The sequence below is a fragment of the Vibrio sp. YT-17 genome (assembly GCF_033337375.1).
GTDB lineage: Bacteria > Pseudomonadota > Gammaproteobacteria > Enterobacterales > Vibrionaceae > Vibrio > Vibrio alginolyticus.
Genome location: NZ_JAWOQP010000022.1, coordinates 1 through 56,951, shown reverse-complemented (window position 1 = coordinate 56,951; position 56,951 = coordinate 1). Strand labels below are relative to the sequence as shown.

General features: G+C 46.7%; 60 protein-coding genes (1 of these 60 running past the window's edge). 37 read left to right on the top strand and 23 right to left on the bottom strand.

The window, feature by feature from the left end:
* Positions 1-894, bottom strand: partial view of a chromosomal replication initiator protein DnaA gene (gene dnaA, locus R7F67_RS19025; RefSeq protein WP_005378835.1) — the 5' portion only. Its footprint begins 513 nt before the window's first position; the window shows 894 of its 1,407 coding nt (coding positions 1-894); its start codon is at positions 892-894; its stop codon lies beyond the left edge, outside the window.
* Between the two features lie 412 nt (positions 895-1,306).
* On the opposite strand from dnaA, the gene R7F67_RS19020 reads away from it, so the two are divergent.
* The 23 genes from R7F67_RS19020 to glmU all read left to right on the top strand — a co-directional run bounded on the left by R7F67_RS19020 (position 1,307) and on the right by glmU (position 21,556).
* Positions 1,307-2,053 carry an amino acid ABC transporter substrate-binding protein gene (locus R7F67_RS19020; RefSeq protein ID WP_005378831.1) on the top strand — a complete coding sequence of 249 codons (747 nt, stop codon included), beginning with the start codon at positions 1,307-1,309 and terminating at the stop codon, positions 2,051-2,053.
* 114 nt (positions 2,054-2,167) lie between these two features.
* A complete protein-coding gene (locus tag R7F67_RS19015; RefSeq protein WP_005378829.1) occupies positions 2,168-2,839 on the top strand; it encodes an amino acid ABC transporter permease in 672 nt (223 codons plus the stop codon).
* Positions 2,836-3,573: an amino acid ABC transporter ATP-binding protein gene (locus tag R7F67_RS19010; protein WP_005378827.1), complete on the top strand. Its 738-nt coding sequence runs from the start codon at positions 2,836-2,838 to the stop codon at positions 3,571-3,573. The genes R7F67_RS19015 and R7F67_RS19010 overlap by 4 nt, the downstream gene beginning before the upstream one ends.
* 242 nt (positions 3,574-3,815) lie before the next feature.
* Positions 3,816-3,950 (top strand): 50S ribosomal protein L34, encoded by a 135-nt coding sequence (gene rpmH / locus R7F67_RS19005; protein WP_005378825.1) that lies wholly within the window; start codon positions 3,816-3,818, stop codon positions 3,948-3,950.
* Positions 3,951-3,996: 46 nt separating this feature from the next.
* On the top strand, positions 3,997-4,320 hold the full coding sequence (gene rnpA, locus R7F67_RS19000) for a ribonuclease P protein component (protein WP_005394102.1): 324 nt from the start codon (positions 3,997-3,999) through the stop codon (positions 4,318-4,320).
* Positions 4,287-4,544: a membrane protein insertion efficiency factor YidD gene (yidD, locus tag R7F67_RS18995; RefSeq protein WP_005378822.1), complete on the top strand. Its 258-nt coding sequence runs from the start codon at positions 4,287-4,289 to the stop codon at positions 4,542-4,544. The genes rnpA and yidD overlap by 34 nt, the downstream gene beginning before the upstream one ends.
* 2 nt (positions 4,545-4,546) lie before the next feature.
* Complete coding sequence (gene yidC / locus R7F67_RS18990; protein WP_005383834.1) at positions 4,547-6,169, top strand: membrane protein insertase YidC; 1,623 nt, start codon at positions 4,547-4,549, stop codon at positions 6,167-6,169.
* A 130-nt stretch (positions 6,170-6,299) separates the two neighbouring features.
* Positions 6,300-7,661: a tRNA uridine-5-carboxymethylaminomethyl(34) synthesis GTPase MnmE gene (gene mnmE / locus R7F67_RS18985; protein ID WP_005383836.1), complete on the top strand. Its 1,362-nt coding sequence runs from the start codon at positions 6,300-6,302 to the stop codon at positions 7,659-7,661.
* Positions 7,662-7,761: 100 nt separating this feature from the next.
* On the top strand, positions 7,762-8,196 hold the full coding sequence (gene mioC / locus R7F67_RS18980) for an FMN-binding protein MioC (protein ID WP_053304046.1): 435 nt from the start codon (positions 7,762-7,764) through the stop codon (positions 8,194-8,196).
* A gap of 477 nt (positions 8,197-8,673) precedes the next feature.
* Entirely contained in the window at positions 8,674-10,569 is a 1,896-nt protein-coding gene (gene mnmG, locus R7F67_RS18975; RefSeq protein WP_258476211.1) for a tRNA uridine-5-carboxymethylaminomethyl(34) synthesis enzyme MnmG, read from the top strand.
* Entirely contained in the window at positions 10,569-11,204 is a 636-nt protein-coding gene (rsmG, locus tag R7F67_RS18970) for a 16S rRNA (guanine(527)-N(7))-methyltransferase RsmG (RefSeq protein ID WP_054577153.1), read from the top strand. The genes mnmG and rsmG overlap by 1 nt, the downstream gene beginning before the upstream one ends.
* A gap of 10 nt (positions 11,205-11,214) precedes the next feature.
* Complete coding sequence (locus R7F67_RS18965; RefSeq protein ID WP_005383838.1) at positions 11,215-11,988, top strand: ParA family protein; 774 nt, start codon at positions 11,215-11,217, stop codon at positions 11,986-11,988.
* Positions 11,989-12,012: 24 nt separating this feature from the next.
* Positions 12,013-12,894: a ParB/RepB/Spo0J family partition protein gene (locus R7F67_RS18960; RefSeq protein ID WP_054577154.1), complete on the top strand. Its 882-nt coding sequence runs from the start codon at positions 12,013-12,015 to the stop codon at positions 12,892-12,894.
* Between the two features lie 189 nt (positions 12,895-13,083).
* A complete protein-coding gene (locus tag R7F67_RS18955; RefSeq protein ID WP_005378921.1) occupies positions 13,084-13,473 on the top strand; it encodes a F0F1 ATP synthase subunit I in 390 nt (129 codons plus the stop codon).
* Between the two features lie 8 nt (positions 13,474-13,481).
* Positions 13,482-14,294 carry a F0F1 ATP synthase subunit A gene (gene atpB / locus R7F67_RS18950; protein WP_005378922.1) on the top strand — a complete coding sequence of 271 codons (813 nt, stop codon included), beginning with the start codon at positions 13,482-13,484 and terminating at the stop codon, positions 14,292-14,294.
* 57 nt (positions 14,295-14,351) lie between these two features.
* Positions 14,352-14,606, top strand: coding sequence for a F0F1 ATP synthase subunit C (atpE, locus tag R7F67_RS18945; protein WP_002540812.1), 255 nt, complete (start codon positions 14,352-14,354; stop codon positions 14,604-14,606).
* Positions 14,607-14,680: 74 nt separating this feature from the next.
* Complete coding sequence (gene atpF / locus R7F67_RS18940) at positions 14,681-15,151, top strand: F0F1 ATP synthase subunit B (protein ID WP_005378929.1); 471 nt, start codon at positions 14,681-14,683, stop codon at positions 15,149-15,151.
* 14 nt (positions 15,152-15,165) lie between these two features.
* Positions 15,166-15,699 (top strand): F0F1 ATP synthase subunit delta, encoded by a 534-nt coding sequence (gene atpH / locus R7F67_RS18935; RefSeq protein WP_053350671.1) that lies wholly within the window; start codon positions 15,166-15,168, stop codon positions 15,697-15,699.
* A 13-nt stretch (positions 15,700-15,712) separates the two neighbouring features.
* Complete coding sequence (atpA, locus tag R7F67_RS18930) at positions 15,713-17,254, top strand: F0F1 ATP synthase subunit alpha (protein WP_005378931.1); 1,542 nt, start codon at positions 15,713-15,715, stop codon at positions 17,252-17,254.
* A gap of 44 nt (positions 17,255-17,298) precedes the next feature.
* Positions 17,299-18,165: a F0F1 ATP synthase subunit gamma gene (gene atpG / locus R7F67_RS18925; RefSeq protein WP_005378932.1), complete on the top strand. Its 867-nt coding sequence runs from the start codon at positions 17,299-17,301 to the stop codon at positions 18,163-18,165.
* Positions 18,166-18,200: 35 nt separating this feature from the next.
* Complete coding sequence (gene atpD / locus R7F67_RS18920) at positions 18,201-19,604, top strand: F0F1 ATP synthase subunit beta (RefSeq protein WP_005383849.1); 1,404 nt, start codon at positions 18,201-18,203, stop codon at positions 19,602-19,604.
* Between the two features lie 18 nt (positions 19,605-19,622).
* Positions 19,623-20,045 (top strand): F0F1 ATP synthase subunit epsilon, encoded by a 423-nt coding sequence (locus R7F67_RS18915; RefSeq protein ID WP_005378937.1) that lies wholly within the window; start codon positions 19,623-19,625, stop codon positions 20,043-20,045.
* A gap of 149 nt (positions 20,046-20,194) precedes the next feature.
* Positions 20,195-21,556 carry a bifunctional UDP-N-acetylglucosamine diphosphorylase/glucosamine-1-phosphate N-acetyltransferase GlmU gene (gene glmU, locus R7F67_RS18910; protein WP_017635597.1) on the top strand — a complete coding sequence of 454 codons (1,362 nt, stop codon included), beginning with the start codon at positions 20,195-20,197 and terminating at the stop codon, positions 21,554-21,556.
* A gap of 80 nt (positions 21,557-21,636) precedes the next feature.
* On the opposite strand, the gene R7F67_RS18905 is transcribed toward glmU, so the two are convergent.
* The gene (locus R7F67_RS18905; protein ID WP_053304043.1) at positions 21,637-22,377 is read right to left on the bottom strand and encodes an amino acid ABC transporter permease; all 741 of its coding nucleotides are present in this window, start codon (positions 22,375-22,377) and stop codon (positions 21,637-21,639) included.
* 115 nt (positions 22,378-22,492) lie between these two features.
* Between R7F67_RS18905 and R7F67_RS18900 the strand changes: the two genes are divergently transcribed.
* Positions 22,493-23,269: a transporter substrate-binding domain-containing protein gene (locus R7F67_RS18900; RefSeq protein WP_005378944.1), complete on the top strand. Its 777-nt coding sequence runs from the start codon at positions 22,493-22,495 to the stop codon at positions 23,267-23,269.
* A gap of 44 nt (positions 23,270-23,313) precedes the next feature.
* Here the strand turns inward: R7F67_RS18900 and punC are convergent, their stop codons facing one another.
* A complete protein-coding gene (punC, locus tag R7F67_RS18895) occupies positions 23,314-24,519 on the bottom strand; it encodes a purine nucleoside transporter PunC (RefSeq protein WP_005378946.1) in 1,206 nt (401 codons plus the stop codon).
* A 152-nt stretch (positions 24,520-24,671) separates the two neighbouring features.
* On the opposite strand from punC, the gene punR reads away from it, so the two are divergent.
* On the top strand, positions 24,672-25,574 hold the full coding sequence (gene punR / locus R7F67_RS18890) for a DNA-binding transcriptional activator PunR (RefSeq protein ID WP_017821565.1): 903 nt from the start codon (positions 24,672-24,674) through the stop codon (positions 25,572-25,574).
* Between the two features lie 54 nt (positions 25,575-25,628).
* Here punR and ilvA read toward each other — a convergent pair whose 3' ends face one another.
* From ilvA to ilvG, 5 genes are read right to left on the bottom strand one after another with little or no spacing between them, the layout of a single operon-like run.
* Positions 25,629-27,176, bottom strand: coding sequence for a threonine ammonia-lyase, biosynthetic (gene ilvA / locus R7F67_RS18885; protein ID WP_053304042.1), 1,548 nt, complete (start codon positions 27,174-27,176; stop codon positions 25,629-25,631).
* A 2-nt stretch (positions 27,177-27,178) separates the two neighbouring features.
* The gene (ilvD, locus tag R7F67_RS18880) at positions 27,179-29,020 is read right to left on the bottom strand and encodes a dihydroxy-acid dehydratase (protein ID WP_017635601.1); all 1,842 of its coding nucleotides are present in this window, start codon (positions 29,018-29,020) and stop codon (positions 27,179-27,181) included.
* Positions 29,021-29,033: 13 nt separating this feature from the next.
* Positions 29,034-29,972, bottom strand: a complete 939-nt coding sequence (ilvE, locus tag R7F67_RS18875; RefSeq protein ID WP_005378953.1) for a branched-chain-amino-acid transaminase — start codon at positions 29,970-29,972, stop codon at positions 29,034-29,036.
* 12 nt (positions 29,973-29,984) lie between these two features.
* Complete coding sequence (ilvM, locus tag R7F67_RS18870) at positions 29,985-30,269, bottom strand: acetolactate synthase 2 small subunit (RefSeq protein WP_005378958.1); 285 nt, start codon at positions 30,267-30,269, stop codon at positions 29,985-29,987.
* Positions 30,270-30,280: 11 nt separating this feature from the next.
* Complete coding sequence (gene ilvG, locus R7F67_RS18865) at positions 30,281-31,927, bottom strand: acetolactate synthase 2 catalytic subunit (protein ID WP_005378960.1); 1,647 nt, start codon at positions 31,925-31,927, stop codon at positions 30,281-30,283.
* Positions 31,928-32,392: 465 nt separating this feature from the next.
* On the opposite strand from ilvG, the gene R7F67_RS18860 reads away from it, so the two are divergent.
* Entirely contained in the window at positions 32,393-33,916 is a 1,524-nt protein-coding gene (locus R7F67_RS18860) for a YifB family Mg chelatase-like AAA ATPase (RefSeq protein ID WP_005383862.1), read from the top strand.
* A 58-nt stretch (positions 33,917-33,974) separates the two neighbouring features.
* On the opposite strand, the gene R7F67_RS18855 is transcribed toward R7F67_RS18860, so the two are convergent.
* Positions 33,975-34,931, bottom strand: a complete 957-nt coding sequence (locus R7F67_RS18855; protein ID WP_005379034.1) for a DUF2860 domain-containing protein — start codon at positions 34,929-34,931, stop codon at positions 33,975-33,977.
* 149 nt (positions 34,932-35,080) lie between these two features.
* Between R7F67_RS18855 and R7F67_RS18850 the strand changes: the two genes are divergently transcribed.
* Positions 35,081-35,959 carry an acyltransferase gene (locus R7F67_RS18850; protein ID WP_017821568.1) on the top strand — a complete coding sequence of 293 codons (879 nt, stop codon included), beginning with the start codon at positions 35,081-35,083 and terminating at the stop codon, positions 35,957-35,959.
* A 46-nt stretch (positions 35,960-36,005) separates the two neighbouring features.
* Here R7F67_RS18850 and R7F67_RS18845 read toward each other — a convergent pair whose 3' ends face one another.
* From R7F67_RS18845 to R7F67_RS18825, 5 genes are all read right to left on the bottom strand, one after another.
* The gene (locus R7F67_RS18845; RefSeq protein ID WP_005379036.1) at positions 36,006-36,608 is read right to left on the bottom strand and encodes a thiol:disulfide interchange protein DsbA/DsbL; all 603 of its coding nucleotides are present in this window, start codon (positions 36,606-36,608) and stop codon (positions 36,006-36,008) included.
* A gap of 34 nt (positions 36,609-36,642) precedes the next feature.
* The gene (locus R7F67_RS18840; RefSeq protein ID WP_031777274.1) at positions 36,643-37,629 is read right to left on the bottom strand and encodes a serine/threonine protein kinase; all 987 of its coding nucleotides are present in this window, start codon (positions 37,627-37,629) and stop codon (positions 36,643-36,645) included.
* Positions 37,630-37,682: 53 nt separating this feature from the next.
* Positions 37,683-39,104: a cytochrome c oxidase accessory protein CcoG gene (ccoG, locus tag R7F67_RS18835; RefSeq protein ID WP_017821570.1), complete on the bottom strand. Its 1,422-nt coding sequence runs from the start codon at positions 39,102-39,104 to the stop codon at positions 37,683-37,685.
* A 308-nt stretch (positions 39,105-39,412) separates the two neighbouring features.
* Positions 39,413-39,679, bottom strand: coding sequence for a YihD family protein (locus R7F67_RS18830; protein ID WP_017821571.1), 267 nt, complete (start codon positions 39,677-39,679; stop codon positions 39,413-39,415).
* 166 nt (positions 39,680-39,845) lie between these two features.
* Entirely contained in the window at positions 39,846-40,013 is a 168-nt protein-coding gene (locus R7F67_RS18825) for a hypothetical protein (RefSeq protein ID WP_005379043.1), read from the bottom strand.
* Positions 40,014-40,309: 296 nt separating this feature from the next.
* On the opposite strand from R7F67_RS18825, the gene R7F67_RS18820 reads away from it, so the two are divergent.
* Both R7F67_RS18820 and trhA read left to right on the top strand, forming a co-directional pair.
* Complete coding sequence (locus R7F67_RS18820; RefSeq protein WP_017821573.1) at positions 40,310-41,116, top strand: sporulation protein; 807 nt, start codon at positions 40,310-40,312, stop codon at positions 41,114-41,116.
* A gap of 70 nt (positions 41,117-41,186) precedes the next feature.
* Positions 41,187-41,840, top strand: coding sequence for a PAQR family membrane homeostasis protein TrhA (gene trhA, locus R7F67_RS18815; RefSeq protein ID WP_005379047.1), 654 nt, complete (start codon positions 41,187-41,189; stop codon positions 41,838-41,840).
* 33 nt (positions 41,841-41,873) lie between these two features.
* Here trhA and R7F67_RS18810 read toward each other — a convergent pair whose 3' ends face one another.
* The 6 genes from R7F67_RS18810 to def form a co-directional block, all read right to left on the bottom strand.
* Positions 41,874-42,458, bottom strand: a complete 585-nt coding sequence (locus R7F67_RS18810; RefSeq protein ID WP_017821574.1) for a DUF3157 family protein — start codon at positions 42,456-42,458, stop codon at positions 41,874-41,876.
* Between the two features lie 26 nt (positions 42,459-42,484).
* Entirely contained in the window at positions 42,485-43,930 is a 1,446-nt protein-coding gene (locus R7F67_RS18805; protein ID WP_017821575.1) for a TrkH family potassium uptake protein, read from the bottom strand.
* 9 nt (positions 43,931-43,939) lie between these two features.
* A complete protein-coding gene (trkA, locus tag R7F67_RS18800; protein ID WP_005379062.1) occupies positions 43,940-45,316 on the bottom strand; it encodes a Trk system potassium transporter TrkA in 1,377 nt (458 codons plus the stop codon).
* 63 nt (positions 45,317-45,379) lie between these two features.
* A complete protein-coding gene (gene rsmB / locus R7F67_RS18795) occupies positions 45,380-46,663 on the bottom strand; it encodes a 16S rRNA (cytosine(967)-C(5))-methyltransferase RsmB (RefSeq protein WP_017821576.1) in 1,284 nt (427 codons plus the stop codon).
* Between the two features lie 80 nt (positions 46,664-46,743).
* Entirely contained in the window at positions 46,744-47,691 is a 948-nt protein-coding gene (fmt, locus tag R7F67_RS18790; protein ID WP_017821577.1) for a methionyl-tRNA formyltransferase, read from the bottom strand.
* Positions 47,692-47,724: 33 nt separating this feature from the next.
* Entirely contained in the window at positions 47,725-48,243 is a 519-nt protein-coding gene (def, locus tag R7F67_RS18785; RefSeq protein WP_005379068.1) for a peptide deformylase, read from the bottom strand.
* Positions 48,244-48,381: 138 nt separating this feature from the next.
* Here def and R7F67_RS18780 point away from each other — a divergent pair, with 138 nt between their 5' ends.
* The 4 genes from R7F67_RS18780 to R7F67_RS18765 all read left to right on the top strand — a co-directional run bounded on the left by R7F67_RS18780 (position 48,382) and on the right by R7F67_RS18765 (position 51,697).
* Positions 48,382-49,476: a LysM peptidoglycan-binding domain-containing protein gene (locus R7F67_RS18780; RefSeq protein WP_017821578.1), complete on the top strand. Its 1,095-nt coding sequence runs from the start codon at positions 48,382-48,384 to the stop codon at positions 49,474-49,476.
* Entirely contained in the window at positions 49,460-50,569 is a 1,110-nt protein-coding gene (dprA, locus tag R7F67_RS18775) for a DNA-processing protein DprA (protein ID WP_017821579.1), read from the top strand. The genes R7F67_RS18780 and dprA overlap by 17 nt, the downstream gene beginning before the upstream one ends.
* Before the next feature lie 2 nt (positions 50,570-50,571).
* Positions 50,572-51,051, top strand: coding sequence for a DUF494 family protein (locus tag R7F67_RS18770; RefSeq protein WP_005379074.1), 480 nt, complete (start codon positions 50,572-50,574; stop codon positions 51,049-51,051).
* A gap of 76 nt (positions 51,052-51,127) precedes the next feature.
* Positions 51,128-51,697: a type I DNA topoisomerase gene (locus R7F67_RS18765; protein WP_017821580.1), complete on the top strand. Its 570-nt coding sequence runs from the start codon at positions 51,128-51,130 to the stop codon at positions 51,695-51,697.
* 66 nt (positions 51,698-51,763) lie between these two features.
* Here R7F67_RS18765 and R7F67_RS18760 read toward each other — a convergent pair whose 3' ends face one another.
* The gene (locus R7F67_RS18760) at positions 51,764-52,897 is read right to left on the bottom strand and encodes a 5-(carboxyamino)imidazole ribonucleotide synthase (RefSeq protein WP_017821581.1); all 1,134 of its coding nucleotides are present in this window, start codon (positions 52,895-52,897) and stop codon (positions 51,764-51,766) included.
* A 4-nt stretch (positions 52,898-52,901) separates the two neighbouring features.
* The gene (gene purE, locus R7F67_RS18755) at positions 52,902-53,387 is read right to left on the bottom strand and encodes a 5-(carboxyamino)imidazole ribonucleotide mutase (RefSeq protein ID WP_005379082.1); all 486 of its coding nucleotides are present in this window, start codon (positions 53,385-53,387) and stop codon (positions 52,902-52,904) included.
* A 199-nt stretch (positions 53,388-53,586) separates the two neighbouring features.
* On the opposite strand from purE, the gene R7F67_RS18750 reads away from it, so the two are divergent.
* The 4 genes from R7F67_RS18750 to R7F67_RS18735 all read left to right on the top strand — a co-directional run bounded on the left by R7F67_RS18750 (position 53,587) and on the right by R7F67_RS18735 (position 56,311).
* Positions 53,587-54,144, top strand: a complete 558-nt coding sequence (locus R7F67_RS18750) for an L-threonylcarbamoyladenylate synthase (protein ID WP_065274970.1) — start codon at positions 53,587-53,589, stop codon at positions 54,142-54,144.
* A gap of 47 nt (positions 54,145-54,191) precedes the next feature.
* Complete coding sequence (gene hemF, locus R7F67_RS18745) at positions 54,192-55,109, top strand: oxygen-dependent coproporphyrinogen oxidase (RefSeq protein WP_065274969.1); 918 nt, start codon at positions 54,192-54,194, stop codon at positions 55,107-55,109.
* A 101-nt stretch (positions 55,110-55,210) separates the two neighbouring features.
* On the top strand, positions 55,211-56,044 hold the full coding sequence (aroE, locus tag R7F67_RS18740; RefSeq protein WP_065274968.1) for a shikimate dehydrogenase: 834 nt from the start codon (positions 55,211-55,213) through the stop codon (positions 56,042-56,044).
* Between the two features lie 3 nt (positions 56,045-56,047).
* On the top strand, positions 56,048-56,311 hold the full coding sequence (locus tag R7F67_RS18735) for a DUF1488 domain-containing protein (protein WP_005379090.1): 264 nt from the start codon (positions 56,048-56,050) through the stop codon (positions 56,309-56,311).
* A gap of 7 nt (positions 56,312-56,318) precedes the next feature.
* Here R7F67_RS18735 and R7F67_RS18730 read toward each other — a convergent pair whose 3' ends face one another.
* Positions 56,319-56,867, bottom strand: a complete 549-nt coding sequence (locus R7F67_RS18730; RefSeq protein ID WP_258476206.1) for a gamma carbonic anhydrase family protein — start codon at positions 56,865-56,867, stop codon at positions 56,319-56,321.
* Between the last annotated feature and the right edge of the window lie 84 nt (positions 56,868-56,951).

The following is a 56,951-nucleotide window of genomic DNA, read 5'->3' as shown; positions in this document are numbered from 1 at the left end:
AGGTGGCTCGATCGCAACAGTAAGACCCCAACCAAAGCGAGATTTAAGACGATCTTCAACGCCATTAATTTCTTTAGGATAACGGTCAGACGTTAGAATGATCTGCTGATTACCTTCCAATAGTGCGTTGAAGGTATGGAAGAATTCTTCTTGTGAACGTTCTTTATTAGCAAAGAATTGGATGTCATCGATAAGGAGCGCATCCACGCTGCGGTAGTAGCGTTTGAATTCTTCAATCGCATTGTTTTGCAGCGCTTTCACCATGTCTTGCACAAAACGTTCTGAGTGCATGTAGACCACTTTTGCGTTCGGGTTGTTATCCACAATCGCGTTACCCACCGCATGCAATAAGTGGGTTTTACCCAAACCCGTGCCGCCGTATAGGAATAGTGGGTTGTAAGCTGCACCTGGGTTATCCGATACCTGACGCGCCGCAGCCAAACCCAGTTGGTTCGACTTACCTTCAACAAAGTTGTCGAATTTGTGTTTTGGGTTCATGTTTGAGCGGTGATTGATAGCCGCAATCGCTTGAGCGTCGTCATCCCAGGTTTTGTGTACTGGCTTACGCGCCTGTAATTGCGCAGGTGCAGATGACTCCGCAGCCACATCTGCAGGCGTACGTGTCGGCGCTGGTTTTGGTGCAGAGACAGGTCGGCTCCCCACTTCAAAACGTAAGTTAGGAATATCGCCACCGCAGTATTCCTGCAGTAAGCGAGTAATATTGTTCAGATACTTATCACGCACCCAGTCCAACACAAAGCGGTTTGGCGCGAATAGAGTGAGAGTATTGTCATTGAGCTCCGCTTGTAGCGGACGAACCCACATGCTGAATTCTGTAGCTGGTAGCTCTTCTTGAAGCTGCTGCAAACATTGCAGCCAAAGCGAAGATGACACGGTGCCCCCACTGAGTAATTGAATTATCGGAAAAGACTGGCAATTTTACCTGTTGATAACCAAGATCGCCAGCGATTGATCGACGATCCAGTGAATAAGATCCAAGTTATTCACAATTATTTCTGCAAACTTGATGAGATCAACACACCTTGCCCCAAATTTGCCCACACAACGATCCACAATTGGGCAAAATTCACAAGATCGAGCGATTGGTGATAAGTCTGTGTATTATTTTATTCCCAATGCTGATTTTGTCGATCATTTCGCTAGGTTCAGTTCGCATTTTCGTCACATTTAACATTCTTCTTCTATTATCTAATAACTCACAGGTCTAGGTTATTGCTCTTGGTTATTTATTTAATTGAGCTAACTAACAGTAGTATTTCCAACCATAAAATTATGGAGATGTATTATGAAAAACTGGATTAAGGTTGCCGTTGCAGCCATTGCACTGTCGGCAGCAACCGTACAAGCCGCTACTGAAGTCAAAGTTGGTATGTCAGGTCGCTACTTCCCGTTTACTTTTGTAAAGCAAGACAAGCTACAAGGCTTTGAAGTCGACATGTGGGATGAAATCGGTAAACGTAACGATTACAAAATCGAATACGTAACAGCCAACTTCTCTGGTTTATTTGGTCTTTTAGAAACTGGTCGTATCGATACGATCTCCAACCAAATCACCATGACTGATGAGCGTAAAGCTAAATACCTATTTGCTGACCCTTACGTTGTAGATGGCGCACAAATTACCGTGCGTAAAGGCAACGACAGCATCAAAGGTGTTGACGATCTTGCGGGCAAAACCGTTGCGGTGAACCTAGGCTCTAACTTTGAGCAACTGCTGCGTCAATACGACAAAGACGGCAAGATCAATATTAAAACGTACGACACAGGTATCGAACATGACGTGGCGCTCGGTCGTGCAGATGCATTTGTAATGGATCGTCTTTCTGCTTTAGAACTGATTAAGAAAACTGGTCTTCCTTTGGAATTGGCAGGCGAACCGTTTGAGACCATTCAAAACGCATGGCCTTTCGTGGACAACGAGAAAGGTCGTAAGCTGCAAGAAGAAGTAAACAAAGCACTGGCTGAGATGCGCGCAGATGGTACAGTAGAGAAAATTTCCGTGAAGTGGTTTGGCGCTGACATCACGAAATAAGAACTCTTTGTACTTTAGGCCGCAAAGTGGTATCACTCTCGGACTAAAATAAACTTACGTAAAGGTGGAACTTGTTTTCCACCTTTTCTTTTCTCTAGCCTTTAGGTAAGCCGTATGGGATTTGACTTTAATTACATGTTGGAACTGCTGCCGATATTGCTGAAATATCTTGGCACAACCATGGAAATGGCGACATGGGGATTGGTGTTTTCGCTGATTTTATCCGTCATTTTAGCCAATATTCGCGTATTTAAACTGCCAGTTCTGGATCAATTAAGCCAACTGTACATCAGCTTCTTCCGTGGCACCCCACTGTTGGTTCAGCTTTTCCTGCTTTATTACGGCTTACCGCAAATTTTTCCATTGATGGTCGGTATCGACGCCTTTTCAGCAGCGGTTATCGGTTTAACGCTGCACTTTGCCGCTTATATGGCGGAAAGTATTCGTGCCGCCATTATTGGCATTGATCGCAGCCAAATGGAAGCGAGCTTATCGGTCGGTATGACGACATCCCAAGCAATGCGCCGAGTGATTTTACCTCAAGCAACGCGTGTCGCACTGCCTTCATTGATGAACTATTTCATCGATATGATCAAGTCAACGTCTCTCGCTTTCACGCTTGGTGTGGCCGAAATCATGGCGAAAGCACAGATGGAAGCCTCATCAAGTTTCCGTTTCTTTGAAGCTTTCCTTGCGGTTGCTCTTATTTACTGGGGCGTGGTGGTGATTCTGACTCGCGTACAAATCTGGGCAGAAGCAAAACTGAATAAGGCGTACGTACGATGATTAAGTTAGAAAATATTCACAAACGTTTTGGTGAGACTGAAGTGCTGAAAGGCATCGACCTCGATATTAAGCAAGGTGAGATCATCGTGATTATCGGCTCAAGTGGTACGGGTAAATCAACCTTGCTGCGTACGGTGAACTTTCTAGAACAAGCAGATGAAGGTCGTATCACGATAGATGACATCTCCGTTGATACTCAAAAACACACTAAAGCCGAAGTATTAGCGCTGCGTCGTCGAACTGGCTTTGTGTTCCAAAACTATGCCCTGTTTGCCCACATGAATGCGCGCCAGAACATTGCCGAAGGTCTAGTGACCGTTCGAGGTTGGAAAAAAGCCGATGCTCTCAAACGAGCGCAACAAATTCTGGATGACATCGGCCTTGGGGATAAAGGCGATAGTTATCCAGCGGCATTATCTGGCGGCCAACAACAACGCGTGGGTATCGGCCGAGCGATGGCGCTGCAACCAGAACTGCTGTTGTTTGACGAACCAACTTCTGCGCTGGATCCTGAATGGGTCGGTGAAGTTCTCTCATTAATGAAGAAGTTAGCTAATCAGCATCAAACCATGCTGGTGGTGACGCACGAGATGCAATTCGCGAAAGAAGTCGCTGATAGAGTGATCTTCATGGCGGAAGGCAATATCGTTGAGCAAGGTTCTCCACAGGATATCTTCGATAATCCACAAGATCCTCGTTTGAAAAAATTCCTTAACCAAGTAGGAATAGAGTAACGATCAAGCATCAGGATCGATTGATCCTTGAGATTTTACTCACACTACGTATAATCGCCCGGCCGGAATTTCGTACTCATTGAGTCATTGACACATTATGTGAGTGTGATTACAATTCCGCCTCTTTGTTGAGAGGCGTCGGTTGTCCTTCTCTATATAAAGAGCTTCTTTATATAAGAAAGCAAATACCCACGCCGGGTTTAACAAGAACCTAAAACTACTGATCAGTAAAGGTAATTATCATGAAACGCACTTTTCAACCTACAGTTCTAAAGCGCAAGCGTACTCACGGCTTCCGTGCTCGCATGGCAACTAAGAACGGTCGTAAAGTTATCAACGCACGTCGTGCAAAAGGCCGTGCGCGCCTATCAAAATAATCGCTAGTTTATTTTGAACACGTACGCGTTTAATCGGGAGTTACGTTTGTTAACTCCCGAGCATTATCAAAACGTCTTCCAGCAAGCTCATCGAGCTGGCTCGCCTCATTTCACCATCATTGCTCGCAATAACAAACTTTCTCACCCACGATTAGGTTTAGCGGTTCCCAAAAAGCAAATCAAAACGGCTGTCGGTCGTAACCGATTTAAGCGTTTGGCTCGTGAAAGCTTTCGTAACAATCAACATCAGCTTCCAAACAAAGATTTTGTTGTGATTGCGAAGAAAAGCGCGCAAGATTTAAGCAATGAGGAAATTTTTAAGTTGTTTGATAAGCTATGGCAACGCCTGTCTCGCCCTTCACGTGGATAGCCATTGGGCTCGTTTATCTGTATCGCTGGTTTATCAGCCCTTTGATTGGTCCTCGTTGCCGGTTCACACCAACCTGTTCCACTTACGCGCTAGAAGCTTTGAGAGCTCACGGTTTTGTAAAAGGATGTTGGTTATCAGGCAAACGTCTATTAAAATGCCACCCTTTGAATGAAGGGGGGTATGACCCCGTTCCACCAGTCCAAAAACAAGACAGAGATAACTAACGATGGATTCTCAACGTAATATCCTGCTCATCGGTTTGGCCCTGGTTTCTTTTTTGCTGTTTCAACAATGGCAAGTTGCAAAGAATCCAGAACCTCAAGCAGTTGAACAGGCTCAATCAAGCAGCACTCTACCTGCACCATCTTTTGCTGATGAACTTGACCCAGTTCCTGGTCAACAGCAAGCTTCTGCAAAAACTATCACAGTAACGACTGATGTTTTAACTCTGTCGATCGACACCGTTGGTGGCGATGTGGTACATGCCAACCTTAACGAATACTCTGCTGAGTTAGATTCATCAGATTCCTTTGTTCTGCTTAAAGACGCTCAAGGTCACCAATTTATCGCTCAAAGCGGTCTAGTGGGTCCTCAAGGTATCGACTTGAGCAGCACAAATCGCCCTCACTACAACGTAAGTGCAGACAGCTTCACAATGGCTGACGGTCAAGATGAACTTCGCGTTCCGATGACATTCACTGCAAACGGCATCGAATACACCAAAACTTACATCTTTAAACGCGGCAGCTACGCGCTTAATGTTGAATACGATGTAGTGAACAACTCAGGCAACAACGCAACATTTGGTATGTACGCTCACCTACGTCAAAACCTAATGGACGATGGTGGTAGCATCACAATGCCTACTTACCGTGGTGGCGCATACTCAACAGAAGATACGCGTTACAAGAAGTACAGCTTTGATGATATGCAGGATCGCAACCTGTCTCTTAACCTAGCCGATGGCCAAGGTTGGGCAGCAATGATTCAGCACTACTTTGCCGCAGCTTGGATCCCACGTAACGAACCAGGTACTAACCTATACACTCGTGTAATTGGCAACCTAGGCGACATCGGCGTTCGTATGCCGAACAAAACTATCGCAACAGGCGATCAGGCTAAGTTTGAAGCAACACTTTGGGTTGGTCCAAAACTGCAAGATGAAATGGCAGAAGTGGCACCTAACCTAGACCTAGTAGTGGACTACGGCTGGTTATGGTTCATTGCGAAGCCTCTTCATATGTTGCTTTCATTCATCCAGAGCTTTGTTGGTAACTGGGGTGTGGCAATCATCTGCCTGACCTTCATCGTTCGTGGTGCAATGTACCCACTAACAAAAGCGCAATACACGTCTATGGCGAAAATGCGTATGCTTCAGCCTAAGCTGCAAGCAATGCGTGAGCGTATCGGTGATGACCGTCAGCGCATGAGCCAAGAAATGATGGAACTGTACAAGAAAGAGAAAGTGAACCCACTAGGTGGCTGTTTACCTCTTATCCTACAGATGCCTATTTTCATCGCACTATACTGGGCACTAATGGAATCGGTTGAGCTACGTCACTCTCCATTCTTCGGTTGGATTCATGACCTTTCAGCGCAGGACCCTTACTACATCCTGCCTCTACTGATGGGTGCGTCAATGTTCCTAATCCAGAAGATGAGCCCGACAACGGTAACGGATCCAATGCAGCAGAAGATCATGACCTTTATGCCGGTTATGTTTACCTTCTTCTTCTTGTTCTTCCCATCAGGTCTCGTTCTGTACTGGTTGGTGTCGAACATCGTAACGCTTATCCAGCAAACTCTGATCTACAAAGGATTAGAGAAAAAAGGCTTACACAGCAAGTAACCTTTTAGGAAATGATTGAGAAAGGCGGCCAAAAGGTCGCCTTTTTGTTTTTGGCTGATTACAATTCAGCTAATTAATTGTGATGGCTCCCTAGGTATCTTCCCTATAGCCCAGCTCAAAAGGCAAAATTATGACTACAGATACGATTGTCGCTCAAGCGACCGCGCCTGGTCGTGGCGGTGTCGGTATTATTCGAGTTTCTGGCCCTAAAGCCAACCAAGTGGCGTTAGAAGTCACTGGCAAAACACTAAAGCCCCGCTACGCAGAGTACCTGCCGTTTAAGTCAGAAGATGGCACTGTGCTTGATCAGGGCATCGCACTGTACTTCCCTAACCCACACTCATTTACAGGTGAAGACGTACTTGAGCTGCAAGGCCATGGCGGCCCTGTCGTGATGGATATGCTGATAAAACGCATTCTAGGTATAGATGGTATTCGAGCTGCTCGCCCTGGTGAGTTCTCTGAACGCGCATTTCTGAACGATAAACTCGACCTCGCTCAAGCCGAGGCGATCGCAGACCTCATTGATGCCAGTTCTGAAGAAGCAGCAAAATCGGCACTGCAATCCTTACAGGGCGCATTTTCAGGCCGCATTAATACCTTAGTTGAGTCGCTGATTCATTTGCGTATCTATGTTGAAGCAGCCATCGACTTCCCTGAAGAAGAGATCGACTTTTTGGCCGACGGTAAAGTGGCTGGTGACCTACAAGCCATCATCGACAACCTAGATGCGGTGCGCAAAGAAGCTAACCAAGGCGCTATTATGCGTGAAGGGATGAAAGTCGTGATTGCGGGTCGTCCAAATGCGGGCAAATCAAGCCTACTGAACGCGCTATCGGGTAAAGAATCTGCAATCGTAACCGACATCGCAGGAACCACGCGTGATGTACTGCGTGAGCATATCCATATTGATGGCATGCCACTACACATCATTGATACAGCAGGTTTGCGTGATGCTTCCGATGAAGTAGAGAAAATCGGTATCGAACGCGCGTGGGATGAAATAGCCCAAGCAGACCGCGTGTTGTTCATGGTGGATGGCACGACAACCGATGCCACCGATCCGAAAGATATCTGGCCAGATTTTGTGGATCGCCTACCAGACAACATTGGTATAACTGTGATCCGTAATAAAGCGGATCAAACGGGTGAAGATATGGGGATCTGCCACGTCAATAACCCTACCCTTATCCGTTTGTCAGCGAAGACTGGTGCAGGGGTTGAAGCTCTGCGCGATCATCTCAAGGAGTGTATGGGCTTCTCTGGCAACAGTGAAGGTGGGTTTATGGCTCGTCGTCGTCATCTCGATGCATTAGAACGTGCCGCACAGCACCTTCAAATAGGCCAGGAGCAGCTTGAAGGCTATATGGCTGGTGAAATATTGGCTGAAGAGCTACGCATCACCCAACAACATCTCAATGAGATTACCGGTGAGTTCAGTTCTGACGACTTACTGGGACGAATCTTCTCTTCATTCTGTATCGGGAAGTAAATAATCGAACGCGCGGTGCTGAGCTTAACTCACACCGCGTTTCTTTTTGTACGGCAAGCCATCCATGAGCTTTAGCCGTCGCATTCAATAAGGAAGAAGTATGATCCACATTATTACAGGCAGCACGTTAGGTGGCGCAGAATACGTAGGGGATCACCTGAGTGATCTACTCAACGAGAATGGATTTGAAACAACGATCCACAACCAGCCTTCCCTCAATGATATCGAAAATCAAGGTACGTGGTTGGTGATCACCTCTACACATGGAGCTGGTGAGTATCCTGATAATATCCAACCTTTTATCGCAGCATTACAAAATACACCGCCAAAAATGACTGATGTAAAATTTGCGGTGATTGCGATTGGTGACTCTAGCTACGATACGTTCTGTGCCGCTGGTCAACACGCTTATGATTTATTAGAGGATATTGGTGCAACCCCTCTCGCAGATTGCTTTAAAATCGATGTACTGAGCCATGATGTGCCAGAAGACGCCGCAGAGATGTGGTTAAAAGAGAATATCGAACGTTTTTAAACTCACGACTTTCCCTTCAACAGAGTCGAAATTCGGCTCTGTTTTCTCCCATGTGAATAACTCCCACCAAATTATTTTGTTTAACCGCTCAAAAACCAACCAAACAGACTGTGGATAACTACAATAAGATCCAGTGATTTTCCTTTAGTTATCCCAATAACAACTTTGATCAATTTTACCCCCTGTGTATAACCACCACTTTTGATCCCAGGTAATCCTCGATCTGATCCAATCATGATCACAAGATATGATCCAAAGAAGATCCATGATCTTGTTGATCATTTTTAGGTTATCCACAGAAACGGTCGATCCTAATAGTAGATCTAATAAGAGATCATATATATAGATCTTATATATATTTATCTTGAAGCTTAAAACGGATAAAACGAGAAAACGTTTTTCTCTCTGGCATAAAGCAGGTAAAATACGGCTCCTTTATCTGTCCATTAAATCCCTTTGAATACCTGAGGTCAGTTCATGCTTTATCACGAAAACTTTGACGTCATTGTTGTCGGTGGCGGACACGCAGGAACGGAAGCCGCGCTCGCATCTGCACGCACAGGACAAAAAACACTTCTCCTTACCCATAACATCGATACATTAGGCCAGATGTCTTGTAATCCGGCGATCGGTGGTATTGGTAAAGGTCACTTAGTAAAAGAAGTAGATGCTATGGGCGGTTTGATGGCTGAAGCCATCGACCATGCAGGTATTCAGTTTCGTACACTAAATGCCTCCAAAGGTCCTGCAGTACGAGCAACTCGAGCTCAAGCCGATCGCGCTCTGTACAAAACGTACGTTCGTAATGCATTAGAAAATGCGCCTAACTTAACGTTGTTCCAGCAATCAGTTGATGATCTGATTGTTGAACAAGATCGCGCAGTTGGTGTGGTAACTCAAATGGGACTTCGCTTCCATGCGAAAGCCGTTGTGCTAACCGTGGGTACCTTCCTTGGTGGTAAGATCCACATAGGTATGGAAAGCTCGTCTGGTGGTCGTGCCGGGGATCCACCATCGATCGCATTAGCGGATCGACTGCGTGAACTGCCGTTCCGTGTGGATCGTTTAAAAACAGGTACTCCACCGCGCATTGATGCTCGTACTGTTGATTTTTCAGTGCTAGAAGCTCAGCACGGTGATAACCCAACGCCTGTATTCTCGTTCATGGGCAAACGTGAACAGCATCCGCGTCAGATTCCATGTTTCATCACCCACACCAATGAACAAACTCACGATGTGATCCGTAGTAACTTGGATCGCAGTCCAATGTACGCCGGTGTGATTGAAGGTATTGGTCCGCGTTACTGTCCGTCTATTGAAGACAAAGTGATGCGTTTCGCTGACAAAAACAGCCACCAAATCTTCATTGAGCCAGAAGGCCTAACCACGCACGAGTTATACCCTAATGGTATCTCGACCAGCTTGCCATTTGATGTGCAAGTACAAATCGTGCGCTCAATGAAAGGGTTTGAAAATGCACACATCGTTCGCCCAGGTTATGCGATTGAATACGATTTCTTCGATCCACGTGATTTGAAGCAAACGTACGAGACGAAGTTCATCCATGGTTTGTTCTTTGCTGGCCAGATTAATGGTACGACTGGCTACGAAGAAGCCGCAGCGCAAGGCTTGATGGCGGGCCTAAACGCAAGCTTGTTTAGCCAAGACAAAGAAGGCTGGAGCCCACGTCGTGACCAAGCTTACATGGGCGTGTTGATTGATGACTTATCGACCATGGGTACCAAAGAGCCGTACCGCATGTTCACTTCTCGTGCGGAATACCGCCTGCTACTTCGTGAAGATAACGCCGATTTGCGTTTAACGGAAAAAGCGCGCGAGCTAGGCTTGATTGATGATGTTCGTTGGGCTCGCTTTAACGAGAAAATCAACAATATGGAAACGGAGCGTCAGCGTTTGAAAGCAACGTGGATGAATCCGAAGTCAGAGGGTGTTGATGAGCTGAACAAGCTGCTGAAAACCCCAATGGCCCGTGAAGCGAGTGGTGAGGATCTTCTGCGTCGTCCAGAGATCACTTATTCGCAACTGACGCAACTTGAAGCGTTTGCTCCTGCACTTGAAGATCAGCAAGCAGCTGAGCAAGTTGAAATTCAAGTGAAATATGATGGTTACATCAAGCGTCAGCAGGAAGAGATCGAAAAATCACTGCGTCACGAAAATACCAAGTTACCTGCTGATTTGGATTACCGCGATGTAAAAGGTTTATCAAACGAAGTCGTTGCTAAACTGAGCGAAGCCAAACCAGAGAGCATCGGTATTGCATCACGCATTTCTGGTATTACGCCTGCTGCAATTTCTATTCTACTTGTTCACTTGAAAAAGCATGGTTTGCTGAAGAAAGGTGAGGAAGAATAATGAGCGCATTGCGAACAAAGCTGGATTCACTGATCGCGAAAACCGACTTGGAAGTGTCAGAACAGCAACGAGAGCAGTTAGTTGGTTATGTCGAACTGCTCGATAAATGGAACAAAGCGTACAATTTAACATCGGTGCGTGATCCGCTTGATATGTTAGTGAAACATATTCTTGATAGTATCGTTGTAAGCGCACACCTGCCCGGTGAGCGCTTCATTGATGTTGGTACTGGTCCGGGGTTACCGGGCATCCCTTTGGCAATAATGAACCCTGAGAAAACCTTCTTTTTGCTCGACAGTCTTGGCAAACGCATCCGTTTTATCAAGCAAGTCGTGCACACATTAGGGCTGAAAAACGTGACACCAATTCAAAGTCGCGTCGAAGAATTCCAACCTGAAGAAAAATTTGATGGCGTTTTGAGTCGAGCTTTTGCTTCAATGACAGACATGGTGGAATGGTGCCACCATTTGCCGAAACAAGAGCACGGGGTGTTTCTAGCGCTGAAAGGACAGCACCCTAAAGATGAAATGGATCTGCTTCCTGAATGGTGCAGTGTGACAGAGATCATATCTTTGGCTGTTCCTGAGTTGGAAGGTGATCGTCATCTAGTAATCTTATCGCGCAAGGAAAATTAGCGAGGTAATCGTGGGTAAAATTGTAGCAATCGCCAACCAGAAAGGTGGGGTCGGCAAAACAACAACGTGCATTAACTTAGCGGCTTCGATGGCGGCAACAAAGCGCAAGGTTTTGGTGATCGATCTCGACCCGCAAGGCAATGCTACGATGGCCAGTGGCGTGGATAAGTATATGGTCGACGCCACCGCATACGATCTTTTGGTTGAAGATACACCGTTCGATCAAGTCGTTTGTACCCAAACAACAGGGAAGTATGATTTGATCGCGGCGAACGGAGACGTGACCGCGGCAGAAATCAAATTGATGGAAGTTTTCGCTCGTGAAGTGCGTCTAAAAAATGCATTGTCGTCAGTTCGCGATAACTATGATTTCATCTTTATTGATTGTCCTCCTTCTCTAAACCTTCTTACAATCAATGCGATGGCGGCAGCTGACTCTGTGCTGGTGCCGATGCAATGTGAATACTTTGCGTTAGAAGGTTTAACTGCTCTTATGGATACAATCAGCAAGTTAGCGGCTGTCGTGAATGAAAACCTCAAAATCGAAGGTTTATTGCGTACCATGTACGACCCACGCAACCGCTTATCGAATGAAGTATCCGATCAACTTAAAAAACACTTTGGGAATAAAGTTTACCGTACTGTCATTCCGCGTAATGTTCGTTTGGCTGAAGCGCCAAGTCACGGTAAGCCAGCAATGTACTACGATAAGTACTCCGCAGGTGCCAAAGCGTATCTTGCTCTAGCGGGCGAAATGCTCCGCCGCGAAGAAATCCCAGTTTAACTCTAACCTAAGGAATTCAATCCCATGTCTAAGCGTGGTCTCGGAAAAGGACTGGATGCGTTATTGTCGACCAGTTCGTTTGCTCGTGAAAAACAGCATATTGCATCGCATAGCCAAGATTTATCGGCAGACGGTGAGTTAACCGATTTAGCGATTGGTCAATTGCAGCCGGGCGTATACCAACCGCGTAAAGATATGGCGCCTGAAGCGCTAGAAGAACTAGCGGCTTCGATTCAATCACAAGGCATTATTCAACCAATCGTGGTTCGCCAGGTCGAAAATGGTCAGTTTGAGATCATCGCAGGTGAGCGCCGCTGGCGTGCTGCAAGGCAGGCGGGTTTAAAACGCGTGCCGTGTTTGGTGAAAAAAGTTGAAGATCGTGCCGCCATCGCCATGGCGTTGATTGAAAACATTCAACGTGAAGACTTGAATGTGATTGAGGAAGCCCAAGCGCTTGAACGTCTACAAGATGAATTCACGCTGACACATCAGCAAGTGGCCGATGTGATTGGTAAATCAAGAACGACGGTGAGTAACCTATTACGTCTGAATCAGTTGGAAGTTGATGTAAAAGGTCTGGTTGCAGATAAAAAATTGGAAATGGGTCATGCTCGAGCTCTGTTAGCGTTAGAAGGCGAACAGCAAGTCGAAGTAGCTCAACAAGTGGCTAAGAAGCAAATGACTGTTCGCCAAACCGAACAGTTAGTAAAAAAGTGCTTAGCCCCACAAAATGAGCAAAAAGGGCAACAAGAGGATACCGAAGCCGAGCAAATGTCGCATAAATTGAGTCAGCTGCTTGATGCAAAAGTTTCTCTTACCCGTTCTGCAAACGGAAAAGCGAAATTGACGATAAGTCTTGATGAGCCTCACAAATTGGACCAACTAATTGCCAAGCTTGAGGCCTAGATGAGATAATTGATTTAGGTCAATTAATCGAATTAATCGAATTTTGTGCGAAAGTTGTCGTTTTGTAAACAAAACTGTAAGTTTTTGATGCAATCGAATTGCTTTACGTTGAACTGAACGTATAATTTTCGCCAATTTCCCAGCACAGAGAGTTAAGTGCGAAGTGGATATTACTAGAGGTACGAATACATGGTAGCTGCGTTAGCTAGACCAGGACGAGAGCTCGCAAGGCAATTGTTAATGATCCAGTCTGGCGCGGTTATTTTTGTGGCAGCAGGAATGGCGGTAGCCATAAATCCTGACTGGGGATTTTCAGCGCTGATTGGCGGAGGCATTTTTGTTGTTGCCAATGCAGTATTCGCGCTGTGTGCTTTCATGTTTAGTGGAGCTCGCGCTGCCAAGCGCATCGCTGCTTCCTTCTATACGGGTGAAGTACTGAAAATTCTCATCACGGTTGCACTGTTCTATGTTGCCTACATGTATATGCAGGTGGAACTTGTTCCCCTCAAACTAACCTATTTGCTGGTACTAGGTATTAATATCTGTGCACCAGTGCTATTCATTAACAACAAAAAATAGGATGAGTTATGGCTGCGCCAGGTGAAGCGCTAACATCGTCCGGTTACATTGCCCACCACCTTTCTAACCTATCGCTATACAAGTTGGGTTTAGTAGGGTCGGAGACAAGTTTCTGGAACGTACATATCGATAGCCTGTTTTTTTCTTGGTTTACTGGTTTAATTTTCCTCGGAATTTTTTACAAAGTAGCAAAGAGAACAACAGCGGGTGTACCGGGTAAGCTTCAGTGTGCTGTAGAAATGATCGTTGAATTTGTCGCCGATAACGTCAAAGACACGTTCCATGGACGCAACCCACTGATCGCGCCTTTAGCACTGACTATCTTTTGTTGGGTATTTTTGATGAACGTGATGGACTTAGTTCCTATCGACTTCTTACCATACCCAGCAGAGCATTGGCTAGGTATTCCTTACCTTAAGGTTGTACCGTCTGCTGATGTGAATATCACCATGGCTATGGCTCTAGGCGTTTTTGCATTGATGATTTACTACAGCATCAAAGTAAAAGGTCTAGGTGGATTCGCAAAAGAACTTGCACTACATCCATTCAATCACCCACTGATGATTCCGTTTAACCTACTAATTGAAGTGGTATCGCTATTAGCGAAACCTCTATCACTTGGTATGCGTCTATTCGGTAACATGTTCGCGGGTGAGGTTGTATTCATTCTTTGTGCGGCAATGCTACCATGGTACTTACAATGGATGGGTTCACTACCGTGGGCAATCTTCCATATCTTGGTTATTACGATTCAAGCCTTCGTATTCATGATGTTGACAATTGTTTACCTGTCAATGGCACACGAAGATCCTGATCATTAATTTTTTTAAAGCTTTTTATTTGGGCACTAAGCCAACAACTATAAATTGGAGATAGTAATGGAAACTTTACTGAGCTTTTCTGCAATCGCCGTAGGTATTATCGTCGGTCTTGCTTCTCTTGGTACAGCGATTGGTTTCGCACTGCTAGGTGGTAAATTCCTAGAAGGTGCTGCACGTCAACCAGAAATGGCTCCTATGCTACAAGTTAAGATGTTCATCATCGCGGGTCTACTTGATGCGGTTCCAATGATCGGTATCGTAATCGCGCTACTATTCACTTTCGCAAACCCATTCGTTGGTCAACTAGGTTAATCACCTTTAACTCGGGACGGGCGATTATCGCTTGTCACTGATTAACACTAAGTCCAAATAGAGGGGTAGCTGTTGTGAACATAAACGCAACTCTGCTAGGTCAAGCAATCTCGTTCGCACTATTTGTGTGGTTCTGCATGAAGTATGTATGGCCACCATTGATGCAAGCGATCGAAGAGCGTCAGAAGAAAATTGCTGATGGTCTTCAAGCAGCAGAACGTGCTGCGAAAGACTTGGATCTAGCACAAGCCAACGCTTCTGATCAATTGAAAGAAGCGAAGCGCACAGCAACTGAGATCATCGAACAAGCGAACAAGCGTAAGTCTCAAATTCTTGATGAAGCTCGCGAGGAAGCTCAGGCAGAACGCCAGAAAATCCTAGCGCAAGCAGAAGCAGAACTTGAAGCTGAACGCAATCGTGCACGCGATGAGCTGCGCAAACAAGTTGCTACTCTGGCTGTAGCTGGTGCTGAGAAAATCCTTGAGCGTTCTATCGATAAAGATGCGCAAAAAGATATTCTCGACAACATTACTGCAAAACTTTAAGTCTGGGGGCGCATATGTCTGATTTGACTACTATCGCACGCCCCTATGCTAAAGCAGCCTTCGACTTTGCTTTAGAGAAAGACCAGTTGGACCAATGGGGCCAAATGTTATCTTTTGCTGCTGAAGTGGCCAAAAACGAACAAATGAACGAACTACTAACGGGTTCGGTTTCTGCTGACAAAATGGCAGAAATTTTTGTTGCAGTTTGCGGCGAACAAGTTGATGCACACGGTCAAAACCTTTTGAAGGTAATGGCTGAGAATGGTCGTTTATCGGCCCTTCCTGATGTTTGTACGGAGTTTTTTACTCTGAAAAAAGAACATGAGAAAGAAATTGATGTTGAAGTAATTTCAGCAACAGAGCTTTCTGATGAACAACTTGCAAACATTGGCAGCAAACTTGAAAAGCGTCTTGAACGCAAAGTGAAGCTGAATTGCAGTGTAGATGAGACCCTACTTGGTGGGGTTATTATTCGAGCCGGAGACCTAGTCATCGATGACTCAGCGCGTGGTCGTTTGAACCGCCTGAGCGATGCATTGCAGTCTTAATGGGGATTGGAGCATGCAACTTAATTCCACGGAAATTAGCGATCTGATCAAACAACGTATCGAATCTTTCGAAGTTGTTAGTGAAGCTCGCAACGAGGGTACTATCGTATCGGTAAGCGATGGTATCATCCGCATCCACGGCCTAGCGGACGTGATGCAAGGTGAAATGATTGAATTACCGGGTGGCCGTTATGCACTGGCACTTAACCTTGAGCGTGACTCGGTTGGTGCGGTTGTAATGGGCCCATATGCTGACCTTAAGGAAGGCATGAAAGTTACAGGTACTGGCCGCATTCTTGAAGTGCCAGTTGGTCCAGAACTACTAGGCCGCGTAGTAAACACGCTGGGTGAGCCTATCGATGGTAAAGGTCCAATCGAAGCGAAAATGACTTCGCCTGTAGAAGTGATCGCACCAGGTGTAATCGACCGTAAATCGGTAGACCAACCTGTGCAAACTGGTTATAAGTCAGTTGACTCAATGATCCCAATCGGTCGTGGTCAGCGTGAGCTTATCATCGGTGACCGTCAGATTGGTAAAACAGCACTGGCGATCGACGCGATCATCAACCAGAAAGACTCTGGTATTTTCTCTATCTACGTAGCAATCGGTCAGAAAGCATCGACTATCGCTAACGTTGTTCGCAAACTAGAAGAGCACGGCGCACTACAAAATACTATCGTTGTAGTTGCATCAGCTTCTGAATCTGCAGCGCTTCAATACCTAGCGCCTTACGCAGGTTGTGCGATGGGTGAATACTTCCGCGATCGCGGTGAAGACGCACTGATTGTTTACGATGATCTATCTAAGCAAGCGGTAGCTTACCGTCAGATCTCTCTACTACTTAAACGTCCACCAGGCCGTGAGGCATTCCCAGGTGACGTATTCTACTTACACTCGCGTCTACTAGAGCGTGCAGCTCGTGTAAACGAAGAGTACGTAGAGCGTTTCACTAACGGTGAAGTGAAAGGTAAGACTGGTTCTTTGACTGCTCTTCCTATCATCGAAACTCAAGCAGGTGACGTTTCAGCATTCGTACCGACTAACGTAATCTCGATTACCGATGGTCAGATCTTCCTACAAACTGAGCTATTCAACGCTGGTGTTCGTCCTGCTGTTGACCCTGGTATCTCAGTATCTCGTGTAGGTGGTTCAGCTCAGACGAAAATCATCAAGAAACTATCAGGTGGTATCCGTACAGCACTAGCTGCATACCGTGAACTAGCGGCATTTGCTCAGTTCTCTTCTGACCTTGATGACGCAACGAAGAAACAGCTAGACCATGGTCAAAAAGTTACAGAACTAATGAAGCAGAAGCAGTACGCTCCAATGTCTGTATTTGACCAAGCTCTAACTATCTTCGCGGCAGAGCGCGGTTACCTTGATGATGTAGAACTTAACAAAGTTCTAGATTTCGAGGCGGCTCTACTATCGTACGCTCGCGGTCAATACGCTGAACTAGCAGCTGAGATCGACAAGTCTGGCGCTTACAACGATGAAATCGAAGCTCAGTTGAAGAAACTGACTGACGACTTCAAAGCAACCCAAACTTGGTAATTAGGTCGGTGGCAGTTTCTGCCACCAACTAACGGAGAGTAACGATGGCCGGCGCAAAAGAGATACGTAATAAAATCGGTAGTGTTAAAAGCACTCAGAAAATTACGAAAGCGATGGAAATGGTAGCAGCTTCAAAAATGCGTCGTTCTCAAGATGCAATGGAAGCTTCTCGTCCATACGCTGAAACAATGCGTAAAGTGATCGGTCATGTGGCTAACGCAAACCTAGAGTACCGTCATCCGTACCTAGAAGAGCGTGAAGCTAAACGTGTTGGTTACATCATCGTTTCGACAGACCGTGGTCTGTGTGGTGGTTTGAATATTAACGTGTTCAAAAAAGCCGTTACAGACATGCAAGCATGGAGAGAGAAAGGTGCTGAGATTGAGCTAGCCGTTGTTGGCTCAAAAGCAACAGCTTTCTTTAAACATGGTGGCGCAAAAGTTGCGGCACAGGTTTCTGGTCTTGGAGATAATCCAAGCCTACAAGACCTAATCGGCTCTGTTGGCGTAATGCTGAAGAAATACGATGAAGGTGAACTGGACCGTCTATATGTAGTATTCAACAAGTTTGTTAATACTATGGTTCAGCAACCAACGATCGATCAATTGCTACCTTTGCCTAAATCGGACAGCGAAGAGATGCAGCGTGAGCATTCATGGGACTACATCTATGAGCCTGAACCAAAACCTCTACTGGATACGCTATTAGTGCGTTACGTAGAGTCTCAGGTATACCAAGGTGTGGTTGAGAACCTTGCTTGTGAGCAAGCGGCTCGAATGATTGCGATGAAGGCTGCAACGGATAACGCAACCAGTTTGATTGACGATTTGGAACTTGTGTACAACAAAGCCCGTCAGGCTGCGATTACACAAGAACTATCAGAAATCGTTGGTGGTGCAGCTGCGGTTTAAGCTTAGGTAAAACGAAATAGTTTAGAGGATTAACGATGGCTACAGGTAAGATCGTACAGATCATCGGTGCGGTAGTCGACGTAGAGTTCCCACAGAGCAATGTACCTAGTGTATATGACGCTCTAAACGTAACGGACTCAAAAGAGCGTCTAGTTCTTGAAGTTCAACAACAGCTAGGCGGTGGCGTAGTTCGTTGTATCGTAATGGGTAGCTCTGATGGTTTACGTCGTGGAGTTGAAGTGGTTAACACTGGCGCTCCAATTTCAGTACCAGTAGGTACTAAAACTCTAGGTCGTATCATGAACGTCCTAGGTGACGCGATTGACGAGCGTGGTGAAGTGGGTGCGGAAGAGGTTTACTCTATCCACCGTAGTGCACCAAGCTACGAAGAGCAATCAAACGAAATTGCACTTCTAGAAACGGGCGTTAAAGTAATCGACCTAATTTGTCCATTCGCTAAGGGTGGTAAAATCGGTCTATTCGGTGGTGCAGGTGTAGGTAAGACCGTTAACATGATGGAACTTATCAACAACATCGCACTACAGCACTCAGGTCTATCAGTATTTGCTGGTGTTGGTGAGCGTACTCGTGAAGGTAACGATTTCTACTACGAGATGCAGGAAGCGGGCGTTGTAAACGTTGAGAAGCCTGAAGAATCAAAAGTAGCGATGGTTTACGGTCAGATGAACGAGCCACCAGGTAACCGTCTACGTGTTGCACTGACTGGTCTAACAATGGCAGAGCGTTTCCGTGACGAAGGTCGTGACGTACTACTGTTCATTGATAACATCTACCGTTACACACTTGCAGGTACAGAGGTATCAGCACTACTAGGTCGTATGCCTTCTGCGGTAGGTTACCAGCCAACTCTTGCAGAAGAGATGGGTGTACTTCAGGAGCGTATCACGTCAACGAAATCAGGTTCTATCACGTCTGTACAGGCGGTATACGTACCAGCGGATGACTTGACTGACCCGTCTCCAGCAACAACGTTCGCGCACTTGGATGCAACGGTTGTACTTAACCGTAACATCGCTGCAATGGGTCTATACCCTGCGATCGACCCGCTAGATTCAACATCTCGTATGCTTGATCCACTAGTCGTTGGTCAAGATCACTACGAAGTTGCTCGTGGTGTTCAGCAGACTCTTCAGCGCTACAAAGAGCTGAAAGATATCATTGCTATCCTAGGTATGGACGAGCTATCTGAAGAAGATAAGCAAGTTGTATCTCGTGCACGTAAGATTGAGCGTTTCCTAACTCAGCCTTACCACGTAGCAGAAGTATTTACAGGTGACCCTGGTATTTACGTACCTCTAAAAGAGACTCTACGTGGCTTTAAAGGTCTACTAGCTGGTGAATACGACGACATTCCTGAGCAGGCATTTATGTACTGCGGTAGCATCGACGATGCTATTGAGAATGCGAAGAAGCTATAAGGCTAACTAGGAGGCGATATGGCAGCAATAACCTTTCACCTAGACGTAGTAAGCGCTGAGAAGAAAATCTTCTCTGGTCGTGTTGAAACGTTTCAGGTGACCGGTAGCGAAGGTGAACTTGGTATTTTCCATGGTCACACACCGCTGCTGACCGCTATCAAGCCTGGTATGGTGCGTATTGTGAAACAGCACGGCCACGAAGAAATTATTTATGTTTCTGGTGGTATGGTAGAGATTCAGCCTGGTACAGCGACTGTACTAGCTGATACAGCTATCCGTGGTGAAGAGCTAGACGCAGCGAAGGCAGAAGAAGCCAAACGCCGCGCTGAGGAGCAAATCCAGAATCAGCATGGTGACATGGACTTCGCACAAGCGGCCAGTGAACTGGCTAAAGCCATTGCTCAGCTACGAGTTATCGAGCTGACAAAAAAGCGTCGCTAAGCTCAATTAGCAACGTTGCATGAAAAAAGGCGGCCAATTGGTCGCCTTTTTGATTAATTTTAGTTGGAAATTTACATCCCACCATTAACTAATCCTTCCAAGGTGTTTAAAATAACGCCCAATTAAAATAGAACGTCAATAGGTTATTAATGAAATTCAGTGCTGTGATCCTTGCTGCGGGTAAAGGTACCCGTATGTATTCAAACATGCCTAAAGTGCTACACACTTTGGCAGGGAAGCCAATGGCAAAACATGTTATCGATACATGTACAGGTCTTGGCGCACAAAACATCCACTTAGTATATGGTCACGGTGGTGATCAAATGCAGCAAACGCTAGCAGAAGAGCCTGTAAACTGGGTACTGCAAGCGGAGCAACTAGGTACAGGTCATGCGGTTGATCAAGCGTCTCCGAAGTTTGAAGACGATGAAAAAGTACTGGTGCTTTACGGTGATGTTCCACTGATTTCAGCTGAAACGATTGAAAACCTATTAGATGCACAGCCAACAGGCGGTATTGCACTACTAACAGTGATTCTAGATAACCCGACAGGCTACGGTCGTATTATCCGTAAGAATGGTCCTGTTGTGGCGATCGTTGAGCAAAAAGATGCAACAGAAGAACAAAAACAAATTAAAGAGATCAATACTGGTGTGATGGTTGCGACTGGTGGGGATCTTAAGCGTTGGTTGTCTGGCTTAAACAACAACAACGCACAAGGCGAATACTACCTAACTGACGTTATTGCAGCTGCACACGATGAAGGTCGTGCCGTTGAGGCTGTACACCCAGTCAATGCCATTGAGGTGGAAGGGGTCAATGACCGCGCACAGCTTGCTCGTCTAGAGCGTGCTTTCCAGTCAATGCAAGCTCAGAAGCTGCTAGAGCAAGGTGTCATGCTACGCGATCCAGCACGCTTTGATTTGCGTGGTGAGTTACAGTGCGGTATGGACTGTGAAATCGACGTGAATGTTATCATCGAAGGTAAAGTTTCACTGGGTGATAACGTGGTTATCGGTGCGGGTTGTGTACTGAAAGATTGTGAAATCGACGACAACACCATCGTTCGCCCTTACAGTGTGATTGAAGGTGCAACGGTTGGTGAAGAATGTACGGTTGGTCCATTTACTCGCCTTCGTCCTGGTGCTGAAATGCGTAACGATTCCCATGTGGGTAACTTCGTTGAAGTGAAAAATGCGCGCATCGGAGAAGGTTCAAAAGCGAACCACCTAACTTACTTAGGTGATGCAGAGATCGGCCAACGTACTAACATCGGTGCAGGTACGATCACTTGTAACTACGATGGTGCGAACAAGTTTAAAACCATCATCGGTAATGATGTTTTTGTTGGTTCTGATAGCCAGCTGGTGGCGCCTGTCACTATCGCTGATGGCGCAACCATCGGTGCAGGCACGACACTAACAAAAGATGTTGAAGAAGGTGAGTTAGTAATTACTCGCGTCAAAGAGCGCAAAATTACTGGCTGGCAGCGTCCTGTAAAACAGAAATAAGCAATACCTGCACTCTATCGCTATATTGTCAAAGCCGCTCAACAAGTGCGGCTTTGTTGTTTCTAGCTCAGGCTTCATCGTTAGTAACTAGGAATAGCAATACGTTTTTCGAGCCAACGAACGGCTTGAGATACAAATAGGATGAGTAACAAGTACTCCAAAACGAGGAAGGTATAAATCTCTAGGGGTAAGTACTCATTCACCACCAGCTCATTAGCACGGCGAGTGAGATCGCTTAAACCAATCACACTGACTAAAGAACTCATCTTGAGGATGTAGACAAATTGATTGCCCAGTGGAGGGAGGATTTGTCGAAACGCTTGGGGAAGAATTACCAAGCGCATCTTTTGCCAATAGCTTAAGCCCAAAGACTCAGCTGCTTCATGCTGGCCACGGCTGATAGCTTGTATCCCACCGCGAAACACTTCCGCCATAAACGCACTCTCAGCGATAGTCAGTGCAATAACACCCGCCCAAAAGTGATTGAGTGAGACATCCAATAGCGTAGGCATGCCGTAATACACCCAAAGTAGTAAGACTAAAACTGGCACTGAACGGATCACCTCGACATAAATACGGTTTATCCACTTCAGATAGGCAGAGTCCGACAGAGCGGGTAACGCAACGATCAGGCCCAAGCTCATCGCAAATAACATACTGAGGAGTGATACCTGAATGGTGTCATTAAACCCAGCGATTAAAAACTTTAGATTGGTGAGCCCTTGATCCGTCGAAGGGTCAAGTACATACCAGCCCCATTGATAATCTGAACAACCAGTGAGTAATAGCAATGAAAATAGCCATAGAGTTCGAAACGTCACATTTACTCCCTGAATTAACTAAAAAACTTCCTTTGTTGCTGCTATGTTATCAGTAGAGCTCTAATAAAGGTTAATTATTAAACCGTATAAGGTCATTATTTTTAAGGGAATAAAAATGAGAAAGATTTTACTAGTGCTAGGAATGTGTTTGCTTGCTGCGACTCAAGTCGCTCACGCTGAAAGCCGTCTTCAATCCATTTTAGACAATGGCGTACTCCGAGTTGGAACGACGGGAGATTGGAATCCGATGACGATGAAAGACCCTGCGACAAACAGTTATCGTGGCTTCGATATCGATGTAACAACAGAACTTGCTAAAGATCTCGGTGTAAAAGTGGAGTATGTTCCCACGGATTGGAAGACGCTAGTTAATGGCATTACCGCCAACAAATACGATATTACTGGCAGCGCATCTCTGAACATGTCGCGCGCGAAAGTAGCTGGATACAGCCAGCCGTATTTCTACCTTGCCTTTGTACCTGTGGTGCAAAAGAAAGATCTCGCCAAATTCTCTGATTGGGCGGATTTTAATAAACCAGAAGTAAAAGTCGCGGCGACGTTAGGTACGGTACAAGAAAAAATGGTGAAAGAATTCTTCCCGTCTGCTCAACATATTGTTATTGAAGCGCCAGCGCGCGACTTCCAAGAACTACTAGCTCGCAGGGCCGATGTATCGGTGACGTCCAATGTGGAAGCAGCGACGTTGGTGGATAAGTTTAAACAGTTGGCGATAGTGCCAGTGACCGCACCGCGTAAACCAACCCCAATTGCTATGTTGTTGCCGCAAGACGATCAAGTATGGATTAATTATATCAATCACTGGGTAGAGTTGAAAAAGACTCAAGGCTTTTTTAAGCAGACTGCCAAGAAGTGGGGGTTGAAAAGCTTATAAACAGAAAGAGCCGCATTGCACGGCTCTTTTTATTATCTGAACGATTAAAGTTCGTCTTCACTCACGACTCGGGCGTTGTCAGGAGTCGTAAAGTGCTTGGATAATTCGCGATTCGACAGAATGTATCCCATCCACAGCCCACCCATACAGATGATGATTGCGATGCCAGTAACCATCTGAGCTTGGCTTGCCATTGCGGCTACCAATGCACTTGAGAAGCTACTTACACAGATTTGCAGGCTGTTTTGCAGACCTGCTGCTGTTGCAGGGCTCTGTTGTGCGCTGGCCAGTGCACGGTTTACCACGATTGGGTACAGCGCGCCGTTAGCGACGGCAATCAAACAGAATGGCGCAAGAATAGGCCAAATCGATGACAGCTCCCACTGTGAAGCAATGAAAATCATTAATGCCGCGACACTAAATAGGCCAATCAGTTGGCGCAGAACCTTTTCATCACCAAATTTTCGAACGCCTACTTTACCTAAGTAGCCACCAGCCATAAACGCGATGGTTTGTGGGATAAAGCTCAAACCAATATCTTTTGCTTCGTAGCCCAGTTGCGCCATGATTTCTGGCATCCCAGTTAGGTAAGCAAAGAATGCAGCTGAAGCCGTCGCAAACATAAACACGTTGCCAAGGTATTTTTTAGAACTCAGTAGCGCTTTGATGTCGGCAGACATACTGGTTTGTTTGATTTCTGCTTTCTCGTCTTTTTGTGCCATGGTCGCAAAGACCAAAAAGACACCAACCAGTGTTAGCGTAATAAAGATACTGTGCCAGCCGAAGTTATCTGCCAACACAACCCCTAATTGAGGTGCTAGTGCTGGTGATAGCGCGACGAGTGGCATGATTGTCGCAAAAATTTGTTGGCTACTGCTTGAGTAGCGCTTAATGACCATAGCCTGCCAGATCACGGCTGGTGCACACACACCGATAGCTTGGATAAAGCGCAGTGTGAGTAGTTGCCATACTTGATCACAGAAAGCCAAACCGAATGACGCGATAGTAAATAGCACCAACCCGGCTGCGAGTGTATTACGATGGCCAAATTTATCGGATGCCAATCCCCACATTAGCTGGCCAATCGCCATACCAACGAGGAATACCGTTAAAGAGAGCGCAATTTGCTCAGGGCCTGTTGCAAAGTCGATTTCCATCGCTTTGAATGCTGGCAGATACATATCGGTAGCAACGAAGCCAAGCATCGATAATGCTGCCAGATAAATGAGCTGTAGTTTTGAGATTTTCATGATTCAACCAGTCAAATTATTTAATCATTTTTTAATCAACATCAGTTGGCGCCAACCCTGATTTATTTACCTTATTATTCTATTTTTCGATTTTGAAAAAATAAAACGCTAAAATTATTGGTTATCAATCAAATTTTTTGAAAGGTTAAATCATGTTCTCTAAAGCGTCTTTGGAAATGCTGGATACGGTTGCCCGTTTAGGCAGTTTCACCGCTGCGGCTGAGGTATTGCATAAAGTCCCCTCAGCCATCAGCTATGGAGTAAGGCAGGTCGAGCAAGATTTAGATGTGGTGCTGTTTCGACGTTTACCAAGGAAAGTTGAGCTAACTCCAGCGGGTGAACTTTTTATGGCCGAGGCGCGCTCTTTGCTGCGTCAAATGGAAGAGGTGAAAGCACAAACGCGCCGAGCGGCTCAAGGATGGAAAAGCACGTTAAAGCTGACCTTAGATAACGTGGTGAAGTTAGAAAAACTCAAACCTTTGGTGGAAGATTTTTATCGCGAGTTTGAATTTGCTGAATTGCAGATCAATATGGAGGTCTTCAATGGTTCTTGGGAAGCCATAGCACAAGGTCGAGCGGACATTGTCGTTGGCGCGACATCTGCGGTTCCCGTTGGGGGAGATTTTGAAGTCAAAGATATGGGCGTATTAGATTGGGCATTTGTAATGTCACCCGCTCATCCTTGCGTTCGACAACAAGTGCTTACTGAAGAGTTTGTGAGTCAATTTCCGGCGATCTGTCTTGATGATACTTCGAACGTGCTGCCAAAACGCCATACTGGCCATTATCCGCAACAGCGCCGATTATTATTGCCCAATTGGTATAGTGCGATTGAATGTTTAAAAAATGGGGTGGGCGTGGGTTACATGCCACGTCATATTGCAACACCCTTAATCAATGATGGTGTGCTGGTGGAGAAGGTCATGCCGGATGATAAACCGCTCAGTCACTGCTGCTTAGTATGGCGCAAAGATGATAATCATAAATTGATCCAGTGGATGGTGGACTATCTTGGGTCGCCTAATCAGCTACATAAAGATTGGTTACAGTCATAAAAAACACCTCGCATTAGCGAGGTGTTTTTTATGATATGTTTAAAATGTGGCGTTTTATGACAAGAAAAACTTATACGATGGGTTGTCTGTCTCGTCTTTGCATTGATAGCCAAGTTCACGTAAATGTGCAGAAAACTGAGCTAAATCGCTTTCATCTAACTCGAAACCACATAAAACACGTCCGTAGTCAGCGCCGTGGTTACGGTAGTTGAACAAACTGATATTCCAGTGTGTGCCGAGTGTGCTTAAGAACTTAAGTAGCGCCCCAGGGTACTCTGGGAATTCAAAGCTGTAGAGGCGCTCTTTAAGCGGCTTAGACGGCTTACCACCAATCATGTAGCGCACGTGCAGCTTCGCCATTTCATCATCAGACAGGTCAACCACTGGGTAGCCACCATCACGTAAGTCGTGAATGATATGTTCTAGCTCTTCCTGACCGCCTTGCAAACGCACACCGACAAAGATATTTGCCAATGCGTCATCGTTGTAGCGGTAGTTAAACTCTGTCACGGCACGGCCGCCAATGAGGTTACAGAACTCAAAGAAAGCACCTTGACGCTCAGGGATGGTGACGGCAAGAAGACCTTCACGTTTTTCACCAAGCTCGCAGCGTTCAGAAACATAACGCAGACCGTGGAAGTTGGTGTTTGCGCCAGACAATACCGTACCTAGGTTTTTGTCTTTCAGCTTGTTCTGTTCAGCAAACTTCTTCAGCCCCGCCAGAGCAAGCGCCCCCGAAGGTTCAGCAATGGCGCGAGTGTCTTCAAAGATGTCTTTCACAGCTGCGCAGATTTCATCGCTAGAGACTGCAATATGGCCATCAATGTACTTTTGGCATAGACGAAACGTCTCTTCACCAATGCGTTTTACTGCAACGCCATCGGCAAACATGCTGACCTGGTCTAATACTACTGGTTCACCTGCATCCAATGCTGCTTTGAGGCATGACGAGTCTTCTGGCTCGACCGCAATCACTTTGATTTCTGGCATGAGCTGCTTCACGAGTACCGCAACACCGGCAGCCAAACCGCCACCACCGACAGGGACGAAGATGTAATCAAGGTGACCATTTTGCTGCAGCATTTCCATGCCGATGGTGCCTTGACCTGCAATCACCAGTGGGTGATCGAAAGGAGGGACAAATGTGTACCCATGCAGATCAGAAAGGCGTTCCGCTTCCGCTTTTGCCTCATCAAAGTTGCTGCCGTGCAGCACTACATTGCCACCGAAGCCACGTACCGCATCGACTTTGATGTCTGGTGTGGTTTTAGGCATCACGATGGTGGTTTTGATGCCTAGCTTAGTACCAGAGAGCGCCATGCCTTGAGCGTGGTTACCTGCCGATGCTGCAATGACACCAGCGGCTTTTTGTGCTTCAGATAAACTCGCCACCATGTTGTATGCACCGCGCAATTTGAACGAGTGTACGGGTTGGCGATCTTCACGCTTGATCTGCACATTATTCCCGATACGTGCAGATAAACGAGGCATTTCTTGCAGTGGCGTCACTGTTGCTACTTCATAAACAGGTGCGCGAAGGATTTGGCGCAGATAATCTGCGCCAGTTTGGTTCACTTGTTTTTCGGGTTGAGCTTCCATCATTGCTAGCCCTCTAGCTTCGACTTGTCTCGTACTGCACCCTTGTCAGCACTGGTTGCCATACTCGCGTACGCTTTGAGTGCAAATGAAACTTCACGTTGGCGGTCAACTGGTTTCCAGCCTAGTTCGTCTTGTTTTGCACGGCGCTCAGCAAGTTCTTGTTCAGACACTTGGAGTGAAATTGAACGGTTTGGAATATCAATTGCGATCATATCGCCTTGTTTTACCAGACCAATTGCACCGCCGTTTGCTGCTTCAGGAGAGGCGTGGCCGATAGACAGACCTGATGTGCCGCCAGAGAAACGGCCGTCAGTCAGAAGTGCACACTCTTTGCCAAGGCCCATCGATTTTAGATAAGTGGTTGGGTAAAGCATTTCTTGCATGCCCGGACCACCTTTAGGGCCTTCGTAACGGATAACAACCACGTCGCCAGCTTTTACTTTGCCACCCAAGATGCCTTCTACGGCGTCTTCTTGGCTTTCAAATACCACAGCTGGACCAGTGAATTTATGAATGCTCTCATCCACACCAGCAGTCTTAACGATACAACCATCTAATGCGATGTTGCCTGATAGAACGGCTAGGCCACCTTCTTGGCTAAAGGCATGATCGATAGTACGAATACAACCTTCCGCACGGTCGTCATCAAGGCGATCCCAGCGGCAATCTTGTGAGAACGCTTGAGTAGTACGAATACCCGCAGGACCTGCGCGGTAGAACTTAAGTACTTCTTCGTCTTCAGTTTGGATGATGTCGTATTTCGCCAGCTGCTCTTTCATCGAAAGGCCAAGCACGGTGCGCGCATCATTGTGTAGAAGACCTGCACGATCTAACTCACCAAGAATCGCCATGACGCCACCTGCGCGGTGTACGTCTTCCATGTGATATTTCTGGGTAGATGGTGCCACTTTACATAGGTGTGGTACTTGACGTGATAGGCGATCGATATCTTCCATATCGAAATCCACTTCACCTTCTTGCGCCGCGGCAAGTAGGTGCAGAATGGTGTTGGTTGAACCGCCCATTGCGATGTCCAATGCCATTGCGTTTTCGAACGCATCAAACGTAGCGATGTTGCGCGGCAGTGCTGATTCGTCATCTTGCTCGTAGTAACGACGAGTCAGTTCAACGATACGACGGCCTGCATTAAGGAACAGTTGTTCACGGTCTGCGTGCGTTGCCAGCATAGAACCGTTGCCCGGCTGAGAAAGACCCAGGGCTTCTGTTAGACAGTTCATCGAGTTTGCAGTGAACATGCCTGAACACGATCCACACGTTGGACATGCGCTGCGTTCGATCTGCTCGCTTTGCTCATCAGACACTTTTGGATCCGCGCCTTGGATCATCGCATCTACAAGGTCTAGTTTGATGATCTGATCAGAAAGCTTGGTTTTACCCGCTTCCATTGGACCACCAGAAACAAAGATAACCGGGATGTTAAGACGCATAGATGCCATCAACATTCCCGGAGTGATTTTGTCACAGTTAGAGATACATACCATGGCATCGGCACAGTGCGCGTTGACCATGTACTCCACAGAGTCTGCGATAAGTTCGCGTGAAGGCAGTGAGTACAGCATGCCGCCGTGACCCATTGCGATACCATCATCAACCGCGATGGTGTTGAATTCTTTTGCGATGCCGCCGGCTTTTTCGATTTCACGCGCTACAAGCTGGCCCATGTCTTTCAGGTGTACGTGACCCGGAACAAATTGAGTAAACGAGTTTACAACGGCGATGATTGGTTTACCGAAGTCTTCTTCTTTCACACCCGTTGCACGCCACAGTGCTCGTGCACCCGCCATGTTACGACCATGTGTGGTGGTAGCTGATCTATATTTTGGCATTTCCTAATCCTTCTTACTTCTGTTCTGGGTACACATAGTCTAACCAGCCCCACTTATCTTCCGTGGTGCCGTCAAATAGGCCAAAGTAGGCTGCTTGTAGTTCTTTAGTGATAGGGCCGCGCTTACCAGTGCCCACTTCAATCTTGTCGATGGTTGCCACTGGTACAATCTCAGCCGCAGTACCTGTCATGAAGACTTCATCGGCAAGGTAAAGGGCTTCACGAGCAATGTTCGCTTCACGTACTTCGTAGCCTTTATCGCGTGCAATTGTCATGATCGAGTCACGAGTGATGCCCGGTAGAATCGCGCTAGTTGCTGGTGGTGTGGTGATTACGCCATCTTTGATAACGAAGATGTTTTCACCAGCCCCTTCCGATAGGTAACCATCTACGCTTAGCGCAATACCTTCGTCGTAACCGTGACGACGGGCTTCACCACCAACCAGTAGTGAAGATAGGTAGTTACCGCCTGCTTTAGCCGCAGTTGGGATGGTGTTTGGCGCAGCGCGGTTCCAGCTTGAAATCATCGCGTCGACACCTTTTTCTAGCGCTTCTTCGCCTAAGTAAGAGCCCCAAGGAAATGCTGCAATGATTAGATCCATCTCAGTGCCAACTGGTGGACATACGCCTAAGCCAACATTACCGACAAAACCCAATGGACGAATGTAAGCGCTGTCGAGTTTGTTTTGGCGCAGCGTTTCGCGGGTCGCTTCCATGATTTCTTCTACAGAGAAAGGGATCGGAAAGCGGTAAATCTTGGCAGAATCTTTTAGACGTTGTGCATGCTCACGGTGACGGAAGACAATTGGGCCTTTTGGTGTGTTGTAACAGCGCACGCCTTCAAACACGGATGTACCATAGTGCATTGCGTGAGTCAGAACGTGAACGTTCGCCTCTGCCCATGGAACCATCTCACCATTAAACCAAATGAAATCTGCAGTTTTCGTTGCCATTTGTTGCCTTCCTTATGCACTTACGTGTTGTTGTAAGTTGTGATTTGGCAGTTCATCGTTGCGGATTTTTAGCACCTCAACCTTACGAACGTCCCACAACTTCTCTATTTGATTGATCAAAAACGAGATTGGTCGATCGCTGTCGACGATGATCTCGACGCTGGCTACTTTGCTTTCGTGGTTTTGCGTAGCAGCGACTTGTTTGATCACGAAACCTCGGTGACGAATCACACGTAGAACGCGCTCCAACAGTACCGGTTTGTCATCGGCTTTGATGTCGAGTAAATATCTGTCCATGCGATTGTCTCCTATGTATTTTCCAACATATCACTGTTTGATGCGCCAGGTGGCACCAATGGCCACACGTTTTCTTCTTCATCAATCAAAACGTGAAGCATGTAAGAAGTTTCACTCGCTAGCATCTCTTTGAGAGCAGGTTCGACTTCTTCTTTCTTGGTGATGGTTTTGCCCGGGATATCGAACGCTTTTGCTAACATCACGAAATCTGGGTTGTCATCAAGAATGGTTTCACTGTGGCGACCGTCAAAGAACAATGACTGCCATTGGCGAACCATGCCAAGACGTTGGTTATTAAGAAGGACAATCTTCACTGGAATCTGACGACGCTTCAGCGTGCCCAATTCCTGAACGTTCATCATAAATGAACCGTCACCTGTAATAAGGATAGACTGATCATCAGGACGTGCGACTGCAGCACCCATCGCCGCTGGCAAGCCAAAGCCCATGGTGCCAAGGCCAGCAGAAGTGATAAAATTTTGTGGTTCGCGTGGCTGGATATGTTGCGCTGCCCACATCTGGTGCTGACCGACGTCGGTCGAGACAATTGAGCTATCTGGCATCATGTCAGACAGTTGTTTAAGCAATAGCGGTGCGTAGATTAACTCGCCCGGGTGGTCGTAACGCCACTTAAAGCCGCTGCGCAGACTTTCACTGTGATGAACCCACGGTGAAATATCTTGAGTCAGCTCTAGCTGAGGAAGAATGGTGTTGATGTCGCCACGTAATGGTGCGTTGGCGTGGCGCAGTTTATGAATCTCCGCAGCATCAATGTCGATGTGAATCACTTTCGCATTTGGTGCAAACGTGTCGAGCTTACCCGTCACACGGTCATCAAAACGCGCGCCAACCACAATCAATAGATCGGCTTCTTGAACCACTAGGTTGGCGGCTTTGGTACCGTGCATACCCAACATACCAAGATAGTGAGGATCATGGCGTTCAATGGTACCGAGACCTTTTAATGTGCTAACTGCAGGCATTGGGTTTAAGCGAAGAAATTCGCGTACTGCATCGGTTGCTTTCGCAAGTTGCACGCCACCACCAACATACAACACTGGGCGAGTAGATGCTGCCAGGACATCTTGCGCACGTTTGATATCTTCAGCGCTGACATCTTCGATTGCTGGTGCTATGTATGGAGGAAGAAGGTCTGTGGGTGCTTGAGCGAGTTGAACGTCTTTGGCGATATCGACAATGACTGGACCCGGACGACCGGTTTTTGCGACCTCAAAGGCTTCGGCAAGTGTCGGAGCTAGATCTTCAATTTCGGTCACGAGATAGCTGTGCTTAGTACAGGCTAGGGACATTCCGATCACATCCATTTCTTGGAATGCATCGGTACCGATATGAGAGCTAGCAACCTGGCCTGTGATGGCAACTAGAGGTACGGAGTCAAGGAAAGCGTCGGCAAGGCCGGTAACAAGGTTAGTGGCTCCTGGGCCAGAAGTTGCCATGCACACAGCAACGTCTTGAGTGGAACGAGCCATCCCGATAGCTGCCATAGCGGCCCCTTGCTCGTGACGGCATAGGATGTGTTCCACCCCACCGTCATACAAAGCATCATAGATTGGCATGATGGCCCCGCCGGGGTAGCCAAAAACGGTTTCGATGCCTTGCTGTCTTAAAGCGGCTACGACAAGTTGTGCACCAGTCATCGTAAACCTCCTTTGCTACGTTGTGGCTCGTAGCGATTGCCATATTTATTGCACTTCATGTGCACTCCCATTCTTCCCGTTAAACTGTCCGAGGGTTAGACAGATGACAACTTGTAGTTGTAAAAAAACCCCCGGACTTTTCAGTGCGGGGGTTTTTTGTAATTTGTGGTTACCTTTCGCCCACAATACCCCGCGCGGTGCCAATAATGACCACGATAATCAGGGCTAGCAGTGCGTTGATATGAGCGAAAAGGTTCATCTGTCTGTCGTTCTTTTTTCGTTAAAAAATGTTGTGTAATGTTCTACGAAATTGTTTGCGTCATTAGTGGTATCACACAATTCCGCTGCATGACAAGCAAAAAGTCATTCTTTTTTCACATTAACTCTCAATTGGGACGCGGTATATAACATAACCAACCAGATAAAACATTTGTTTACAGAGTGTTCAAAAAAATTGAGGAACGTATGGGGCTGGCAATCATTCATAGTCGAGCAAGCGTCGGGGTGCAAGCGCCATCGGTTAGTGTAGAAGTTCATATCAGCAACGGCATGCCAGGGTTTACCTTAGTAGGCTTGCCAGAGACAACGGTAAAAGAGTCCAAAGATCGCGTACGCAGTGCGATCATTAATTCTAACTTTCAATTTCCTGCTAAGCGGATCACCGTGAACTTGGCTCCGGCAGATCTACCCAAGGAGGGAGGACGTTTTGATCTTCCTATTGCATTGGGAATTTTGGCCGCTTCGGAGCAAATCGCGACAGATAAGCTCAAAAACTACGAATTTGTTGGTGAGTTAGCACTATCTGGTGGTCTGAGGCCTGTAAAAGGTGTGCTGCCTGCTGCGCTGGAAGCTAGTAAGATTCAACGCCATTTGGTCGTCCCACATGTGAATGGCGATCAGGCGGCGCTGGTGGGGAAGGAACAACATAAATCGGCCCAATCATTACTGGAAGTATGTGCCGAGCTTTGTGGTCAACATCGACTGAATCTTTTTCAAACGCCTAAGCGAAAAACGATCGAAAAACATGGTCGAGACTTACAAGATATTATTGGCCAACAACAAGGTAAGCGAGCACTGGAGATTGCTGCCGCTGGAAACCACAACTTACTTTTCCTTGGCCCGCCAGGTACTGGAAAAACGATGTTGGCTTCGCGTTTGTGTGACTTATTACCGGAAATGAGTGACGAAGAAGCAATGGAAACCGCTTCGGTGGCATCGTTGACTCAGAGTGAAATTAATGAGCATAACTGGAAGTCGCGTCCGTTTCGTTCTCCGCACCATTCAAGTTCAATGGCGGCATTAGTCGGCGGTGGTTCGGTACCCAGACCAGGGGAGATCTCTTTAGCCCACAACGGGTTATTGTTTCTCGATGAAATGCCCGAATTTGATCGTAAAGTTCTAGACTCGTTACGCGAACCGCTCGAATCTGGCGAGATCATTATCTCTCGAGCGCAAGGTAAAACACGCTTTCCGGCTCGCTTCCAATTAGTTGGAGCCTTGAACCCAAGCCCGACAGGATATTACGAAGGCAATCAAGCGCGCACCAATCCACAAGCTATTTTGCGCTACCTTGGTCGATTATCTGGACCACTGTTAGATCGCTTTGATATGTCTTTAGAAATCCCAGCTTTGCCCAAAGGGACATTAGCAGAAGGTGGTGATCGCGGTGAGCCGACTGCTATCGTAAAAGCGCGTGTGAGCCATGCGCGTAACAATATGCTAAACCGCAGTGGTAAGGTCAATGCACTGCTAGGTAGTCGAGAAATTGAGGCGTTTTGTCCCTTGCACAAGAGTGATGCTGAGTTTCTTGAAACCGCTTTGCACCGTTTAGGACTCTCGATTCGTGCGTATCATCGTATTATCAAAGTGGCGCGAACAATCGCCGATCTGGATGGGGCGGAGCAAATTGAACGAACGCACTTGGCTGAAGCACTTGGGTATCGAGCGATGGACCGTTTGCTGAAACAGCTTACGGCGCAAGCGGTATAGAGACATGCAAAATGTCATCGCAACAAGTGTTGTGAGCGCCTTGTTGCGATGAAGGACGTTAGAAGGTGTAGTTGAGACCAAGCGACAATAGGTACTCTTTCTCCTCATAAAACGTGATATTCGAGTCAGTTTGGCTATAGCCGGCTAAAGAAATGAACGACCAGTCTTGCCAGTCAAATACGTTTTGATATTCGTAGGCCGCAAATAGGCTAATGGTGTCGTCATTTCGTGTTTTAGCAAAAGTTTGGCTAGCGGCTTGATAGTCTTTCCATGCATAACCCGCGGTGAGGGCCAATCGATGGCGATTGATAAATTTAAACCAGCTAATGTCAAATCCGTACGAATCAAATGACTCCGCCTTACCGTCGGCATCTTGATTGATGTAGGTGAAAGCGGGTTGCAACATAGACGTTTGGTTGAGTGGAATGCGATAGTCGCCTTTGACATAGTAAAGGTTAGCATCGCGAGCAAGTGAGCGGTCTGTCACTTCCTCCTGCTCGATGTCTTTATCAGCATAAGCAAGATCAAGGTTGAAGTTCTTATCAATTAACCCTTTGATCTGAAAGCGATACGCATTGCCGTCAACATCCGTCTCTTTACGTGCGGTTCCTACTTGATAAGGGTTGCGCCAAGTTTCGCCTTTGAGTACCGTCGGCAGATAGGAAACATCGAGCACGGTGCCAGATTGTAGCTCGTGTTGATAGCCCAACTGAAAAGCGAGTGTACCTACCGCGACATCTGAGCGTGTGGTACCGGCGTAAACTTGGTGGTTGAGTCGGCTACCAAAGGTGTATGTCACACTCCCTAGCGGTGCAGCGATAACGGAACTGTCACTATCGGCACGCTTATCGAGAGAATCGATGGTGTTACTATTTTCTGTATTGAAATTGGATTCTGATGATATGAATCCGGCATTCAGCGAAATTTCACCGCCAAAACCCGCGGTTTCAGCGAGTTGAGCCTGAGCAGAACTGACGACAAAGGCCAAAGGCAAGAGAAGTAGCCTTGGTTTCATTCGTTATCTCCTTGTTGTCGAATGAGTGGTGCACATATTGGTTGCGGTAACAAATCTGACCATTTCCACGCATGTTCCAATGTGGCAAAGGCGCAGTATAATTACACGCTGTTTTATTCTTCACACATTATCACTGTTGTTTGACTATCATGTTGGCATATTTGTTATTTTTTTTTAACGCTTCTTTTGTGATTCTCAATTCTGCGGTTTGTTCACTCGCAATTTGTGTTATCGCTGTATTTAAAATATTGCTTCCTGGCGTAAAGCTAAAAGCGATAGCGACCGTTTGTGCCAATAAGGTGATGTGGTTATGGGCTACCGTTAATGCGTGCATTCTGGCGGTATCTAACCGTGTTGAGTGGGATGTTCAGGGCGGTGAAGCGCTTAAAAAAGACGGGTGGTATCTGCTGATCAGTAACCATCTCAGTTGGACCGATATTGTTGTGCTTTGCTGCGTGTTTAAAGACCGTATTCCCATGCCGAAGTTTTTCCTCAAGCAACAACTGCTGTATGTGCCTTTCATCGGGATGGCGTGTTGGGCGCTCGACATGCCATTTATGCGTCGCTATTCGCGAGAGTATCTGATCCGCAATCCTCATAAGCGAGGTCAAGATTTAGAGACGACACGTCGCTCGTGCGCTAAGTTCAAACACACTCCAACCACAGTGGTTAACTATGTCGAAGGAACCCGATTTACCGAAGAAAAGCAGCGTAAGAGTAAAGCAAACTATCAATATTTGCTGCAACCAAAATCGGGCGGGATTGCGTACACGTTAGCGGCGATGGGGGAACAGTTCGAGAGCATTATCGACGTGACGTTGGCGTACCCAGAAAATACGCATAAACCGTTCAAGGATTTATTGATGGGCCGCATGAGCAAGGTGGTTGTGCGTGTAAATGTGTTACCCGTTGATGAAAGAGTGCTTGGTGATTACTTCAACGATAAGCCCTATAAGCGGCAATTTCAGCAATGGCTGAGTGATGTGTGGCAAGAAAAAGATCGGTTACTACAAGAGATTTACAAGTAAACAAAAGGGGAGCGATGTGCTCCCCTTTTGATTGATATCGATGTGCTTATTTTAGTGTCAGCAAGTAGTTCACCAGAGAGAAGTACTCATCCATCGTTTTGATGCTTTGTGCTTGAACTAGGTATTTGTTGTTAACGATAACCGCAGGAACGCCGGTTAGACCGCTGTTTTCAAATTGCTTGTCCATACGGCGAACCATGGAATCAACCGCAAAGCCTTTGAATGCAGAGTCGAATTTCTTCGCGTCTACACCTTCATCAAGGAAGATTTGACGAAGTTCTTCATCATTACGTGGCGCCTTCTTTAGATTGTGGATGCGGTTAAACATCACTGGCACCATTTTGTCTTCCACTTTTAGTGCAACCATCGTTGCGTAGGCTTTGCTCATTGATGGGCCCATGTTGCCACCCATGAAAGAAACGTGGTTTTTTAATAGCTTAGTACCTTCTGGCAACTGCTTTTTCAGTTGCTGGATAACTGGTTCAAAGCTATTGCAGTGCGGGCAGTAGAAAGAGAAAAACTCCGTCACAAGAGGTTTTTTTGATGCCTCAAGATCCAATACTTTGTAATGTTCACCTTCTTTGAATTGCGCTGCATGTGCCGACAGGCTTAACATCAGCATAGAAAACAGTGCGAACAGTTTTTTCATCGAAATATCTCCATTTTTGAATTTTTGGCCTGACTTACCATTGAGGCATTAAAGACAGCGGTGCTTCTTCTAAAGCGGCGATCTGCTCTTTAAATGCAAGGACCTGACCTTCCCAGTATTTTGGCTCATTAAACCATGGAAAAGCGAGAGGAAATGCAGGGTCATGCCAACGTTTTGCTAGCCATGCCATATAGTGCACCATTCGTAGACCGCGAAGTGGCTCGATTAGTTTCAATTCTGCAGGATTAAAGTCGCAAAACTCTTGGTAAGCCTCTAAAACAATATCCAACTGCATCAGTTTGTCTTGGCGTTCACCGTTCAATAGCATCCATAAGTCTTGTACTGCAGGGCCGTTACGAGCGTCATCCAAATCAACAAACATAGGGCCATCTCGCCACAAAATATTGCCTGGGTGGCAATCGCCATGCAAACGAATGATATTGAAGCCTTCTTGCCAGTGGCTTTCAATTGATTTGATCAGCATATCCAAGTCATTGAAGAAGCTGTTCTCCAAGTGCATTGGAATCATATTGGCGTTTTGCAGAATCTCTCTTGGTTGATACAGGTATTCTTGTAAGCCGATCGTAGGGCGATGTTGGAAGGCTTGGCGGCTGCCGACTTTATGGATGCGGCCAAGGAAACGCCCTACACCTTCGAGCTGATCTAAATTGTCAACCTCGTATTGGCGACCACCCACGCTATCAAACAGCGCAAAAGCATAGCCTTGATAGTGATGCAGGGTTTCACCGTTGATGCGCACAGGTGGTGCGACGGGGATCTCATTGCCAATCAGCTCTAAAGTAAAGTCGTGCTCCTCTTGGATCTGTTCATTGCTCCAACGTTCAGGACGGTAAAACTTGACGACATAACGACGACGCTCTTCGTCAGTGAATTGATAAACACGGTTTTCGTAGCTATTGAGGGGAAGAAAGCCTGATTCTGCGCGAACGCCGATGCTTTCTAACGCGTACCACATAAAGTCTGGGGTAAGGGCGTCAAAGTTAAACATACTTTGGGACATATAAACAAAAAGGCTCATTACTGAGCCTTTTTCCGTTAGTCACTGAAGTAGCGCTATAGTTTTTTAATAAAACGGCTTTCTACTTCAATAGTGAATTCGTTGCTCTTATCGGTGAGTATAAACTGAATTGTCGTAATCGCAGAGTTTAGCTTGTCAGGATCGGCACCAAGACTCATTGGCAGGTTCAATACCTCACCTGGCTGGACCTGAATTGTCTGCTTACCATACCAGCTTACATCGGATAGCCCTTCAACATCCAACGAGTACTCTTGCACTTGCTGAGTTTTGTTGATCACCTTGAGGGTGTAGGTGTTTTCTACTTCTCCCGAGCCATTAACGCGGAACAGTTGGTTACGGTCGCGAATAACACTCATGCCGGCTGGGTCTACCGCTGCAATTTGGGCAAAGAAAAGACCGACCATGACGAGTAGTACGGCACCATAGCCTAACAGCTTCGGACGCATGACTTTGGTACTCTTACCCGATAAGCGATGCTCGGTGGTGTAACTAATTAAGCCTTTCTCGTAGCCCATGCGATCCATGGTGTTATCACACGCATCAATACAGGCGCCACAGTTGATACATTCATACTGCAAGCCGTCACGAATATCGATACCTGTTGGGCACACCTGCACACACAAATCACAATCAATACAATCACCCAAACCAAGTTGCTTTGGATCGGCTTTACGCGGACGTGGGCCACGTTTTTCCCCACGTTTTGCATCGTAGCCAACGATGAAGGTGTCTTTATCAAACATGGCAGACTGGAAGCGCGCGTAAGGACACATGTGAATACACATGATGGAACGCATCCAACCAGCATTACCATAGGTACAAATGGCAAAGAACATTACCCAAAAGACGGGCCAGAAGTTGGCGTTAAAGGTGAAAAAGTCGATAACCAATTGCTTCATTGGCACGAAGTAGCCAACAAAAGTAAAACCAGTGGCGAGTGCAATGGCAAACCAAGCTATATGTTTGACGGTTTTACGCATCGCTAAATTCGCCGTCAGCTTATTGGAGTCTTGTTTACGGCGTTTATTGGCACTACCTTCGAGCTTCTCTTCAAACCAGATATACATGAAGGTCCAGACGGTTTGTGGGCAGAGGTAGCCACACCAAACTCGACCTAAGAAGGTGGTAATAAAGAACAACCCAAACGCCGCGATCACAAACAGCAAGGCGAGTAGGGTAAGATCTTGTGGGTACAACGTGGTACCGAAAAAGTTGAACTGCTGGTTGCCAATATCAAGCAAGATCGCTTGACGTTCACCGTAAGGGATCCACGGTATCAAAGCGAAGAGAAGCAGTAAAAACCAACCACCGTAACGACGCAGTTTCTGGTAAGTCCCTTTGCTTTCGCGTACATAGATGCGATTACTTGGGTTGAACCGATCCCCGTTTCCTTTATGGGTTTTGGGATTATAGGTTTTAGGAGTCACATCTTTGATATCGATCTTGTCCTGACTCATGCACTCATCCTTCTTAGGCTTTTATAATGTACGGCGTCATTTCTATTGATGTCGCTCGATGACATTGCTGCTCGTTCCGTCATAAAGATGACCGAACATAATTATTTTAGTAAATACTGATGAACGGCGATTATACAATCAATAACAATTCCGTTTCTTTAACGCAGTCAATGTTTAACAACAAAAATCAGTACAGTTAACCTGATAATTGGCTGAACAGTTATAACCAATTGTGGGACTAAAAACTTTGGTTATAAAAAAGCGACTCACAGAGAGAGTCGCTTAAAGAATACTGGCTGTTGAGCTGGTTATTTGATGATGCCACGAGCGCGTAGGATCGCCGTTTTAAAATCGTCCTCTTGGTCTTTTTTGAGTCCAGGGATCATTTCATCTTTGCTGCTATTACGCATTTTAAGGTGGTAGATCAGTACATCGTCGGTCAGATCTTCTAGCTTTCCTTCATAGCCTGCTTCTTTTGCTAGCTTAACGATGAACTGCAATAGATTCAGCTCTTGATCTTTATGCCATTCAGGCTCTAGTAGCTCAAGCAGCTCTTCAATGCGATGACACTTCATTTCTTTCTCCACAGAATTTATAGGTGTAATTAGCAGTAAAGGTACCAAATTGCTTTGCGAAGACCAAATAGGAAAAACTATCTCTTTCACTGTAGTTCGTTCTAAGTCTTTGAAGCTTTATGAGTCGCGTGCAAAGAAAAAAGCGCAGCTGGCGCCGCGCTTTTGATTAAGCTGCTTTGATAACTTTGGCCGGAACACTCGACATCATTGCTGTCTTCTCAACCAATGTCATTGCTGGCGCAACTTGCTTTGCCTTTGGTGCAGTAGTAAAGCCACTGCGGCGGCGCATTGCACTAGTATTAGTGTGTGCGAACCTGACTGTTGTTGGGCGCATTAATTTACCTAACTGTCAGGCATATCCATTGCCGATGTAATGGCCTGAATCATTATGAGCTAGGCTCCAACAAGATTGAAGAATCACTCTTCTGGCTCTCGCCAATCCAGTTAATGAGTCAGGAATACCGATATGCATGCATATCAAGTGTAAGATTAGCATCCTTGTAATAATTGGTCGATAGTTGAGCAATTGAATTGTTTAGATTTTGTCATTTTGTCGCGATGTTCGAGGCAATTTTTGTTTGATCCCACGATCAGCAGTAGTAGTATGAGATCTCGATGAAGGAGGTGCCTATGTCATTTTTGAAGAAGACACTTGCCAGTTTTGGGATTGGGAGCGCGAAGGTCGACTCAATCTTAAACCAAGACGTGCTATACCCAGGTCAAAGTGTGGATGTGTCAATCCATGTATATGGTGGTGCGACTGAACAAGCGATCGACAACATTGATTTAAAACTCTGTTGCCGCTACATCGCCGAAGCCCCTGATGACCGTGGTGCGCGAGAAGGACACAGCATGCGCCGAGTACCTCAAACTCATGTGCTTGCTAAGTGGAGTCTCCCTTACGCATTTACCATCCATTCCGGCGAAGAGCGTACCTTCGATGTTAAGCTCGATGTGCCTTGGAACACGCCTGTCACCATTGGTGATGCCAAAGTATGGTTAGAAACCGGCTTAGACGTTGCTGCTGCTTTGGATCCGACTGATAAAGACATCCTCACCGTTCGACCTGATCCACTGATGGATGCGGTACTATCTGCATTTGAAGCGCAAGGTTTACGAATTCGCCAGGTGGAATGCGAGGAAGTGAAAGGATTCGATCTACCATTTGTGCAAGAGTTTGAACTGGTGCCAACCGACGGACCTTACCACGGCGTGTGGCGCGAATTAGAATTTGTTGCCCACCGCAGTGAGCAAGAGCTCAAGTTGTGGTTTGAAGTTGACCGCACACGCAAGGGGCAAGGTGGCATGCTCGCGAGCTTACTGAGTAGTGGCAAACTCAAGCGAGAGCTGACCATTCCTGCCACGACTAAGCCAGATCAAGTTGGCGAACTGGTACTCAATTATCTCGATCAAACTACTGCCGTTCATGAGTCTTAATTTAAGCTTACACGTGTAAGCCTAATGTGCCATACTAGAGCAAATTTCAAACTCTAGTATAGGCGCATTGATGTCCGAGCTGCAGAAACCTCAATACAGTCAACGTGAAGAACTGGCCAATACCATCACCCACGGTATAGGGATGATTTTTGGTATTGTTGGCTTGATACTGCTGTTAGTTAAAGCCATAGACCATCAAGCTGACACTTTAACGCTTACCAGTATGGCGATTTATGGTGCGAGTATTATCGTGCTATTTTTGGCCTCGACGCTCTATCATGCGATCCCTCATCCCAAAGCGAAACGTTGGCTAAAAACCTTCGACCACTGTGCTATTTATCTTTTGATAGCAGGCAGCTATACCCCTTTCTTGTTAGTCAGCTTAAGAACACCTCTAGCATTTGGGTTGATGATCGTTATTTGGAGCATTGCGTTGATCGGCATCATCATGAAAGTTGCGTTCGTCTATCGATTTAAAAAGCTTTCTTTGATGACGTATTTGGTGATGGGATGGTTATCGTTGATTGTGATTTATCAGTTGGCGATCAACTTGGATGTCGGCGGACTTACACTGCTTGCCGCTGGTGGAATTGTGTATTCACTGGGCGTGATTTTCTACGTTGCGAAGCGCATTCCCTTTAACCATGCGATTTGGCACGGCTTTGTTTTGGCTGGCTGCGTGTGCCATTTCTTTGCTATTTATTACTTTGTTGAGCCTATCTAGCCGATAGGCTCAACAAAGAATATTAAACACGTATTAGCGAGTTTTTACCTCTAGCACTTTGGCAGAAAACTGGTATTGCTGTGATTGCGGTACAGCCAGTTTTATGCTCTTACCTTGCTCCGCTTGCTGAGGTCGCAGGTAGGTATCCGCCATGCGCTTGATGGATTGCCAAACAGTCACGTTTTCTTTTGCCAGTTGCTGACCAGACATATCAAACACTTGCACCTCAACTTCCACTTGAATGACAGATTGAGAGCTTTGGTTAGTGATTGATGTAGGTAAAACAAGCTCACCGCTTTGATAGCTTGCTGAACCAATCAATACATCCACACCTGAATCTGATAGCTGCATGGTTGGCTTTTTGGCGTTTACCACCACGGTCGTGCCAACGGTTTTCGTTATCACTGGGATTGTCGCAATCGCAGGAGCTGCGATTGTTTCAACTACGCTTGCTGTTGTTTGTGTCTCCGTCGCTTGCTGCGCCGTTTTTTTCATGACGTATTCCCAGGTAAAGTCATCGTTCAACTTCACTTCTCGACCATCGGCTAAAGTGATGACCTCGGCGGCGTATGTGGATGAGGCGGCAAGTAGGGTCGCCAGAGTAATCCATGTTTTCATTGTTATACCTTTTAATTAGAGTCTGCTTAGCGGCGCCAAAACGCAGGAAAGAACAGTACAAGAATAGTCAGAATTTCCAAGCGGCCCATTAACATCCCAAAGCTTAAGAGCCATTTGGCAGTATCGGGCAGAGGCGCGAAGTTGCCTGTCGGGCCAATCACACTACCCATACCAGGGCCAACATTGGCAACGGCGGTGATTGAGCCAGAAATACTGGTCACAGGGTCGAGGCCAAGAGCACTTAAACAACCCGCGATAAAGATAATGGTGATAAAAAACATCAAGCCAAATGCCACCACTGAGCGAACAATATCATCATTCACCGGTCGCTGGTTATAACGCTGTACAAACACCCCTGAAGGGTGAATCAACTTCATCATTTGTTTGTTTAGCAGCGTCATTGCAATTTGGAAGCGGAAGATTTTGATCCCGCCAGACGTTGAGCCTGAGCATGCCCCCGCCATCATTAAGAATGCGAAAAGAGTGGTGGGTAATGCGCCCCATGCGGTGAAGTCTTCTAAGCCAAAGCCAGTTGTGGTGACGACAGAGACAATATTAAACATCGACACTCGCAGGGCATCCAAAATGGTGTACCCATCTCGAATCACTAACCAAGCTGAAATCACTAAGCTTGAGAATACGAACAGGTACGCAAATCCTCTAACTTGAGCGTCGTTAACCAACACATCAATACGGCGTTTACGTAATGCGGCGATAAAGAGCAAAAACGGCAAACCACCTAAGAACATAAAGGTAGTGGCCACCCAATGTGCGCCATTAGAGAAGTGGTTCATTGACCCATCAGATGTAGAGTATCCACCCGTCGATAGCGTAGTAAAGGCATGGTTGATTGCTTCGAACAGGTTCATGCCGGTGATCAAGTAGCCCAAAATACATAGGCCCGTTAGCATCAAATAAACCGCTACGATGTTTTTGGCGACCGTTTTCGCTCTTGGACTACTTTTATCCGACCAATCTGATGATTCGGTTTGGAATAGCTTCATACCACCGACATTCAGCATAGGTAACACTGCTACCGCCATCACGATAAAACCAATGCCACCAAGCCATTGTAAAATAGAGCGCCACAGCAATATGCTCGGCGCCATGTTGTCTAGGCCACTGAGCACCGTTGAGCCCGTCGTGGTGATACCCGACATCGTTTCGAAGTAGGCGTCGGTGAAGCTGATGTGGTTGATAAACACAAATGGCAAGGCGGCAAACGCACTCGCGATGGTCCAAACCAAACTGGTGATGAGGAACATATCGCGTACGCTGAGTTTGAACTTGGCGGTTCGACCTATCGTTAGGCAGATGAAGGCGGCAAGGTGCGTGATCACAACGGCTTGGGCGAAATCGAGGAATCCCCCCGTACCGGTAAAGAAAGCGACCAAAGTCGGCACGTACATAAACAGGGCCAGTTTGGATAAAACTAGCCCGATAACAAACAGTACGGGACGTAAGTTGACCATAGGAAAATCCTAGAGGAAGAATGGACTCGGCTGGAATAGCGCTTCGACGTCTGATACGTATTTTTTGTTGACCAGGAACATCACCACATGGTCATCCTGTTCGATGACCGTACGGTCGTGGGCAATAAGAACTTCTTCGCCACGAACGATAGCACCAATGGTGGTCCCAGGTGGAAGTTTTATATCTCCAATCGCACGTCCAACCACTTTAGATGTACTTTCATCACCGTGAGCGACGGCTTCAATCGCTTCCGCAGCGCCGCGGCGAAGTGAGGATACGTTTACGATATCAGCGCGACGAACGTGCGTTAGCAAGGCTGAAATAGTGGCTTGCTGAGGTGAGATTGCTACATCAATTACGCCGCCTTGTACCAGGTCTACATAAGCGCCACGTTGGATCAGCACCATCACTTTTTTAGCGCCCATGCGTTTTGCCAACATTGCAGACATGATGTTGGTTTCATCTTCGTTGGTCAGCGCGATGAAGACGTCGACTTGGTCGATGTTCTCTTCCGAGAGAAGCTCTTGGTCTGCCGCATCACCGCAGAACACGATGGTGTTTTCTAGTTGCTCAGAGAGCTTTTCTGCACGCTGGTAGTTACGCTCAATCAGCTTCACGCTGTAAGTTTGCTCTAGGCGTTTTGCCAAGCTTGCGCCGATGTTACCCCCGCCAACAATCATGATGCGGCGGTACGGTTTTTCTAGGCGCTGAAGCTCACTCATCACTGAGCGAATATGATTACTTGCTGCAACGAAGAACACTTCATCGTCGGCTTCAATGATGGTGGTACCTTGTGGGCGAATCGGACGGCCTTGACGGAAAATCGCCGCCACACGGGTATCAATGTGCGGCATGTGCTCACGCAAAGCAGACAACGCATTACCCACCAGCGGGCCACCATAGTAGGCTTTCACCGCCACTAGGCTGACTTTCTGTTCAGCAAAGCTCACCACTTGCAGCGCGCCTGGGTATTGGATCAGACGTTCGATGTAGCTCGTGACGAGTTCTTCTGGTGCGATAAGGTGATCAACAGGAATGGCGCCAGATTTAAACAGGGCTTCTTTTTCTGCCAAGTATTCTGGAGAGCGAATACGCGCAACGCGGTTTGGGGTATTGAATAGAGTGAACGCGACCTGACAGGCGGCCATGTTGGTTTCATCAGTGTTGGTTACTGCGACGAGCATATCGGCGTCTTGCGCGCCAGCTTCGTGTAGCACGTCTGGATGGCTCGCATGGCCATTGACCACACGTAGGTCGTATTTGTCCTGCAATTCACGCAGTCGGTCGGCATTATTGTCGACGATGGTGATGTCGTTGTTTTCACCCACTAGGTTTTCTGCCAGTGTGCCGCCAACCTGACCTGCACCAAGAATAATGATCTTCATACTCTTTTCTCGTATCTGAAAAAGGCGATTGAAATCACTTCAATCGCCCTATTTAGCATGCTGTTACGCGTGTGTTTTAGTTAGTACTGCGTAGTAGAAACCATCCATATCTTCTTCGCCTGGTAGAATTTGACGACCAGGCTGGTCGGGATCAGAATCCAGCAGTTGCGCATCCGCGGTACGTGCTAAAAACGCTTTTACTTGCTCCACGTTTTCTTGCGGTGTGATTGAACAAGTCGCGTAAACCATGGTGCCGCCGGGCTTCAGTTGCGTCCACATGGCATCAAAAATTTCACTTTGCAGCTCTGCTAATGCGGTGATGTCGTCTGCACGACGTAGCCATTTGATGTCTGGGTGACGACGAATCACGCCAGTCGCAGAACATGGGGCATCCAGCAAAATGCGATCAAATTGCTCGCCTTGCCACCATTCTTGTGGATTACGCGCATCACCGCAAACCACTTTTGCCTGAAGGTTGAGACGCTTCAGGTTTTCATGCACACGTTTCAAGCGTGTGTCGTCGCAGTCAATCGCGACCACTTCACTGCCTGACGTGCGCTCTAGAATGTGCGCCGTCTTGCCACCTGGCGCTGCACAGCAATCTAAAATCAGTTCGCCGTCTTGTGGTTTTAGATAGTTGATCGAGAGCTGCGCCGCCGCATCTTGGACCGAAACCCAACCTTTTTCAAAACCAGGTAGCTTCATCACGTCACATGGTGCGGCCAATTTTATGGCGTCCATTGCTTCTGTGTGTGGCGTGCTATCAATGTTTTCATTTTTGAGCAGCGCAAGGTATTCATCACGAGTGTGGTGTTGATGGTTCACACGCAGCCACATTGGTGCTTTTTGGTTGTTCGCTTCAACAATGCTTTCCCATTGCTGTGGGTAGGCCTCTTGCAGCAGTTTTAGTAACCAGCTTGGGTGACCGTACTTGCCAGCGTTGTTGCTGACGGCCATTTGGTCGAGTTCTTCTTGGTTGCGCTGGTAGTTACGCAATACCGCGTTAATCAAACCACGCAGACGAGGACCTTTCAGCTCTTTAGTGCCTTCAACCGTTTCACCGACAGCTGCGTGCGCAGGAATGCGCATGAAGCTCAGTTGGTAAATACCAACCAGAATTAGGTGATGGAATACACGTTGTTTGCCTTTTAGCGGCTTATCCATCAATTGGTTTGCGATCATTTCTAGGCGAGGTAGGTAACGTAGCGCACCGTAACAGATCTCTTGTAACAGAGCGTGGTCACGAGGTCGTACCGTTTGTTGAGCCGCTGGAAGAGCGCTTGAAAGTGAGTGGCCCTTGTCGACGACAAGATACAGGACGTTAGCAGCCGCAGCGCGAACATTCATGATGAGTACCTTAAAGTAAAGGAGGGCATCTCTGCCCTCTAAAAGTTCGTATAATCGGGGATAATAACCCCTAGTATGGCTTAAACCAGCAGAGTGCCAACTTCAAACCAAGCCGCACGCGAATTCAGAATATCCTGAACTGACATGGCTTTTTTGCCAGGAACTTGCAGTTGCTCTAGCACCAGTACGCCGTTGCCTGTCGCAACATAAATACCGGTTTTATCTGCTTGCACGATGGTGCCGGCTGGCTTGTCACTGGTTTGCTCTGCCACACGGCTTTGCCATACTTTGATGCTGTTTTCTGCCGCCTCAAAGTGGCTCATTGGCCATGGGTTAAATGCGCGAACGCAGCGCTCAATGTGCGCCGCATCGTCGTTCCAGTTGATGCGTGCTTCTTCTTTGCTGAGTTTTTTCGCATAGTTCGCGAGCTCATCGTCTTGCTTCACTAGCACTGCTTTACCCGCAGCAATGTCTGCTAGGCAGTCAATCAGAGCTTCTGGACCAAGCTCAGCCAATTTTTCGTACATTGAAGCGCTGGTATCTGTCGCTTCGATTGGCAGAGTTGCAATCTTCAGCATATCACCAGTGTCGAGACCGATATCCATCTGCATGATGGTCACGCCAGTTTCTGCATCGCCCGCCCAAATAGAGCGTTGGATTGGAGCCGCACCACGCCAACGAGGTAGGATAGAACCATGTACGTTGATACAACCCAGTTTAGGGGTATCAAGAACCGCTTGTGGCAGCAGCATACCGTACGCCACGACAACCATGAGGTCGGCGTTCAGATCGGCAAGTTCTTGTTTCGCTTCGTCGGACTTAAAGCTTTCAGGTTGGTAAACCGGGATATTGTGTTCTAGCGCCAGTTGTTTTACCGGTGGCGCAGCCAATTTTTTGCCACGACCCGCTGGACGATCTGGGTTTGTGTAAACCGCGATGACTTCATGCTCCGAAGACAACAACGCCGCCAAGTGACGGGCGGCGAAATCCGGAGTACCTGCAAAGACAATTCGTAAAGACTGACTCAAGGTAGACTTCCTTCTAATTGGTATGGTTCGAGATTAAGCGTTTTGCTGCTTCTCGTTAAAGCGTTTGATTTTTGCTAGCTTGTCCTGAATGCGTTTGCGTTTCAGTGGTGATAGGTAATCCACGAATAGCTTACCTTGTAGGTGATCAAGCTCGTGTTGAACACAAATCGCTAGCAGGTCGTCGGCTTCAAAGGTGAACTCTTTGCCATCACGATCCAGTGCTTTAACGGTAACTTCTGCAGCGCGAGGCACAAGTGCGCGCGCACCTGGTACCGACAGACAGCCTTCTTCGATGCCATCTTCGCCACGCTTTTCCAGAATCTCAGGGTTGATTAGCACCATCGGCTCATCGCGAGTTTCTGAAATATCAATCACTACGATACGTTTGTGGATATCAACCTGCGTTGCAGCAAGGCCAATACCTTCTTCGTCGTACATGGTTTCAATCATGTCATCGACGATTTTTTGAATCTCAGGTGTCACCGCTTCAACAGGCTTTGCGACTGTGCGCAGGCGATCATCCGGGAATGTTAATACTTGTAATACAGACATATTCACTCGAAATATTGAACTGTGCCGAAACAGCACAAACCTTGTTGGCTCAATTCTAGACATTTTATAGCCTAAATGACAGCATCCTTGCACCAATTTCCATTCTGGTTCCTGCTTAATAGACCAAGGACGAGGGTCATGAATCGAATTTTCCGCAACGTTGCCAGTGTTACGTTGCCGTTACTTTTCTCTTTCAACGCTGTAGCAAATGTGGATGCGAACCCACTGACTGTTAAAGATGATGCGCCACAAACATATGTAGTTGTGAAGGGCGATACGCTATGGGATATTTCGGCCATGTACTTAGATAGCCCGTGGTTGTGGCCTCGTTTATGGCAAGTAAACCCGGAAATCGATAACCCTCATTTAATTTATCCCGGTGACAAGCTGTCTTTGGTGTGGATTAACGGTCAGCCCGTGTTGAGCCTAAAACCGGTTAAGAAGCTGAGCCCGAAAGCTCGCATCACAGAAAAGAAAGCCGTACCAACGGTCGCGGAAGGTTTGGTGATGCCTTACCTTAAATCGGATCGGTTGCTAGATAAAGATTCGTTGAACAGAGCAGCAAAAGTGATGGGTAGCAGCAAAGGCAGTAAGTATCTGACTGCAGAAGATGTGCTGTATATCAATGGCAATCAGACCGCGACAGGTTGGGCTATTTACCGACCAGTAGCTACCTTTTCGCGTGACGATGTGTCCGAAGAGATTACCGCGCTGCGTTTGATTGCCAAAGGCGAGCTCGTTGAAGCTTCGAGTGATTATTCAGGTTTGAAGCTTACATCGCAAATGCAAGAAATCCTACGTAACGATATCGCGTTGCCAAATCAATCGGTTGAGAATACTGACTTCACGACTACGTTCTATCCGCTGCCGTCGCCACAAGGCAGTTCTGCAAAGTTGCTAGGTAATATCGAAGGTATTCGCTTTAGTTCAACTAACCAAGTCGTGGTGATTGATAAAGGCACGTCAGACAATCTGAAGCAAGGCAGTGTGTTTGATTTAAAAGAAGACGCGCACCCAGTTTACAAAGACGGCGATGAGTTCAAGAAAGAGTTTGGCGTGCTTGATAAGAAAATCACTTTGCCTCAAAGCAAAGTTGGTGAGTTGCTGGTCATTCGTCCTTATGAGTACTTTAGCTTGGCACTGATCACTAACAGTACGAAACCCATTAACCAAGATATTTCGGTGGTGTCACCGTTGGCGGACGAATTAACCATCGATGAATCGACGAAATAACGATGATCTCGCTGCCTGGTTAAAACTGAGTTGTTTACCAGGCATTGGCGGCGTCAAAATGAATAAGCTACTGGCAAGAGACACGCCACGTAACATCGTAAACTTCTCTCCTGAACAGCTACAACAACTTGGGTTAACAACTAAGCAAATTCAAGCTTGGGCTTCAACAGATAAAGAAGTCGATGCTTGTTTAAGCTGGCTTGAGGCTTCTACAAATCATCATATCCTGACACTGACTGACCCGCGTTATCCACCTCAACTCAAACAAATCGTTGCACCGCCACCTCTACTTTTTGTTCAAGGAAACCCTACTTGTCTCTCTCAGCCACAAATCGCGATGGTTGGCAGTCGAAATGCGAGTATTGATGGATTACAGCATGCACGTCAGTTTGCTGCAGAGTTTGTTCAGCACGATTTTATTGTCACCAGTGGTCTCGCTTTAGGCATTGATGGTCATGCGCATGATGGTGCGTTGCAAGCGGGTGGTAAGACGATTGCGGTGCTAGGATCTGGTTTAGCAAATATTTATCCAGCACGTCATCGTAGTTTAGCGCAACGTGTTATTGAACACGGGGCTTTGGTGTCTGAGTTTCGGCCTAATGCCAAGCCGCGCCCAGAAAACTTCCCGCGTCGTAATCGTATTATTAGTGGATTATCGCTTGGTGTACTGGTCGTCGAGGCGGCGAAAAAGAGCGGCTCGTTAATTACAGCTCGTTACGCGCTTGAGCAAGGTCGAGAAGTATTTGCGCTGCCAGCGTCAATCAATGCCCCCAATGCCTGCGGTGGAAACCAGTTGATACGTCATGGCGCTTGCCTCGTAGAAAAGACGAAAGATGTCTTAGATGAAATACAGTCCTTGCTTGATTGGTCTATTAATCAGAGTACCGATTTATTTTCTACGTTAAATGATGAAGAAGAATTGCCATTTCCTCAGCTGTTAGCTAACGTAGGAAGTGAAGCTACACCGGTTGATATTCTTGCAAACAGGACCAATATACCTGTCCAAGAAGTCATGATGCAGCTCTTAGAGTTAGAACTCTCTGGGCATGTCGTTGCGGTTTCAGGTGGCTATATTCGAAAGGGGAGGGGCTAGCTATGATGATGGATATACTGATGTATCTATTCGAAACCTACATCCATAGCGATGCAGAGTTACAGGTCGAACAAGACGAGTTGGAAGAAGAATTGCTCCGTGCAGGCTTCCAACAAAAAGATATCTACAAAGCCCTTGTCTGGTTAGAAGAGCTTGCCGCATTGCAGCAAAGTGACACCTCTTCTGCAATCTCGACTTGCATGGCTTCGTCATCAACTCGTATCTACACAGCGAAAGAGATGCAGCGTTTAGATTTGGAATGCCGAGGATTTCTATTGTTTCTCGAGCAAATCAATGTGTTAACCACAGAAACTCGCGAAATGGTGATTGACCGAGTGATGGGATTAGAAACGAGTGAGTTTGAGCTTGAAGACCTCAAATGGATCATTCTGATGGTGCTGTTTAATGTGCCTGGCAACGAAAACGCTTACACGCTAATGGAAGAGCTGTTGTACACCAAGGAACAAGGGATTCTTCACTAACCATCTGGGCAAGTTCGAGTTTAGCCAGAATAAACGCGAGCTTGTCTTTTTGTGTGTTTTTCACGAAACGGTAAGTATGAGTAGTAAAATCGACAACACCCTTTTCTCTGCCCATGAACACGCTTTGGAGCACGAGCCGTGTCCAAAATGTGGTGGTGAGCTGACTCTCAAGCACGGAAAACATGGCCCATTTCTCGGCTGTAACCATTACCCAAGCTGTGATTACATTAAACCGCTACACAGCAATGATGGTCACATCGTGAAAGAGTTGGGTGTGCCTTGTCCTGAGTGTGGCAATGAGTTGGTTCTCCGCCAAGGGCGCTACGGTATGTTCGTTGGTTGTAGCCATTACCCGGCTTGTCATCATATTGAGTCGATTAATCAACCAGAGCCAGAGGCGCAGTCACAAGAGCAACACGCTTGCCCTGAATGTGGCAAAGGACATTTGGTTGAGCGTAAAACCCGATTTGGCAAAACATTCTACGCGTGTGATAACTACCCTAAATGCAAATTTGCTGTGAACCTTGCTCCGGTCAAGGGGCGATGCGAAGAATGTGGTTTTACTTTGTTGGTGGAGAAGAAACTCGCCAGTGGTGTGAAATTGCAATGTGCCAACCGTAAGTGCCAGCACACCCAACAAGGGTAAATACATCAAAGGAATTAAAAAGGGTCGCATCGTGCGACCCTTTTTTTATTTTTTTGCTGCCAAACGTTAGTGTTGAGGCTGTTTAGCGAACGCTTGCACGGCTGGGAAAGCTATTGGGTCTAAGATGTCTGCCAGAGCGCACAACCTACGGTGCAATTCTCCTGGGTAGTCGCCACACACGTTGATGTGTCCCATCTTGCGACCTGCACGTTTCTCTTTGCCATACCAATGAAGGTGGCAACCATCCATTAATAACAATGCTTCTGGTAGTGTGTCTTCACCAAGAATATTAATCATTGAGGTTTCACGAACCAATTTCGTACTGCCTAATGGTAAGCCGCACACTGCGCGCAGATGGTTTTCAAACTGACACGTTTCTGCACCTTGCTGTGTCCAGTGACCAGAGTTGTGCACGCGTGGAGCAATCTCATTCACTAAAAGTGCCCCATCGACATCAAAGAACTCAAGCGCTAATACGCCAACGTAATCTAGGCTATCTGCGACTGCCGTGAACATTTGCTTTGCTTGTTCCTGTAACCTTGGCGCATCAATCGCAGTAGAAAGACTCAATACACCGTTGGTGTGGACGTTCTCTGCCAGAGGATACACTTCCACACTGCCATCTTTGCTTCGAGCACCAACCAGTGATACTTCGCGGTTAAAAGGAACAAACTCTTCAGCAACAATCGCTTGAGTTGGTGTTGCCGCGATGCACTCTGCCATCTCAGTCCAAATGTCGTCGACTTGAGAAGCTTCTTTTAAGCGCCATTGGCCTTTACCATCGTAACCACCTAATGCACTTTTCAGAACCATTGGCATACCAACGTGTTCAATTGCGCGCTCAAAGTCTTCACGAGTTTCAATGACGTAGTATTTCGCGTTGCGCACGCCAGCATCATCAAGCAGTGCCTTTTCAATACGGCGATCACCACCTGCTTTGATGGCTTGCGTACTTGGTAGGAACTTGCCGCTCGCTTCGCAAACCTTGAGCACGTCATGTGGAATATGCTCGAACTCGGCAGTAATCACATCAACTTGCGTAATCGCATTTTCCAAACCATGGCCAAGTACCTGTTGAGTTAAAGGGTGAACGACATCACCGTTGGTGACATCGTAAGCTGAAATTTGAATATTCAGTGGCGCACCAGCCAGAGACATCATACGAGCCAACTGACCCGCACCAAGAACCAGTACATGCATCTGATTAATCCTCTGCAGGGTTTGGATTTGCGAGAACTGTTTCCGTTTGCTCATTACGGAATGCTTCTACCTTCGCCATGATGTTTTCATCATGAGTGCCTAGGATTTGCGCTGCTAGGATACCGGCGTTTGCTGCGCCCGCTTCGCCAATCGCCAATGTACCAACCGCAATTCCCTTTGGCATCTGTACAATAGAAAGCAGTGAATCCATACCTTTCAGTGCACGAGACTGAACGGGAACCCCAAGCACTGGCAAACTAGTAAACGCCGCCGCCATACCTGGTAGGTGGGCTGCACCACCTGCGCCTGCGATGATAACTTTGATGCCGCGTTCTTTTGCGCCACTGGCGTAGTCAGCCAGTAATTGAGGAGTTCGGTGTGCTGACACGACTTTTGTTTCGTAAGGCACGCCAAATTGGTCTAGCATGTCCGCTGCTAGTTTCATGGTTGGCCAATCGGATTTAGAACCCATGATGATACCGACTTTCATCTCAAACTCCTTTAAGCTGCAAAAATTAGGTGAGCTATAAATTTGTGCGCATTATACGGGGATTTTTATCTCAAGCAAACGTTTGCGCCTTGTTGTTGGCGCTATTGATACATTTTATAAAAAAATTGCTTTAGTGTCTGAGAATGAATATTTGTACACTTAGTGAAAACAACACAGTCAAACAAATAGGAAGTAATCGGTGGATAACTTTGAACAAGTGCTCAACGCACTCAAGCAAGGCGAAGTGATTGCCTATCCAACAGAAGGGGTTTTTGGTGTCGGATGTGATCCAGATAACCCAGAAGCAATTCAAAAGCTATTAGAGCTCAAGCAGCGTCCGGTAGAAAAAGGGCTGATTCTCATCGCGGCAAGTTATGATCAGCTCTTGCCTTATATTGATGAATCTCAGTTGACTGGAGAACAATTACAGACTGTTCATGCCACTTGGCCAGGCCCATACACTTGGATCATGCCAGCGAGCGATAAAGTATCCAACTGGGTTTCAGGGCAGTTTGATTCAATTGCGGTTCGTGTGACTGATCATCCTTTGGTGCAAAAAATGTGTAATGCATTCGGAAAGCCGTTAACCTCTACCAGCGCGAATCTTTCCGGCTTACCACCGTGTATGACCACGGAAGAAGTCGAAGAGCAGTTGGGGGATAAGCTGGTCGCCATTCTTCGTGGCGAGACCAGCGGTCGTGATAAACCCAGCGAGATTCGTGACGCCAAAACTTCACAAATATTAAGACAGGGTTAACCCTGCTAGCCAGCCATCATTAGGTTTCACGTAATAGGTAATAACGTATGTCAGCGATCGATAAGCACGCCGTAAAGCAGTTCTTGATGTCACTTCAGGACTCCATTTGTCAGCAGTTAGAACAAGAAGATGGAAAGGCCGTCTTTGTCGAAGATGCATGGCAACGTGAAAAAGGAGAGCGTCTGGGTGGCGGTGGTCGCTCACGTGTTTTGCGTGATGGCCTTGTTTTCGAGCAGGGAGGCGTGAACTTCTCGCATGTGGAAGGGAAAGAAATGCCAGCATCTGCGACAGCGCATCGTCCAGAGCTAGCGGGTCGTCGTTTTGAAGCGATGGGTGTTTCTTTGGTTATTCACCCTAAAAACCCTTATGTACCGACTTCACACGCCAATGTCCGCTTCTTTATTGCAGAAAAAGATGGCGAAGACCCAATTTGGTGGTTTGGTGGTGGTTTTGACCTAACGCCGTTCTATCCATTTGAAGAAGATTGCCAATCATGGCACGACACTGCAAAACTGCTTTGTGCGCCATTTGGTGACGATGTTTACCAAGAGCATAAAGCATGGTGTGACAAATATTTCTTTCTACCACATCGTAATGAAACTCGCGGTGTTGGCGGTTTGTTCTTTGATGATCTAAACCAGTGGGAATTTGATAAGTGTTTTGCTTACATCAAAGCAGTCGGTGAAGGCTATTGCCAAGCTTACTTGCCGATCGTTTCTCGTCGTAAAGAGATCGAGTATGGTGAGCGTGAGCGTGAATTCCAACTATATCGTCGTGGCCGTTACGTAGAGTTCAACTTAGTGTATGACCGTGGTACCTTATTTGGTTTACAAAGCGGTGGGCGTACTGAGTCGATTCTGATGTCAATGCCGCCGCTCGCTCGCTGGGAGTACTGCTACGAGCCAGAAGCGGGATCGCCAGAAGCTGAACTTTACGAGCGATACCTAACGCCACGAGAGTGGTAAGCACGGAATCTCCTTTTCTATATAGATAGATAGTGATAGGGTCATCTGTAATCAGGTGGCCCTGTTTTCTCTATATCTAAGTAAGGAACAAAGGTAAGGAAATGACCCAGCAAATCGATCGCTATGCCGTGTTTGGTAATCCTATCGGACACAGTAAGTCGCCATTCATTCACACCTTGTTTGCTCGTCAAACTAATCAATCTTTGGTGTATACCGCAGAAAGTGCACCTGTTGATGGTTTTATTGACGCGGCGAAGGTGTTTTTTGCTGAAGGTGGCAAGGGGTGCAACATCACTATGCCATTTAAAGAAGATGCTTATCAATTTGCTAGTCGATTGACAGAACGGGCTCAGTTAGCAGGCGCGGTAAATACCCTCAAGAAGTTAGACGATGGTGAAATCATCGGTGACAACACTGATGGTGCAGGTTTAGTGCAAGATCTGCTTCAGCATCAGGTTGTATTGGAAGGCGCGCGAATCCTAATTATTGGCGCTGGTGGTGCAGCTCGTGGTGTTATTAAGCCACTACTCGATCAAAAGCCGACCTCTTTAACCATTACCAACCGTACCTTTAGTAAAGCACAGGAGCTTGCAGAGCTGTTTGTCTCTCACGGTCCTATCCGCGCCAAAGAGATGGCAAGTATTGATGAAGAGTATGATGTCATCATTAACTCCACATCCGCTTCTCTAAGTGGTGAACTGCCGACTATTTCATCCTCCATCTTTGCCGCTAACAGTACAAGCTATGACATGATTTATGGCAAAGGGGTGACGAGCTTTAACTTATGGGCAAAAGAGAATGGTGCCGCTCATGCGTATGACGGTCTTGGAATGTTAGTTGGGCAGGCTGCGGAAAGCTTTATGCTTTGGCGTGGCTTACGTCCTGGTGCTAAACAAGTTCTCAGAGAACTAAGAAAGAACCTTGAAGGTCAATAAGCGATGAATCAATCCATCTTATTCCCAGATATTCAATCATGGGATGAAGTATCACAATCGGTAAACTTTTCGGCGCAACAATCAGGCGCGCTAATAGAGTGCTTTGTGACGAAACAAAAGTTAGAAAAGCTCAGTGGTTCACTGATTGAAACTGAGCAAGCGGCAATTAAAGTGTTTACTGATTACCGATTCGACCTAGAAGAAATGGCTGAAGAGCTAATAGAAGATGAAGCCTTCAACGAAGAAGGCCATATCATCATCGGTTAACAGGGTTTTAGTTCAAGTCTTTTACTTCATTTAAGTAGTCGTTTTTGTTCTGCACATAGTTGTTGGCAGACTTTTGCAAGAAAGCTCGTTCTTTTTCTGATAGAGGGCGAGCTTGTTTTACTGGGCTTCCAACATATAAGTAGCCACTTTCTAATACTTTCCCAGGTGGCACTAAACTGCCTGCTCCGATCATCACCTCTGACTCAATTACAACAGCATCTAAAACAATAGCTCCCATACCAACCAAAACACGATCGTGGATCTCACAACCGTGCAGCATCACTTTGTGGCCAATCGTAACGTCATTACCAATAATCAATGGGTAGCCGTCTGGGTTTTCGGCGTTCTTATGGGTGACATGCAAAACACTGCCATCTTGAATATTCGTTCGATCACCAATGTGAATGTGGTTTACATCGCCTCGCGCTGCTACCAATGGCCAAATGCTAGAATCATCGCCAATTCGGATATCACCGACTAAAACAGAGGTTGGGTCAACGTAAACACGCTCACCAAGTTCAGGCTTTATACCTTTGTAGCTTCTCATTGAGCTCATCTTTTTTCCTTATTCAGGGCGATTACAGGGTGTATGGAGGTAGAATAGTAGTGAAAACTCGCCTTTTAGAATAAAAAACACCCA

Excerpts from the sequence above, each read along its gene's own strand:
- R7F67_RS19020 (WP_005378831.1), top strand. The coding sequence starts at position 1,307 with ATGAAAAACTGGATTAAGGTTGCCGTTGCAGCCATTGCACTGTCGGCA.
- R7F67_RS19015 (WP_005378829.1), top strand. The coding sequence starts at position 2,168 with ATGGGATTTGACTTTAATTACATGTTGGAACTGCTGCCGATATTGCTG.
- R7F67_RS19010 (WP_005378827.1), top strand. The coding sequence starts at position 2,836 with ATGATTAAGTTAGAAAATATTCACAAACGTTTTGGTGAGACTGAAGTG.
- rpmH (WP_005378825.1), top strand. The coding sequence starts at position 3,816 with ATGAAACGCACTTTTCAACCTACAGTTCTAAAGCGCAAGCGTACTCAC.
- yidD (WP_005378822.1), top strand. The coding sequence starts at position 4,287 with ATGGCAACGCCTGTCTCGCCCTTCACGTGGATAGCCATTGGGCTCGTT.
- yidC (WP_005383834.1), top strand. The coding sequence starts at position 4,547 with ATGGATTCTCAACGTAATATCCTGCTCATCGGTTTGGCCCTGGTTTCT.
- mnmE (WP_005383836.1), top strand. The coding sequence starts at position 6,300 with ATGACTACAGATACGATTGTCGCTCAAGCGACCGCGCCTGGTCGTGGC.
- mioC (WP_053304046.1), top strand. The coding sequence starts at position 7,762 with ATGATCCACATTATTACAGGCAGCACGTTAGGTGGCGCAGAATACGTA.
- mnmG (WP_258476211.1), top strand. The coding sequence starts at position 8,674 with ATGCTTTATCACGAAAACTTTGACGTCATTGTTGTCGGTGGCGGACAC.
- rsmG (WP_054577153.1), top strand. The coding sequence starts at position 10,569 with ATGAGCGCATTGCGAACAAAGCTGGATTCACTGATCGCGAAAACCGAC.
- R7F67_RS18960 (WP_054577154.1), top strand. The coding sequence starts at position 12,013 with ATGTCTAAGCGTGGTCTCGGAAAAGGACTGGATGCGTTATTGTCGACC.
- R7F67_RS18955 (WP_005378921.1), top strand. The coding sequence starts at position 13,084 with ATGGTAGCTGCGTTAGCTAGACCAGGACGAGAGCTCGCAAGGCAATTG.
- atpB (WP_005378922.1), top strand. The coding sequence starts at position 13,482 with ATGGCTGCGCCAGGTGAAGCGCTAACATCGTCCGGTTACATTGCCCAC.
- atpE (WP_002540812.1), top strand. The coding sequence starts at position 14,352 with ATGGAAACTTTACTGAGCTTTTCTGCAATCGCCGTAGGTATTATCGTC.
- atpH (WP_053350671.1), top strand. The coding sequence starts at position 15,166 with ATGTCTGATTTGACTACTATCGCACGCCCCTATGCTAAAGCAGCCTTC.
- atpA (WP_005378931.1), top strand. The coding sequence starts at position 15,713 with ATGCAACTTAATTCCACGGAAATTAGCGATCTGATCAAACAACGTATC.
- atpG (WP_005378932.1), top strand. The coding sequence starts at position 17,299 with ATGGCCGGCGCAAAAGAGATACGTAATAAAATCGGTAGTGTTAAAAGC.
- atpD (WP_005383849.1), top strand. The coding sequence starts at position 18,201 with ATGGCTACAGGTAAGATCGTACAGATCATCGGTGCGGTAGTCGACGTA.
- R7F67_RS18915 (WP_005378937.1), top strand. The coding sequence starts at position 19,623 with ATGGCAGCAATAACCTTTCACCTAGACGTAGTAAGCGCTGAGAAGAAA.
- glmU (WP_017635597.1), top strand. The coding sequence starts at position 20,195 with ATGAAATTCAGTGCTGTGATCCTTGCTGCGGGTAAAGGTACCCGTATG.
- R7F67_RS18900 (WP_005378944.1), top strand. The coding sequence starts at position 22,493 with ATGAGAAAGATTTTACTAGTGCTAGGAATGTGTTTGCTTGCTGCGACT.
- punC (WP_005378946.1), bottom strand. The coding sequence starts at position 24,519 with ATGAAAATCTCAAAACTACAGCTCATTTATCTGGCAGCATTATCGATG.
- punR (WP_017821565.1), top strand. The coding sequence starts at position 24,672 with ATGTTCTCTAAAGCGTCTTTGGAAATGCTGGATACGGTTGCCCGTTTA.
- ilvA (WP_053304042.1), bottom strand. The coding sequence starts at position 27,176 with ATGATGGAAGCTCAACCCGAAAAACAAGTGAACCAAACTGGCGCAGAT.
- ilvD (WP_017635601.1), bottom strand. The coding sequence starts at position 29,020 with ATGCCAAAATATAGATCAGCTACCACCACACATGGTCGTAACATGGCG.
- ilvE (WP_005378953.1), bottom strand. The coding sequence starts at position 29,972 with ATGGCAACGAAAACTGCAGATTTCATTTGGTTTAATGGTGAGATGGTT.
- ilvM (WP_005378958.1), bottom strand. The coding sequence starts at position 30,269 with ATGGACAGATATTTACTCGACATCAAAGCCGATGACAAACCGGTACTG.
- ilvG (WP_005378960.1), bottom strand. The coding sequence starts at position 31,927 with ATGACTGGTGCACAACTTGTCGTAGCCGCTTTAAGACAGCAAGGCATC.
- R7F67_RS18860 (WP_005383862.1), top strand. The coding sequence starts at position 32,393 with ATGGGGCTGGCAATCATTCATAGTCGAGCAAGCGTCGGGGTGCAAGCG.
- R7F67_RS18855 (WP_005379034.1), bottom strand. The coding sequence starts at position 34,931 with ATGAAACCAAGGCTACTTCTCTTGCCTTTGGCCTTTGTCGTCAGTTCT.
- R7F67_RS18850 (WP_017821568.1), top strand. The coding sequence starts at position 35,081 with ATGTTGGCATATTTGTTATTTTTTTTTAACGCTTCTTTTGTGATTCTC.
- R7F67_RS18845 (WP_005379036.1), bottom strand. The coding sequence starts at position 36,608 with ATGAAAAAACTGTTCGCACTGTTTTCTATGCTGATGTTAAGCCTGTCG.
- R7F67_RS18840 (WP_031777274.1), bottom strand. The coding sequence starts at position 37,629 with ATGTCCCAAAGTATGTTTAACTTTGACGCCCTTACCCCAGACTTTATG.
- ccoG (WP_017821570.1), bottom strand. The coding sequence starts at position 39,104 with ATGAGTCAGGACAAGATCGATATCAAAGATGTGACTCCTAAAACCTAT.
- R7F67_RS18830 (WP_017821571.1), bottom strand. The coding sequence starts at position 39,679 with ATGAAGTGTCATCGCATTGAAGAGCTGCTTGAGCTACTAGAGCCTGAA.
- R7F67_RS18825 (WP_005379043.1), bottom strand. The coding sequence starts at position 40,013 with ATGCGCCCAACAACAGTCAGGTTCGCACACACTAATACTAGTGCAATG.
- R7F67_RS18820 (WP_017821573.1), top strand. The coding sequence starts at position 40,310 with ATGTCATTTTTGAAGAAGACACTTGCCAGTTTTGGGATTGGGAGCGCG.
- trhA (WP_005379047.1), top strand. The coding sequence starts at position 41,187 with ATGTCCGAGCTGCAGAAACCTCAATACAGTCAACGTGAAGAACTGGCC.
- R7F67_RS18810 (WP_017821574.1), bottom strand. The coding sequence starts at position 42,458 with ATGAAAACATGGATTACTCTGGCGACCCTACTTGCCGCCTCATCCACA.
- R7F67_RS18805 (WP_017821575.1), bottom strand. The coding sequence starts at position 43,930 with ATGGTCAACTTACGTCCCGTACTGTTTGTTATCGGGCTAGTTTTATCC.
- trkA (WP_005379062.1), bottom strand. The coding sequence starts at position 45,316 with ATGAAGATCATTATTCTTGGTGCAGGTCAGGTTGGCGGCACACTGGCA.
- rsmB (WP_017821576.1), bottom strand. The coding sequence starts at position 46,663 with ATGAATGTTCGCGCTGCGGCTGCTAACGTCCTGTATCTTGTCGTCGAC.
- def (WP_005379068.1), bottom strand. The coding sequence starts at position 48,243 with ATGTCTGTATTACAAGTATTAACATTCCCGGATGATCGCCTGCGCACA.
- R7F67_RS18780 (WP_017821578.1), top strand. The coding sequence starts at position 48,382 with ATGAATCGAATTTTCCGCAACGTTGCCAGTGTTACGTTGCCGTTACTT.
- dprA (WP_017821579.1), top strand. The coding sequence starts at position 49,460 with ATGAATCGACGAAATAACGATGATCTCGCTGCCTGGTTAAAACTGAGT.
- R7F67_RS18770 (WP_005379074.1), top strand. The coding sequence starts at position 50,572 with ATGATGATGGATATACTGATGTATCTATTCGAAACCTACATCCATAGC.
- R7F67_RS18765 (WP_017821580.1), top strand. The coding sequence starts at position 51,128 with ATGAGTAGTAAAATCGACAACACCCTTTTCTCTGCCCATGAACACGCT.
- R7F67_RS18760 (WP_017821581.1), bottom strand. The coding sequence starts at position 52,897 with ATGCATGTACTGGTTCTTGGTGCGGGTCAGTTGGCTCGTATGATGTCT.
- purE (WP_005379082.1), bottom strand. The coding sequence starts at position 53,387 with ATGAAAGTCGGTATCATCATGGGTTCTAAATCCGATTGGCCAACCATG.
- hemF (WP_065274969.1), top strand. The coding sequence starts at position 54,192 with ATGTCAGCGATCGATAAGCACGCCGTAAAGCAGTTCTTGATGTCACTT.
- aroE (WP_065274968.1), top strand. The coding sequence starts at position 55,211 with ATGACCCAGCAAATCGATCGCTATGCCGTGTTTGGTAATCCTATCGGA.
- R7F67_RS18735 (WP_005379090.1), top strand. The coding sequence starts at position 56,048 with ATGAATCAATCCATCTTATTCCCAGATATTCAATCATGGGATGAAGTA.
- R7F67_RS18730 (WP_258476206.1), bottom strand. The coding sequence starts at position 56,867 with ATGAGCTCAATGAGAAGCTACAAAGGTATAAAGCCTGAACTTGGTGAG.